Origin of the sequence: Indiicoccus explosivorum (assembly GCF_002167005.1) — a bacterium.
Taxonomy (GTDB): Bacteria; Bacillota; Bacilli; order Bacillales_A; family Planococcaceae; genus Indiicoccus; species Indiicoccus explosivorum.
Genome location: NZ_NHTN01000053.1, coordinates 1 through 53,753, shown reverse-complemented (window position 1 = coordinate 53,753; position 53,753 = coordinate 1). Strand labels below are relative to the sequence as shown.

Sequence of the window (53,753 nt, the reverse complement as noted above, 5' to 3'; positions counted from 1 at the left end):
GAGAATAAAAATCGGGGGACAAAAATTTCAGCGGTTTTTTATGAATGGATGCTGATTTTTCACATTTGGAAGTATCTACCCCGTTTCCGGTAGTAACGAACCCTCATTTGGTAGTAACGGACCCTCATTTGGCAGTAACGAACCCTTTTTCGGTAGTAACAGCTCCCCCGTCTAAAAACGAACAGCCGCCCCGTGCCGGAGCGGCTGCCGATTTAATTCAAAATATACTTCTCGAACACGTCCGTGAAGTCTTTCTTCGTGTACTCCTCGTACTTGCCTGTCAGCCAGCTGAAAACATGCTCATTGATGTTCACGTACTGCTCTGCCGGGTTGCCGCCCTGCCCGCCGGCACGGCCGATGGAACTGGCTGCGACATCGAGGCTGCGGTCCGCGAATTTCAGCATTTTCGCATTTTCTTCGGTGATGCGTGACAGGGCGATGAGCGCTTTGTACAAATCCTTGATTTCCGCCAGGAACTTTTTGTGCACATCGATCGACAGCACCTGACCGCCGATCGTGAACTTGATCTCCACATCAAGGTCGACTGTGCCTGCGGTTTCGAGCGCCACGTTCGATACCGTGTGCTGGTAGTAGTCGAAGCGCTTCAGCGTCCGCTTTTTGCTGGCGGCGTTCGCGCCATCGACGTGGATCAGGGCTTTATTCGTAAAGCAGTATTCATCCGACTTCGATTTGATCAGGAAAAAAATCTTCTCCCCGTCTTCGTGCATAACGTAATCGTCCGCATCCACCTTGTCATAGTCTTCCTTTTTGATGACGGATCCGATGTCGCTCAGCCCGAGCGCATCCGACGCCATTTTCCCGAACATACCCATCTTCATCTCTCCTTTTTAACAAACCCGATTTTGTACTTCTTTTTTGCCGATGCACGCCAATATCGCTTCCGCATTGAGCTGCATCATGGCGTGGCGCGCCTGGATACTGGCGCTTCCGATGTGCGGTGTGACCGTGACGTTCGGCAGCGACAGCAGCGGGTGATCCGTCGGCACCGGCTCCTGCTCGAAGACGTCGAGACCTGCCGCCCAGATTCCGCCGTCCTTCAGCGCCTTCTCCAGCGCTTTTTCGTCCACGATACCGCCGCGGGCGACGTTGATGAGACACGCCGTTTCTTTCATGAGGCCGAGTTCCCGTTCGCCGATCATGCCGGCGGTTTCCGATGTATACGGTGTCAGCAGCACGACGAAATCCGATTCCTTCAGCAGTTCATCGAAATCCGAATAAATGAAGTCCTCGAACCGCCGGCGCGTCCGGTTATGATACAGGACCCGCATGCCGAACCCTTTCGCCCGGCGCGCGACCGCTTCCCCGATCCGGCCCATACCGATGATGCCGATTGTGGCGCCGTACACGTCCTGCCCTGTGAAACCGAGCGGTGTCCATGCTTTCCACTCGCCTGCCCGCAGCGCACGCGACGCTTCCGACAGCCGGCGGGCGGTCGACAGCAGCAGGGCGAATGTGAGATCCGCCGTCGCTTCCGTCAGCGCATCAGGTGTGTTCGTGACGATCACGCCGTTATCCCGGGCCGCATCGAGATCGATGTTGTTGTAGCCGACCGCCAGATTCGAAATGATCTTCAAGTTCGGCGCCTTCTCGATAAGTTCCCGGTCGATCGCATCCGACAGCATCGACCAGATCGCCGTCGCTTCCGCCGCTTCTTTCAGGAGAATATCGCGGGGCACCGGCGTCTCTTCTTCTTTCCACATCCGGACTTCCACTTGATCGCCGAGCGCGGCGATTGCCTCATCAGGTAATTTACGGGTCACGTACACAATCGGTTTCACTTTTTTACCTCCAGTCAATCTATTTTCTATTAAGTGTAACAATTAAAAAAACCGCCGGCAAATGCCGGCAGTTATCACTTTCTGTCTTTCACAAGACGAATATACCAAATGACAGCCGCCACGAATAACACCACGAGCAGCACGTAGACGACGTTCGAGAATACATCGAACTTCGCCACGACGTCTTCCCAATTTTCCCCGACAGACGCGCCGAGCCACACAAGCACCGTGTTCCAGATGATCGTACCGAGCGTCGTGAAGACGAGGAACGGCACAAGATGCATGCCGGAACTGCCTGCCGGAATCGAAATCAGGCTCCGGATGAGCGGGATGAACCGGCAAAAGAACACAGTCCAGATGCCATATCTCATAAACCAGCCATTTGCTTTATGCAGATCTTCCTTTTCAAGCCGCAGCCATTTGCCGTGTTTTTCAATGATCCGTTCCAGCCGGGCGATACTCATGAAACGGCCGACACCGTACAGAATGATGGCGCCCGCGACGGATCCGGCTGTCGAGACGGCGATGACGCCGAAGACGGTCAGACGGGTTGTCGCCGTCATGAAGCCGCCGAATGTCAGAATGACTTCAGACGGGATGGGCGGAAATACGTTCTCAAGCATGATGAGGAAAAACACGCCCCAGTAGCCGTAATTCGCCATCGCGTCTGTAATCCAATTTTCCATAAACCCTTTTCCTCCTGTTTGCGGACAGCCGGCACCCGATCGGGGCGCCGGCTTTTATTTTCCGTATACCCTCCATCATAGCAAAAAAACAGCCGCTCCGGAGAGCAGCTGCCAATAAAAGACGTTCGGGCCGGAAGAAAGTTCCGGTTTTCGTTACATGATCAGGAACACGGCGCCGATGATGACGCCGCTCAGGACGAGGACGAATACACAGTAACCCATGATGTCCTTTGCCCGCAGTCCGGCAATGGCCAGTGCCGGAAGCGCCCAGAATGGCTGGATCAAGTTCGTCCAGGCGTCACCCCAGGCGACAGCCATCGCGGTTTTAGCGAAGCTGACATCGAGCGACGCGGCCGCATCGAGCATGACCGGTGCCTGAACAGCCCACTGTCCGCCGCCGGAAGGCACGAAAAAGTTCACAAGTCCCGCGGACAGGAACGCAAACAGCGGGAACGTCTCAGGCGTCGAGATGCTGACGAAGCCTTCTGAAATGACCGCTGCCAGGCCCGAAGCGGTCATCATGCCCATAATCCCTGCATAGAACGGGAACTGGATGATGATGCCCCCCGCGCCTTTGACCGCATTCGCTACGGCGTTCAGGAACCTGCGCGGCGTTCCGTGCAGAACGATGCCGAGGAACAGGAAAATGAAGTTGACGATGTTCAGGTTCAAGTTGAACCCGTTCGCCGAGAAATAAATGGCCAAGTACGCAATGCCGAGCGCACCGATGACCAGGGAGACGGCCGCGCTGTCCTCGAGCCGCGAAGCCGGCGTCGCTTCGACGGCCGCCGCCGGTTCAGGCTGCGGCTTCAGCAGTTCGGGATCGACGGATACCGTTTCCTCCTCTTTCGGCATCATCAGCCGGTTCAGCACCGGAATTGTCAGGAACAGCAGCGCCACGATCGTCAAATTCAGCGGTGAGAAGATCGTCTCTGTCGTCGGGATGATGCCGATCAATTCAGCGAACGGATGGTCCGGTGTCGCCACGGACAGCGGGATGGACCCCGCCAGGCCGCCGTGCCAGACGACGAATCCGCTGTAAGCGCTTGCAATAAGCAGCCGGTAATCCACTTTCGGCACTTTCTTGGCGAGCTCGCGCGCAAACAGGGCACCGATGACCAAACCGAATCCCCAGTTGATCCAAGAGGCAATCATGGAGACGACCGTCACGAGCAAAATCGCACTCCCTGCCGATTTCGCCGTAGATGCCAGTCCGACCAGGATTTTCTGGAAGAACGGCGAACTCGCCAGCACGTGTCCGGCGACGAGGACGATGACCATCTGCATGGCGAAGGTCAGAAGCGCCCAGAATCCTTCTCCCCAGTACAGCACCATCTCGAACGGGCTGGACGGAGTCAATGCGAGCCCCAACAAGAACACAGCGAGCGTAAGAATGACGACAAATATGTACGGATCCGGCAAATAGCGCTCCATGAGCCTGTTGGCGGCTCTGCTCAATGCCTGCATAACCATTTCCCCTTTCTGAAAGAAATCACTATTCATACTATTAAATTTTATCGCGCCCAATTAAGGAAGTCTATGGTTTTTTTGGAAGTCCCATCGAAAACTCAGCCTCAAGTCTTAGCTCAAAATGCGGTCGAAGTCCGTTTGGCAAGAACCGGCACGCTGATACGATAAGAATGTAAACACGGCAGCGGCAAAGGCGCTGCACACTCAATCAAGGAGGCAATACGATGAACAAATTTTGGCTCGCAGTCATCGGCATTACGGCAGGAATCGTGGCGCTCGCGAATCTTGGTTCGCTCCTCGGCCTGATCGTCTCGGCTCTGGTCATCTACGTCGGCGTCCGCTTTTACCGCACGAGCATTTCCACACTCGCAAAAATCTGGTGGGGCATTGTGGCGGCTGTCGGTGTGATCACCGCCATCTCGAATGTGCCCGCGTTCTTCGCCGTCGCGGCGCTCGTCGTCCTGTGGATGGTCTGGCGCAAGTGGAACGGCGACGAAGTGCGCATGACCCGCAAAAACGATCCGTTCACGAATTTTGAAAAACAATGGAAAGAACTCACCAAATAAGGAGGAAATCAATGATGACAACTGCATGGAACCGTCTGAAATTCGCCTTTGCATCCGACATCGACGCACTGCTCACAAAAAAAGAACAGCAAAATCCGCTCGCGCTCCTCAACCGGTATATCAAGGATGCGGAACAGCAGACAGCGGATACCGGCAAATGGCTCGAACGCCAGTCACAGCTGATCACCAAGCTGGAGAAAGAACTGGAAGAAGCGTCTGCCCTGCTCGAAAAACGCAGCCGCCAGCAGGAACTTGCCGCTGCCGCCGGCGAAGAAGAACTCGCGCAGTTCGCCGAACGTGAAACGGCGGCGTACAGCGGACGGGTCAGCACGCTGGAAGCCAGCATCGCGGACAACCGCAAGGAGTATCAGCTCCTGGAACAGAAATACGAAGACATGAAGCATAAAGTGAAAGACATGAAAATCCGCCAGCTCCAGCTGATGGGCAAGGAAAACGCGACACGGGCGAACGTCTACATGGACCGGGTGCTCCACCCGGAAAAGGATGAGGAAGGCTTCGGGACTGCTGACGAAATGAATTCGTACATCGAACGGCTCGGCAGCCGGATCGAAGAACAGCACGAACAGAATGTGCTCGTGCACCGGCTCGAAGCGCTCGAAAAAAACAGCGCACACGGCGAAGAAATCAGGTAAACTGACAATAAGACAAGGTCCGGGGGCGGAATGCTTCCGGACCGTTTTATCAGGAATCCGCCGGAATCCCGCACACTGACGAAAGGAGCGACCGGTATGCTGCGCCAATTCACGACGAATCAGCAAGTGTTTTTCCTGCTGCTGATTTTTGTCCTGCTGTTCGTGGAATCGACATTCTTCCATAACGGCACGGTCTTTTTAGCCGTTCTCGGCTTCATTTTCATGTATATCGGCACGCGCAATTATCACCGGTTCGGCAAAGCGCTGTTCTGGCTCGGCGTCCTGTTTTTGGCAGCGGCCATCCTGTCGCTGTGGACGCTCCGGTTCGTCGTGCTCGTGACTGCCCTGGTGCTGATGGTCCGGCTGTGGAGAGGGGAAAATTCCCAGCAGGAAGTCCCGCTTATGGGCGGATCGGAACCGAAAGCCGATGGCCGCGGACTGATCCGCAATAAACTGTTCTCGGCCCAGTCGACGCCGGCTGAAGCGTACGAATGGAAAGATATCCACGTTCAGGGCCTGGCCGGAGATCTCCGGATCGATGTGACCCGGACGGTGCTTCCGAAACGGACGTCCCTCATTTCCATCCGGCAGGGATTCGGAAAAGTGCGGATCATCGTCCCGTATGAAGTGCCGGTCCGCGTGTTTTATTCCACCCTCTACGGAGATGCGCGGCTGTTCAGCAACCCGAAGCAGCGGATCCTTTACAGCACGGTTCAGGCCCATGATGGATACAGTCAGGAGGAAGCTTCACAGCGCGAACTGATCATTTCCCTGACGACCTGGATGGGCGATGTGGAGGTGATCCGGCAATGAACACGATCGTGTCCCGGAGTTTCGGGCTGCTGCTGCTGTTTTCTGCTGTCGCGATCGGTCTTCTCACCCTATTCCTCGGGCAGCCGTCCGGGAACTGGCTGTTCCTGTGGACAGAGACGGAGGCCGGGATGCCCGTCGGCGTGTGGCTGTTCGTTTTGGCCGCGTCCCTAGCAGCCGGTCTCGCCTGGTGGATCGAGCTGTCGTCGAGGACGGCCATCAAAGAAACGGGACAGGTGCTCGAATCGCTGGCACAGAATGAAGAACGGGCGGTCGGACTGGCGGAACTGCGGACCATTCCGGCAGAATTGCGCCCGTCGCTCATCCGGATGGGCAATCTGCTGGAATCACAGCGGACGAGCCTGACCCGGATTTCCAATGAAAGGGCGGAAACCCAGGAAAAACTGATTCAGGAGCAGCTGATCATCGAGCGGCAACGGCTCGCCCGAGAACTGCATGATTCCGTGTCCCAGCAGCTGTTCGCCGCGTCCATGCTGCTGTCGTCCATGACAGAGACCCGGGAAGCGGAGCCGGTGCTGCTGCAAACTGAGAAAATCGTCCAGCAGGCGCAGCTCGAGATGCGGGCGCTTCTTCTGCACCTCCGACCCGCGGCGCTGCACGATAAATCACTCCGGGAAGGGCTTTCCGAACTGCTTGATGAACTGAAAGAAAAAGTGACGCTTGAAATCACCAGCCGGCTGGAGGAAGTGCCGCTTCCGAAAGGAGCGGAGGACCATCTGTTCCGCATCGCGCAGGAAACGCTGTCGAATACGCTCCGTCACTCGAAAGCGACGGAAGTCCAGGTTTTATTCGTCGAACGGGACGGCCAGGCGATCCTCCGCATCGAAGACAACGGCATCGGTTTCGGCGGTGAGCAGGCGAAGTCCGCCAGCTACGGGCTGAAGCACATCGAAGAGCGTGCAGTGGAAATCGGGGCGGTCAGCAAAATCGTCTCCGTCCCTTCCGAAGGGACGATCGTGGAAGTGAAAGTACCGGCTGAAAGGAGAGAACCGCATGATACGGATCCTGCTCGCAGATGACCATGAAATGGTGCGCATCGGGGTATCGGCGTATTTACAGGCACAGGCCGACATGGAAGTGGTCGGCGAAGCGGCGGATGGCAAGGAAGCGGTGGAAATGGCGCTCCGGCTCCGGCCGGATATCGTCCTGATGGACATGGTGATGCCCGGCATGAACGGCGCCGAAGCGACCGCCGAGATCGTCCGCCAATGGCCTGAAGCGAAAATCATGGTCGTCACGAGTTTCATCGACGACGACAAAGTCGTGCCCGCCCTCGAGGCAGGCGCTGTCAGCTACATATTGAAGACATCGAAAGCGGCCCGCGTCGCCGCATCGATCCGGGAAACGGTGACCGGGACGCCGGTGCTTGAGCCGGAAGTGATGAACAAAATGATGAAGCGGATGCGTCACGGGCGCGTGCCGCATGAGGAATTGACGGAGCGGGAAATGGAGATCCTCCTGCTGCTGGCGAAAGGCTACTCGAACCAGGAGATTGCCGACGAGCTGTACATCGCGCTGAAGACGGTGAAGACGCACGTCAGCAACCTGCTGGCAAAACTTGATGTCCATGACCGCACGCAGGCCGTCATCTATGCATTCGAGCACCGGCTGATCGCGCCGGGGGAATCGTAATGATCTGAAGAAATCGCTTCAGGCGGACGCTTTCTGACCCTGAGATAAATGCGAGAATGTTGATCATCTCTGCTGCGGTTGACGAAAAATCAATTTATCAGCGCACAAAATTTATTCTGTTACTTTAAAAATTGAAGCTTGACCTGCGAAGATCGCTCGATAAACCCCGGGTGAGAGCTTATATTTTAAATCCTCTGTCAGTAATTTTAGTTTTCCAGTTTTGCCAGCAGGAAGGTCTAAGCCGATTGCTGGAATGAATGTAGATGCTAATGGGAACTCATGCCACTGTCCGTCTGTTTTTTTCTCTATCTCAAAATTGGCGCCTGATCTAAAGGTTTCTTCAGATTCATTTTCTACTACTAGTATAATTTCAGGAGTATCGACTTTATAAACTTCTTCCTCTGTTTTGATACTGATTCCATCTTTTGAAAAAGCTAGTTCTTGAGATTCCACGTTTTTATTAGCGTTGGTTTCATCCATCGTTTTTTGACAAGCTAACAATGAAAGTGGGAGAAAAATCAATAAAAGGTAAAAAGAATATTTACGCATCAAAAGACACTTCCTTTGACTTAGAATCTGCATTTTTTCAGCAAAGTGAAGTAAAGTTATCATGGGTATTCATACATTAAGCAACTCGGCGTTTTAACGTAAAGTCAGTTGCCGATTTAATGATACAGGTCTTTGGCCGAAATTCCACCGCCTTTCATACTTCTTGCAGGAAGCGAAAAAATGGAAAAGCAAATCAATTTATCTTAATTTTCTGATATCAATGATTACAAGTGATGACTCAATCATTAGTTTACTGTGGTATACTCCTAATTTCAATTGTCTGGAAAAAGTGTTTGTTTGAAAAACATTAATTTAACGGTAAAAAAACAGGAGACCCATTCAACTGTGAATTGGATCTCCTTTACAATATTATTCAGGTTTTCGCACCTCAAAATAGGACCGGTTCCCCGGCGATTATTATCATTCACTCCACTATTTCACAGCCGTGCTCCTTGATCCGCAGCACGAGCTGTTCTTCCGAAATCCGTTCCCGGTCATATTCGACGGTCACCCGCTCTTCTTCGACATCGACGAGCGCCCGCTCCACGCCGGGTGCGTCGAGCAGTTTTTTATCCAGCGTCTCGATCGCCCGTTCGCCGGGGATGTTCTTGATGGTGAAGGTTGCTGTTTCCATTGGGTTCATCCTTTCGAAGGTTCCTTTATTCCCATGTATACCCAAAAACCCCCCTTCGAAATCAGGCTGCCGGCATCGTCACCGTCACTTTGAACAGATCCCCGTCGACATCGATCCGGAGATTCCCGCCATGGAGACCGGCGATCGACTGGGCGATGGCGAGGCCGAGCCCCGACCCTTCCGTCCCTCTCGACGTATCTCCCCGCTTGAACCGTTCAAACAGTTCATCGGTATCCGTGCCGATTTCGTGGCGCGTGACATTTTTGATCGTGAATTCCGCCTGTCCCGCCTCTTCTTTCAATGAAACATAGACCCGCGTTCCCGGGAGCGCGTATTTGATTGCGTTAAGAATGAGGTTGTCCATGAGCCGCCACCATTTCTGCCCGTCCGCGTAAATGATGAGCGGGCGTTCCGGCGCCGTCACCCGGAAAAGGAGACCGGATTCCGTGATGTCTTCTTCGTGCTCCGCCAGCGCCTGCTGCATGAGCTGGGCGGCATCCACTTTCTGACGCTGCAGGTCCATATTGCCCGATGCCATTTTGGACACTTCGAACAAGTCTTCGATCAGCACTTTCAGCCGCTGGGATTTCCGGTCGAGTATGCCGACGTACGACTGCCGGTCCTCTTCAGGAAGTGATGGGTTTTTCAGCAGATCGGTATAGGTGATGATCGAGGTCAGCGGTGTGCGGAGGTCGTGGCTGACGTTCGTGATCAGTTCGGTCTTCAGCCGTTCGCTTTTCGCCTGTTCCGACAGCGACAGCCGGACCCCTTCCTTCAGTGTATTCAGCGCTCTCGCATGACCTGCCAAAACCGATTTCCCGCGCACCGGCAAATCCCCGGCCAGCCTGCCTGCCGCCAATTGGTCCGTCCCGTCGATCAGCTGGGCCAAATAGCCGAAGCGCTTGACAAGTCCATAAAGCACCGGGAGCCCGATCAGGAGGCTCGCCGGCACGAGGACGAGCAGCAGCGGCGGGTAGAGCACGGTGATCGCCGTCCCCGCCCCCCAGAAGAACACGACAGTCAGCAGCAGCAGCACTTGTGTCCGGATCTTCCGGTTCTGGTAAGCCAGTTTTGAGTAGCCGATGAAACGGGCAGTGATCCCGTCCCGCATATCTGCGATGAGCCGGTCCGGTTCCCGGTACTCTTCCCAGAGCCAGACGGCTTGCATGATTACAGCGGCCAGCAGCAGAACCGACAGCGCGATGGCGATCAAGAGCGTCGGGATATGAGGGAAACTGAAAACATACCCGTACGCCAGCTCCCAGAACAGCTCGATGTAAAATTTGTCCAGGGCGAGCAAGACGAAGAAAACCGTAGCTGCCAGCAGCAGGACTTTCCCTTCGAACGGCCATTCCCCGGTCCATGCGCGGAACCGATCGGCCTCGAACCACTTCCGGTCGAATTTGATCGAGTACAGGATGAGGCCCGCGACAGAGATTAAGGGAATCAACACGAGCAACAGCGGCCACCGGGCGGTTCCGGCATCATCCAGCGCGAACAGACTCATCAGCAAAACACTCAGACTGAACAGCCATAGCCATTTCTGCATCTCACTCCCCGCCTCCCGCTCTTTGCTGCAGCAGCGTCAGCAGTTCCGCCGACCGCTGATCGAGCGCGATCTCGAACAGCGAGCCGAAACAATACATTAACGTGAAAAGGCCGATGACGACAGCGATGATCGACCAGAGATCACTTTTCCATTTTGTAGCCAATGCCCCACACCACCTTCACGTACCGCGGATTTTTCGGATCCGCCTCGATTTTTTCCCGGATTTTCCGGATATGTACCGCCACGATATTTTCCGCGTTGTACGCCGGCTCGTTCCAGACCCGCTCGTAAATGTCTCGGATCGAGAACACCCGGCCGGCATTCGTCATCAGCAGCTCCGTGATCTTATACTCGATCGGTGTCAGCCGGATCGGCTCTCCGTCGAGCAGTACTTCTTTCGCTTCCGGATCCAGGGAGAGTCCGTCGATCTCCAGCTGGCGGGTTTTTTCCTCGTAAGTGCCGAGTGTAACGTAACGTCGGAGCTGTGACTTCACCCGCGCGATGAGTTCCATCGGATGGAACGGCTTCGTGACGTAGTCATCCGCCCCCACCGACAGGCCGTGGATTTTATCCGACTCCTCCGCTTTCGCGCTCAGCATGATGATCGGGATGTTGCGCTCCTCCCGTATGCGGAACGTCGCCCGGATCCCATCCATTTTCGGCATCATGATATCCAGTATGATGACATGGACCTCATTCTCCGCCAGCAGCTCAAGCGCCTCCAGACCGTTCGCCGCCTTCAGGACGCGGTAGCCTTCATTTTTCAAATAAATCTCGATGCCGTCCCGGATATCCTGATCGTCATCCGTCACAAGCACGGTAAACTGCGTCATCCGTTCCCCCTCCATTCACTTCCAGGTTTAGTGTAACCCGAAAATCTTAAGCCCAACCGATGGAATAAATGAAGAAATTCTTAAGAAATCCACCGCTTCGCGGAAAGCGCCACAATTCCGGCAAGCAGCAGCGCCACCCCTGTCCAGGCTAGCGCACTGAGCGTCTCCCCGACGAGCAGGACACCAAGGAGCGCGGCCGTCAGCGGCTCGGCGAGCGACAGCGTGACGGCCGCCGATGAACGGATGTGCCGGAGTCCCGCGGAAAACAACATATAGGCAAGCGTCGTGGCTCCGATGCCGAGATACAGCAGCACCGCCAGATTGCCCGCTTCCGCCGCGTAGCCGGTATCGAACACCCATAAAAACGGCAGCAGCAAAAGCGCGGCGAGCGAGAAAATGACCGCGACAGCGGAAACGGTATCCATCCGCTCGAGCGCCTGCTTGCTGACGGTGGCGTACGTGGCGAACGCGAGACCGCCGCCGAGCCCCGCCAGCACACCGGCCGGATCGATCGTCAGCGTCTCCCCTTCCGCGAACAGCAGGATGCAGCCTGCGATCGCCAGCGCTGTCGCCAGCACCCAGACCCGGTCCGGCCGCCGCTTCAAAAACAGCCACTCGATGATGCCGGAAAGCATCGGCGCACTGCCGATCGTTACAACAGTGCCGACCGCGATGCCGGTCAGCTGGACGGATGAAAAGAACAGCGGCTGGAACAGCGCCATGCTGACGGCTGAAAGGAACACCGAGGCTCCGGCGGTTCTGTTCAGCTTCAATTTGCCTGCGGCGGCTGCGAAAATCAGCAATGAAAAGCCGCCGATCGCCAGGCGGAACGCACCGATCGTGAGCGGATGCGCTTCCCCTTCGATGAATGATTGTGCGGTGCCGGTCGTCCCCCAAAGGATGGCGCCAAGCAGGACGAATAAGTAAGCCATGGATGATTCCTCCGGTTTTATTGTCTGAAATGCGGTTTGCAATCGGCAGTGTGCCATTTGCGTGCGTTATTTCCGTTTTGCGTGCGTTATTTCCGTTTTGAGTGCGTTATTTCCGTTTTGCGTGCGTTATGCCGTGTTTCTGTGCGTTATTCCGCTTCACCCATGCGGCACAGGGTTTATTGCTTAAAAGCAGGACCGGCCCTTCACCAGCCGCCTTAATCCATGAAAATCTTTCCTAAAAATACCACACTGCCGCCCCGCCGGCTATATGCAAAAAGATGAACCGAGCGGAGTCCCGATGATTGAGCCAGCCGGCATATCAATTTATACTGAAACAAAGAGGAGGTGGATCTCATGTATCGGACGATCACGGAAACCGCCGCTTATTTGTCGATGCCTGAGGAACAAGTGATCCGCTATGTGCTCGAGGGCCGCATCCGCGCGGTCCATGACGGAACCCAGTACTTGATCAACACCTCTCAATTCGAACGGCATTTTGAACAGCTGGAGGTCGCCAAGCAGGAACTGGAAGAATGGCTGGCGACGCCGGTCCCTGACGACCCGGATATCCAGGACGAGGATTAGGCAGAGAAAAAGGACCCGCAGGCGATTCCGCCCGCGGATCCTTTTTCAGTCAGTCATCCTGTTCCAGCCGGTCCTTGATGAGGTAGCCCCATTTCTCGAATTCCACTAAAAACCCATCATGGCCGTAAACCGTTTCCACTAGTTCGTGTTCGGCTGCCGGCTGTTTTTTCAGCCAGTCGCTCATCCCGGTGGACGGATAAAGCAAGTCATTCGTGAACGACAGTGCGAAAATCCCGGTTTCGATTTTCTCCTCCGATACATCGTGTGAATTCATCGCCCGGAGCAGCGTGATGTACGAGTTGGCGTCGAAGCGCCTCGCCAATTTCGCGCCCTGGTGATCAAGGTACGATTCCACTTCGAACATTTCGCCGTTATGGTCCCGTCCGAAGCGTTCAGCGAAGAGCTTATCGCTTCTGTAAGTCACCATGGCGGCCATGCGCGCGATCTCAAGCCCTTTCAGATCGGCCGAACTCTCATAGTGGCCGTTCAGAAACAGCGGATCGTTCTCGATGGCACGGATGCCGATCGTGTTGAAGGCGATGCCATATGGACTGAGGGCAGGCGATGCTGCGACCGGAATGACGAAATCCAGCATTCCGGGATACTGGCTTCCCCATTCGAGCGCCCGCATCCCGCCGAGCGACCCGCCGATGACCGCCCTCATCTTTCCGACGCCAAGGAGATCGAGCCCTTTCCGCTCGGCCCTGACCATATCGCGGACCGTGACCGCCGGAAACGCGCTTCTGTATTGTTCCCCTGTTGCAGGGTTGACGGAGAGCGGGCCGGTCGATCCGTGGCACCCGCCGATCGCATTGAATGAAAGGACTCGGAAACGGTCGGTGTCCACTGCTTTTCCGGGGCCGATCAGCCCTTTCCACCAGCCGCCCGCGGCGTACTGATCGCCTGTCAGTGCATGGCATATAAGGACGACGGGCCCTTCCGGATTGCCGGTATCTTCGTATGCCAGCACAGTTTCGGGCAGCACATCCCCCGATTCCAGCTCATGCGGACCGATTTCGACCGTTTCCATCATTTATTCCCCCTTAAACGTTGGCAGGCGCCGCCGCGCGGATCGCCTGTTCCAGATCTGCAATCAAATCTTCCGGGTTCTCCAGCCCGACCGACAGCCGGATGAGTTCCTCCGTCACACCCGCTTTCTGCAGTTCTTCCGCCTGCAGCTGCTGATGTGTCGTGGATGCCGGATGGATGATCAGCGACTTAGCATCACCCACGTTCGCCACGTGCGACCAGAGGGTTACGCTGTCAATCAGCTTCCGGCCGGCTTCGCGGCCGCCTTTAATGCCGAAATTGACGATCGAGCCGAACGTATCCTTCAAGTACTTCTGCGCGCGGCTGTAGGACGGGTGATCTTCGAATCCGATATAATTCACCCATTCCACCTGCGGATGGTCTTTCAGATACGCTGCCACTTTCCCGGCATTTTCGCTATGGCGCGGAATGCGCAAATGCAGCGTTTCCAGCCCCTGCAGGAAGGTGTGCGCGCTTTCCGGGCTCAGTGACGGTCCGAAATCGCGCAGCAGCTGGACGCGGAGCTTCGTCGCAAACGCCGCATCCGGCACATCGACGCCGTAGCGGATGCCGTGATACGTCTGATCCGGTTCCGTGAAGCCCGGGAACCGGCCGCCCGTCCAGTCGAACTTGCCGGCGTCCACTGCGATGCCGCCGATCGCGGTGCCGTGTCCGCCGATCCACTTTGTCGCCGAATGGATGACGACGTCCGCCCCGAACTCGATCGGATTGCTGCCGAACGGCGATGCGAAAGTGTTATCGATAAAAAACGGGACGCCGTGCGAATGGGCCACTTCCGCTACCCGCTCCACATCGAGCACGTGCAGGCTCGGGTTGCCGATGATCTCACCGAACACCGCTTTCGTCTTATCTGTGATCGCTTTCCCGAAGTTCTCCGGGTCTGTCCCGTCCACGAACTTCACCGTGATGCCGTAGCGCGGGAGCGACGTCGCGAACAGATTGTAGGTGCCGCCGTAGAGATTGCTGTCGGCGACGATTTCGTCACCGGCTCCCGCCACGTTCAGGATCGAAAACGCGATCGCCGCCATGCCGGAAGACAGCGCGACCGCCGCCGTCCCGCCTTCCAAAAGCGTCGTACGCTGTTCGAATACGTCCACCGTCGGATTCATGATGCGGGAATAGATGTTACCCGCTTCTTTCAATGCAAACAGATTCTGCGCGTGCTCCGTGTCCTTGAACACATAGGATGTCGTTTTGTGGATCGGCACGCCGCGTGCCCCTGTTCCCGCATCCGGCGCCTGTCCCCCGTGAAGCAATTGTGTTTCCGGTTTGAAGTCTGTCATGTCGTTTCCTCCTCTTAGTTTAAGTTAACTGAAAATTCGTGCCTGGCACCAATTTTCTGTCAATGGTCATCCCGATGGAAAGCAGATGAGGAGGAACGAAAAAAAGCGCCTCTCGTGAAGAAGAGGGCCGCTTTCGCAGACAAACCTCCTCTCATCTGTCAGACCGCAATGCGGTCTGTAGGACTTGGCACCATTCCAAGCAGCAGCTTGGCGGTTGCCGGGCATCACAGGGCCTAATCCCTCCGCCTCTCTTGATAAGAGTGATCCGATTCAGTTTTCCATCTTGTAGGTCAGTATAGAGAACTTCCGGCAGGCATGTCAAGGAAATTCCGGAGAATTCTGAAACCTGCAGCCCGGCAGAAGCGTTTAATGGAGTAACAGAATTTTTATTCGGGAGGGATGGTCATGGCAGGCTGGCTTGCTGCCGCACTGGCGATCGGTTATTCGATTGGCGCAGTGCACGGCTCCGTTGCGGCACGGATGCTTTCAGGGGTGAATATCAAATCGGAAGGGGTGAAGAATTCAGGTGCATCGAACGCCGCCATCGTGCTCGGCTGGAAGTACGGGGCGCTCGTCGCGGCGATCGATATCGGGAAAGGGGCAGCGGCGGTCCTGCTGCTCCGGCTGCTGCTGGCGGATGCTGCGCTTCCGCCGCAGGCTGTGTGGACGCTGCTGTTTTTGACCGGTGCCGCCGCTGTCATGGGCCATAACTTCCCGTTCTATATGGGATTCGACGGCGGGAAAGGGACGGCGGCCGTGATTGGGGTGCTGCTGGCACTCGACTGGCGGTTCGGCCTTGCGGGGCTCGCGCTCCTCGTCGCCTTGTCGCTCGTGACCGATTATCTTGTCATCGGTGTGCTCGCGCTCTATGCGGTCTTCATCTTCACCGCCGCCGGACCGGCATCCGGCATCTGGCCGGTCGCCATCGCTTCCGCCCTGTTCATCATGGCGGTATGGAAGCACATCGACAATATCCGCCGCATCGCGGACGGCACGGAAAACAAAGTGTCCGCCGTGTTCCGGAAGAAACCGGCGAAAGCTGCGTAAATATTTTTTTCAAAATGTTGTTGACTTTTGATGACCGAGCCCATAAAGTAGGTATCACGAATCGAATAACACGCATCACTTTCTTATCCAGAGAAACCGAGGGACAGGCCCTATGACGTTTCGGCAGCGGGTCCGCATTGAGCGGACACTGTGCCAACTCCTGCAAATGCGCACCTGCGCATTTGGAAGATGAGAAGGGTGGCTTTACTATTGAAGCCCTCTTTTTTCTTGCTGGTTGAGAAAAAAGAGGGCTTCTTTTGTTTTTTATTCGACTACAACTTATTGAGGAGGCAAGGCAATGATCCAATTCGAAGGCGTCACGAAAACATACAAATCCGGGAAGCGTGAAGTCCATGCGCTGAACGGCATCGACCTGACCGTCGGGACCGGGGAGATCTATGGCGTCATCGGTTTCAGCGGCGCCGGAAAAAGTTCGCTCATCCGGACCGTCAACCTGCTGGAACGGCCATCCGCCGGGACGGTGAAAATCCATGGCCGGGATATATCGGCCCTGTCCCCCAAGGAAATCCGGGCGGCCCGGAAAGACATCGGGATGATCTTCCAGCACTTTAACTTGCTGACTTCCAAGACGGTGTTCACCAACATCGCGATGCCGCTCATCCTGTCCAAAACACCGAAAGCGGAGATCCGGACACGTGTGACGGAACTGCTGGAGTTTGTCGGCCTTGCCGATCAGGCGGATAAGTACCCGGAGCAGCTGTCGGGAGGCCAAAAACAGCGGATCGGCATCGCCCGGGCGCTCGCGACGAACCCGTCGGTGCTGCTGTGCGACGAAGCGACGTCAGCACTCGATCCCCAGACGACCCAGTCGATTCTCGACCTGCTCCGGGAAGTGAACCGGAAATACAAAATCACGATCCTGCTGATCACCCACGAAATGGCGGTCATCCGGGAAGTGTGCGATAAAGTGGCGGTCCTTGAGGACGGCCAGGTCATTGAACAGGGCACCGTGTTCGACGTGTTCTCGAACCCCCAGCATGCCACCACCCGGCGCTTCGTCCGGTCCGTCATGAATGATGAACTTCCGGAAAAGCTGCTGAAGCAGATCCGGAACACGGACAGGCAGCAGCCGATCTACCGGATCCAGTTCACCGGCGAGTCTGTGGCATACCCGCTCATTTCGCAGCTGTCCCGCCGCTACGATCTCGAGCTGAACGTCCTGTTCGGCAACATCACCGAACTCCAGGGCATCCCGTACGGCAACCTGATTGTGGAATTCAGCGGGAATCCGGCGGAAATCCAGCGGGCGCTGCTCGAGATCCGGAACAGTCCTGTATTGGCAGAGGAGCTGAACAGCTATGCTAGTTGATCGCGAACAAATCATTGAAGCGCTGTGGGAAACACTTTACATGACGGGCGTGTCGTTCGGCTTTTCCCTTTTGATCGGCTTCCCGCTCGGCATCCTGCTCGTCGTCACGCGCAAAGGCCACCTGCTCGAAAACGAGCCGGTATTCAACGTCCTGAACGCGGTCGTGAACGTTTTCCGTTCCATCCCGTTCATCATCCTGCTGGTCGCCATCATTCCGCTCACGCGGCTGATCGTCGGCACATCCATCGGAACGACAGCGGCGATCGTGCCGCTCGTGTTCTACGCCGGTCCGTATATCGCCCGGCTGATCGAAAACTCGCTCCTTGAAGTCGACAACGGGGTCGTCGAAGCGGCGAAAGCGATGGGCGCCACGCCCGGTCAGATCGTCTTCCGCTTTCTCATCCCGGAAGCCCGCAGTTCACTCGTGCTCGTCATGACCATCGCCATCATCGGCCTGATCGGGGCTTCCGCGATGGCCGGCGCGGTCGGCGGCGGCGGACTCGGCGATCTGGCCATCACATACGGCTACCAGCGGTTCGATACCGGCGTCATGATCCTGACGGTCGCCATCCTGGTCGTACTCGTCCAAGGGGTCCAGACCGGCGGCAACGTCCTGTCGAAAAAACTGCGGAGAAGCTGAACCGCTTTTATTCAAATAAAACCAATCACACCATAACTGGAGGAAATCAATCATGAAAAAAACAGCAGCCATCTTATCAGCAGCAAGTCTCGCACTCCTTCTCGGCGCATGCAGCGAAGAAGGAGGAGCGGCGGAAGGCCTGACGGAAGTCACGGTCGGCATCAGCGGCTCGGACACGACCGTCTGGGACTACATCGCCGATAAAGCGGAGAAGGAAGGGATCGATCTCGAAGTCGTCACCTTCTCCGACTATGTCGCGCCGAACATCGCGCTCGCCGAAGGGGAACTGGACTTGAACGCGTTCCAGACCATTTCGTACTTCGACGCATTCATGGAAGAACATAATATCGACAATGTCGTGCCGATCGGCTCCACGGTCATCGCGCCGATGGGCCTCTATTCCGATAAATACGAGTCGGTGGAAGAACTGCCGGAAGGCGCCAAGATCGCCGTGCCGAATGAAGCGACGAACATGGGCCGCGCCCTCCTGCTGCTGGACGAAGCGGGACTGATCACACTTTCCGAGGAGGCGGGACTGACGGGGACCGTCGAGCACATCACCGAGAATCCGAAGAACATCGAAATCGTACCGATGGTCGCCGGCCATACACCGCGTGCTATGCCTGATGTCGCGGCGTCCGTCATCAATAACGGCATCGCCGTCGATGCGGGGCTGAACCCGACCGAAGATCCGATCGCCCGTGAAAGCGATACGGCAAAACCGTACATCAACCTGATCGCCGCCCGCGAAGACGAAGCGGATAACGAGGCGTTCCAGACGATCGTCGATATTTATCAGCAGGAAGAAACGGCTGAATTCATCGTGGATTACACCGAGGGTGCGCAAATCCCGACATTTATCCCGGTCGAAGAGCTCGTCGATTATAAATAAACCAAAGGAGGAACCCCCATGACATCCATAGCGGAAACGAAAGGGATCATCGAACAGTCCATTGAAGCAGGACGCGAACTGTACATCCAAACGAGCCAGGAAATCCATGCCCGGCCGGAGATCGGAAATCAGGAAGTTTTTGCGAGCGGCAAACTCACAAAAATTTTGGAAGACGCCGGCTTCACGGTCGAGCGCGGCGTCGCCGGACACGAAACCGCCTTTTTCGCCAGCAAGGACAGCGGTGTGCCGGGACCAGCCATTGCGTACTTGGCGGAATACGACGCGCTGCCGGGCTTGGGTCATGCCTGCGGCCACAACATCATCGGCACGACGAGCGTGGCGGCCGCCATCGCGCTCGCTGAAACGCTGCCTGAGACCGGCGGCCGGGTCGTCGTGCTCGGCACGCCCGCGGAAGAAGGCGGACCGAACGGCAGCGCGAAAGGCAGTTTCGTGAAAGCCGGCCTCCTGGAAGGAATCGACGCCGCCCTCATGGCGCACCCTTCCGGCAGGACAGCCGTCACCGGCCCGTCGCTTGCGGTCGATCCGCTCGACTTCCACTTTTACGGCAAGCCGGCGCATGCGGCAGGCGCTCCGGAAGAAGGCATCAACGCGCTCGACGCGGTCATCCAGCTGTTCAACAGCGTCAATGCGCTGCGCCAGCAGCTGCCGGACGACGCCCGCGTGCACGGCATCATCACCCACGGCGGCGACGCACCGAATATCATTCCGGAATACGCTTCCGCCCGCTTTTTCATCCGGGCGGATTCCTGGAAAAAAGCATCAGCCATTTCAGAACGGATCCAGGCTGCGGCCCAAGGCGCCGCGCTTGCGACAGGCGCTTCCGTCAAGATCGAGCGGTTCCAGAATGAAGTGAAGGATTTCGTCCTGACACCGGCACTCGATGAAGTCGTTCGCGAAGAACTGACGGCTTCCGGTGAGACTGTCGCGCCGGAACGTTCCCAGGGACTCGGGTCGACGGATGCGGGCAACGTCAGCCACGAAGTCCCGACGGCCCACCCGTACATCAAAATCGGACCGGACACCCTCATCGGCCATACCGCCGAATTCCGGGAAGCGGCCAAGTCCCCTGAAGGTGATGAAGCACTGATCCGCGGCGCGGGTGCCCTCGCCCGCACCGGCTACCGGCTCCTGACCGATGCCGCGCTCCTCGAGCAGATCAAAGCGGACCACGCCCGGTCCCGGGCAGCGAAAAACCAGTGATCCGAGCAGGCCCCCTTCCCCCGGGGCCTGTTTTTTAGTGTTGTGGTAAAATAAAACCACTTGTACATAAGGAGGCAATACCTTGAAAGAACAGCTGATCGAGCGGCTCGTCCGCTATGCGAAAATCGATACACAGTCCGACGCGGAAAGCGGCACGACCCCTTCCACGCCCGGCCAGTGGGACTTGCTCCGCGTCCTGGAAGACGAAATGAAAGCCATCGGACTGGAAGACGTCGAAACGGATGCAAACGGGTATTTATTCGCTACATTGCCGGCCAATGCGGAAGGCGAATTCCCGGTCATCGGCTTCCTCGCACACGTCGACACGGCGACCGATTTCACCGGAAAGAACGTCAATCCGCAGCGGGTCGACAGTTACGACGGCGGCGATATCACGCTGAACGATTCCGTCACGCTGTCCCCCGCCGACTTTCCGGACCTAAAAAATTACATCGGCCATACATTGATCACGACGGACGGCACGACCCTCCTCGGTGCGGACAATAAAGCCGGCATCGCAGAAATCATGACAGCGATGGACTACCTCGCCCGGCATCCCGAAGTGAAGCACGGCAAGATCCGTGTCGCCTTCACGCCGGATGAGGAAATCGGGCTCGGGCCGCACAAATTCGACGTCGGCCGGTTTGGTGCCGATTTCGCCTATACGGTCGACGGCGGTCCGCTCGGCGAACTGCAGTACGAAAGCTTCAACGCCGCCGCCGCGAAAGTGACGTTCCGCGGCAAGAGCGTTCACCCCGGCTCCGCGAAAGATAAGATGGTCAACGCCGTCACAGCGGCCGTCAGTTTCCAGCAGCACATGCCGGCAGACGAAGTCCCCGAGAATACGGAGGGCTATGAGGGATTCATCCACTTGAACAGTTTCCACGGCGACGTGGAGCGGACGGTGCTGTCCTACATCATCCGCGATTTCGACCGCGACAAGTTCGAAGCGAAAAAAGCACTCATGCGCGAGACGGTGGAGAAACTGAAAGCGGAATACGGGGACAGCGCCGTCGAACTCCAAATGGAAGACCAGTACTACAATATGCGCGAGAAAATCGAACCGGTCATGGAAATTGTCGATAAAGCCGAACAGGTGCTGAAGGATCTCGGCATCGAGCCGAAGATCATCCCGGTCCGCGGCGGTACGGACGGTTCCCAGCTGTCGTACATGGGACTGCCGACGCCGAACTTGTTCACCGGCGGCGAGAACTTCCACGGCCAATATGAATTCATCTCAGCGGACAACATGGAACAAGCAGCGAAGGCGGTCATCGGCATCGCCGAAGCATTTGCTAAAAAATGAAGCGGAGCGCAAAACGCGCTCCGCTTTCCCTTTTTCAGATAATCTGCTTCCCCCGCTGCGCAAGCGCATAGTAAATGCCGTGCTGCAGTGTCCGGAAACACTGGAACCGGTTGAGCCCGATGCCCGACTGGGCGACAGCTGTCCCGAGCTGCGCCGACACGCCGACGAGAATCGCCGTCGATCCGATCAATGAAGCCGCGGAGCCGATCTTGTCGATCAGGGCGGCCGTCTGCTCCGAGAAGTTATCATTCAGCCCCGTCAAATCGAGCACCAAGTATTCCGCCTTATGCCGCGGCAAATTCTCCAGTGTCTTTGATATCAGTTCTTCCGCCCGGGTCTCGTCATAGTCGCCGAGCAGCGGAACGACGACGATGCCATCCAGCACCGGGATGATCGGCGAAGAAATTTCCTTGATCAGTTCATTCAGCTCTTTTGTCTTCTCCTCCACGGACTGCTCCAGCAGCTGGATCTGTTCCGCTTCCTTCGTCCGGGCCAGCCGGTGGATGTTCTCCTTAACAGTAACATCCGATGGAAAATAACGGACAACCGTGCTGTCATGCCCTTCAATCTGATGGTGCACCGTCTCATACCAGATGTTCTGTTTCATCAGACCGGTGAAAATGCCGGCATAGTGAGCCGGCAGGAAACGCCCGCCTGCCGTCTTTCCCTGTGCAACAGTGATTTTATGTTCCCAGCTGTCCCGCAGGGTCACTTCCGCTGTATTCGCTTCCGTGTCCAGCTTCTGCACGGTGATGACTCCCCAGCCGGCGGATCCATATGTATTCTGGATCAGACCCATTGCTTCCTCCAGCGGAACATGGAGGTTCTTGAAATATTCGCCCACCACGAGTCCCTGCCGGAACCCCGTCGCTTCCAGCACAACCGCTGCGGATTCTTCACCCGCCACTTCCTCAATCGAATCGAAAAATGTCTTCATCGCTGAAGAAATCCAGAACAGCACCGCATCTTCCCCTTCAAACAGAAAGCGGCCATCTTCCGGCTCCCAGGCAAACTGCAGCCCTTCTATATTAATGGATGGATTTTTTTTCATACGGACAACTCCTTGCATCTTGGATCTGTTTCCAATGTACCAATCATTATATCACTTTCTGATTCTTTTGACCTCTGTCTGTTTCGGATATCCGCACGGCGGGAATAAAATCTGGAGACGCGCAAAAAGGAGATGATCGAATGGCACAGAAGGACACACGGCAGCAGGCGATGGATATCCTGAACAACAATGTGATCGGCACGCTGGCCACGGTGAACAACAGCAAGCCCCATTCCCGCTATATGACATTTTTCCATGACGGTTTCACGCTTTACACGGCGACGAGCAAAAAAACACATAAAACCGAAGATGTGGAAGCGAACCCGAACGCACATGTGCTGATCGGCTATGAAGGTGAAGGGTTCGGCGACCAGTATTTAGAGATCGAAGGCAAAATCTCCGAATCGGATGATGAAAACCTGAAGGAAAAAGTATGGAATGACAAACTCGACGGCTGGTTCGACGGTCCGGACGACCCGGATCTCCTGATTCTGAAAATCGACCCTGACCACGTCCGCGTGATGAACACAAAAGGCGAAGAACCGAAAACCGTCGACTTGTAATCAGGACAGCGCCAGGATACAAAAAACGACTCCACCGCGAGTCGTTTTTTTATGTGAGTGAAACACCCGGCTGCAAAATCATCCGGAGCGCTGCCCGGTTTGCCAAAAGATCCGCCAGCGTATACTGCGAAAGGACATCGAGATACGCTTTCAGCGCCTGGGCGAGCACCCCTTTCAGTCCGCAGACAGGTGCGATCGGACATGTGTTTCCTTCAGCACTGAAGCACTCCACCAGATGGAAATCATCCTCCATCCGCTTCACGACCGCCCCGATGTTGATCTCCTCCGGAGGAAGCGCCAGCCGGATTCCGCCGCCCCTTCCCCTCACCGTTTCAATAAACCCCGCTTTCCCGAGTTCATGCGACACCTTCATCAAATGGTTCTTCGATATTTGATATGCTTCCGAAATTTCCTTGATCGTCGACAGCTCTTCCTGTTCTTTCGCTCCGAGATACAGCAGGATCCGCAAGGAAAAATCGGTATACATCGTCAGTCTCATTCGGTTCACCTTCCTGAATCGCATTATAACATAAGGGGATTCCCTAGTCTTTTCAGGGATTGTGACGGTTCTGTTAAAGTGGTATTCAAAATATATCTTTTATTCGTCATCAGGTATATAGTGGACTTGTACAAAACAAAAGGAGCGATTTACATGCTGTCACAAGAAACGAGAGAAATCGTCAAAGCCACCGCCCCGGTCCTTGCGGAACACGGGACGAAAATCACGAGTGAATTCTATAAGACCATGTTCGAGGCCCATCCGGAGCTTCTGAACATTTTCAATCACGCCAACCAGTCCCAGGGCCGCCAGCAGGCCGCTCTCGCGAATACGGTCTACGCGGCTGCTGTCCATATCGATAACCTGGAAAACATCCTTCCGGCTGTCGTGCAGATTGCGCACAAGCACGTCAGCCTCGGCATAAAACCGGAACATTACCCGATTGTCGGCGAATATTTACTGAAAGCGATCAAGACTGTCCTTGGCGACGCAGCCACTGATGACATCATCAACGCGTGGGGTGAAGCGTATGGCGTCATCGCGGACGCTTTCATCGGCGTGGAAGCGAACATGTATGAGCAGACGGAAGAAAAAGAGAATGGCTGGAAATTCTTTAAGGACTTCACCGTCGCCCGCAAAGTGAAGGAAAGCGACATCATCACATCGTTTTACCTGAAACCGGCAGACGGTTTGGATGTCCCTGAATACAAGGCCGGCCAGTACATTTCCGTCCGTCTGAATATCCCGGGACAGGAATATACCCACATCCGCCAGTACAGCCTTTCGCAAGCTTCCCGCCCGGACGAATTCCGCATTTCCGTCAAGCGCGAAGCGGATAACGATCCGAACGGCGTCGTCTCCGTCCACCTGCATGAATCGGTCAATGAAGGAGATACCATCGAAGTGAGCGCACCGGCCGGCGAATTCGTCCTTGATGAATCGAAAACAACGCCTGTCGCCTTCATCTCCGGCGGCGTCGGGATCACACCGATGATGAGTATGTTCGAAACGGTGGCTACGAAAACGCCTGACCGCCCGACCGTCTTCCTTCATGGCGCCCGCAATGAAGCGATCGCCGCCTTCCAGGATGACGTATCCCGCCTGGCGGACGGCATGCCGAATGTCATGTACCAGGCATTCTATTCAGATCAGCCGAACGGCTTCATCACACGGGATGTCCTCGAACGCCTGATCGAAGCAGACAGCGACATCTACGTCTGCGGACCGGTCCCGTTCATGGAAGCGATGATCCGCGAACTGCAGGCGATCGGCTTTGGCGAAGAGCAGATCCACTATGAATTCTTCGGTCCATCCGTCCAGCTCCAGCTGGCTTAATAAAAGAATGAACGACAAACGAAACGCCCCGCGGCTCGCGGGGCGTTTTTGTTGTGCATGCCGTTGTTTCATTCGCGTGACTCAGTGCCTCATTCGCGTAATTCAGCGCTCCATTCGTGTAATTCACTGGTATGCTAGAGAAAGAAAGGAGTGTTTTTGATGGAAATCCCCTTCTCCCTGAAACACCGGCTTGCCAATCAGTCCGTCATCACCGGCACGGCACCGGAATACCCTCTCGCCGGCATACCCGATATGATAAACGAACTGAAGGACTGGTGCGGCGCGAAGAATGACGGCGTGGCGGTCTCCTATTTTTTCCGGCAGTATGCACTGTTCATTTCTTCCCAGTTCGAACTCATCACTCAGGACGGTTGCTATTTCAGCGGCCCGTGGCAGGACCTTCAGTTCGGCCGTGTACAAAAATTCGGTTACCCGCTGCTCGAGACGCACGCAGACCCGGCGCTTTATATACCGATTGACACGGACAAGCGCTTCGAGGCATTCCGCCATGTTTTATTGGAACAGATGGAAGCTCTGATCCAGGCTTTCCGGACGCACGTGAAAATATCGCCGGTCATCTTGTGGGAAAACGTGCTCGGCTCGGTGCTCTGGTTCTACGCAAACCTGGAAAAGCGGAATCCCCGGCGGGCTGCAGAAGATTTGGAATGGCTGACGGACGCACGGAATTGGCAGCCGATCCGGAAGTCGTATGTCCACAGCCTTCTCGGAAATTCCACGCTCGAACAGGCAGTCACCCGGCCGCTCAGAAAAACGTGCTGTCTTTACAAAGAGCTCCCCGACTTTGCCGTTTGCACGTTCTGCCCAGCTGTGAAGTGACAATCACCACGGGAAGAATACACCGGCCAAATCGGTCAGATGATCCGCTTCTCGGGCAGCCTGGCTCCCTTCCATATACGCCGGCAAATCACTGAACCGGTGGATCAGCAGAAGCGCCATCAGCTCGCGGCGCAGCCTGTCCGTAAGCGTCAGTCCATATGCTTCAAGAAAAGCGGCCGTCAGCCCTTCTTCCATATGGAAGTTGAATAAAATCGGCCCAAGCAGATCGTACTTCGGATTCCCGATGAAACAGTCGGCAAAATCGATCAGCCCGGAAATCCGCCAGCCGTCCGCCCCTTCTTTCATCAGGAGATTGAACGGGGTGTATTCACCGGTCAACAGGACATGCCGCTTGGATGACAAATCCGCCGCTTCCAAATACGCCGGCATTTCAGCCACCAAGTGTTCCGGTACGCCGGCTGCCCGATGGTGAGCAGCCAGCCGGTCTTTCTGTTTTCGGATGAACTTTTCCCATTCATCAGGCAGCGGACCGGCGGCAGACGCATCCAGCCGGTGGACAGCGCGGATGAGCTTCCCCAAATCCGTCGCATATTGAAGCTTTTCCTGCCGGTCCAGTCGTTCCCACCGTTCGATCGCCAGTTCCCCTTCCACAAATGACATCAGCAAATACGGCCAGCCTTCGAATTCACTGGAGCGGAGGAGTTCAGGCGTCTCCGCCGGCACGTTCGCCCAGCCGAGCAGTTCGAGGACCGCTTTCTCCGCCCGGAACCCGTCTTCATGGAACGGCGGAAACAGTTTCAGTACTGTGGATCCGCCGGCTTTATAGACGATATTCGCACCGAGCGAAAACCGGGCCGCCGCCTCATCCGGAATGCCTTCCTTCATCAGGATCATCTTCACCGCTTTGTCCCACGTCTCTTTCGGAACCGTGCTGTAATTGCTGTATGTGATACCTTCAAGCATCTCCTCACTCCTTTCTTTCATTCTACCTGAGCCAGCCTCCACTGTCAGACCGAAAAAAGCCCCGGCAATCCCAGCCGGGGCTTCCTTCCTCAGTTATCGAATACTTCGAAGAGCACTTTTTTCGCCACTGCGTTATTCAAGTTTTTATACTTCGTGCTGTCCGGTTTTCCGCGGAGCGATTCGGCAAAGGTGTTGGCGGATTCCGTTTCACCGATGATATGGATCTCCTTCCAGCCGCGGCCATTTTTCATATCCTCGACTTTCGAAGCGATTTCCTTGTAGAACCGGTTCAAGTTCTCCCTCATGCGCGCGTCCAGTTCCGGCAAGCGGTTGTTGCTGCCGCTGGTCGAAGTATTTCCTTTCCGTTCATGCCATACATCGATCCCATGGTCGAATTCGTAATAGACTTCCTCCCGGACCGTTCCGAGTTCCGTATCGAGCAGCCGGATTTCCGCATAGCTCGGCAGCACGACGGCGGAGGAAGGATAGGCTTTCAGCAGTTTTTCGAACTGCTCCGTCATCGGCCGGTCTTCCCAATAGAATTCGCTTTCCACCGGTACTTGGACATAATGGACGGACCAAAGATTCTCGTGAGGAGAGGCGAAAAGGATCACCCCTTTATGAAGGTCACTCTGGTGATCCTCGATCTCTTTCAGTACACGCTCTTTCATTTTTTTGAACGCTTTCAATTCCTTGTCATCCTTTGAGGCGGCCAAATACTGATCGAGCCGTTTCAGCCCGGATTTCAGTTCGATTTTCCAAGCCCCATTCTGATGATCACGGTCTGCAGGATCGGTGTTGAGGTAAACAGTCAGTACACAGCGGTCGTCACAGCGGAAGTCTTTCAGCTCCTGCAGTTTTTCGTACAATGTCATACAGTCCTCATCCTCCTTATTTACCTGATAACCCAAGCCTAATTCATCGGACAGCTTTGCGCAAGTATTCAGACAACGATCTTGTTTAAATCATACGGAGGTCCGGGTAAACAGTAAAAAGGAACAAGTTGTTACGAATCTTTTGTAAGAGGAGGAATTAAAAATGGAAAATATGGACAAACGCGTACAAGAAGAACTGAAAAACGTCAACAAGGAAAAGAAAGAGGAAATCCTGGAGAACTTCGAACACTTTAAACAGTATTTGGGCGGAAAAGTGGAACTCGGTGAGAAAATGGGTATGAGCGAAGAGCGTCTTGCCCATCTGGCTACGAAAGTCGCTGACTACCTGGCGAAAAAAGAGGAGCCGCGCAACCGTGAAGAGCACTTGCTGCAGGAACTGTGGAAAGTCGGTAAAAAAGACGAACAGCACATGCTCGCGCATATGCTTGTCCGCATGGTGAAACAGGATTCGAAGTGATCAGCAAAATACACACCTCTTGTTCAGCTCCGGCTCACGCTGGAGCCGGACAATAAAAATGGCCATCCCTCAGTGGGATGGCCGTTTTTCATATCCAGCGAACATCAGCAAATACACGAAGCCGCTGATGACCGACAAAATCGCCAGGATGGCGAATGTCCAGCCGAACCCGATCCAAGCGGTCATCGGGATGGACAGCGGCGCGATCATCCGGCCGATCGTGTACCGGAGGCTCGCCGCGGCAAAGTACTGTCCGCGCATGTGCTCGGGTGCCAGTTTCGAAATGAAGCTCTGCTGGAGCCCGGCGGTCATCAATTCACCGAGCGTGAAAATCGCCATAGCGGCGACGAAGATCCAGAACAGATCCGTTACCGGGAATATGAGCATGGCAACCGCGTAAAGAAGGGCGGATGTGAAGAATACCCATTTTTCCGGGAATTTCACGACAAATCGGGTGATGATGACCGTCGTCAGTGCGACAAGCAGCCCATTCTCTGAGAGCAGGTAGCCGAATGCCTCTTCCCCTGTGACCGTCCACGTGGTACCGAAGAATGTGCCAATCGCCTGGACCTCGATCGCTTCCTGCAAGTAGACAGGAAACAGGAGATCCAGCTGCATGAATGTCTGCGCGCCAAGAATCCCCGCGGCGACGAACAGCAAAAAGAGCCGGTCATTCAAAATGACGCGGTATTCCTTCAGCTGCTTGGCGACCGCTCGGGTCCACCCCTTTTCCGGATCGGTGGCGAGCTCGTCCGGCGAAGCGAATTTCAACGTCTCGTTCGCCAGGAACCGCAGGGCGGCGGCGAGCGCGAAAAAGATCACCGCGATGGCCAGCAGCAGTTCGAACCGATACGAGAAGAACAGCGCGGCACCCGCAATCGGTCCGATGACGACTGAGATATTGATGGCTGTATAGAAAATGGCGAACACATCGCTCCGGTGTTCTTCCGGCACGACGTCCGCCACCATCGCCTGGCTCGCCGGCCAGTACAGCGACCCGCACATGCCGGCCAGTGTAAAGGCTGCGAATCCCAGGATCGGCGAATCGAGCCAAGGCGAATTGGCTAAAGCAAAAATAAAAAAGGACACGCCCTGTCCCACGGAAGCGAACACGAGCATCGTCCGCCGGCCGAACCGGTCAGCGCAGTACCCGCCGACGAGGTTGGCCGCCACTGAAAACACTTGCGACAGCACGAGCAGCACGCCCGCCGTCGTCTTGCCGAATTCCTCAGCAAAATAAATCGCTAAAAACGGAAACACCATCCAAAAACTGGTGTTCACAAAAAGCTCGCCGATCAGTCGGACTTTCAGACTGCGGTCCCAATCTCTGATTCTCATCCTTTTCCCTCACGTGCTGCCCTGCGGAACAGGGCAACGTTTCTCTATTTCTGTTATTCTGCCTTTTCGAGCAGTTTATGGCTGAGGCAGATCTCGATGGAGAACTCCTTCAGCTGCTTGCCGAACTGCACCCAAATGCGGTCGGCCGTCCGTTCCGTGATTTCACCGGGGCCGAATACGCGGTGCCGGATATGCGTCCCTTCCTTCAGCATCTCCGCATCCCGGATGGCATTCGGGTTCCGCGGGATTTTCACTCCCGCCGGCACAGCTGCCGGCACTGCCGCCGCTGCTGTTTCCCGACGCCGGGCAGCGGGCGCCTCTTTCCGTTCTGCCAGCTCACGGACTTCCGCTGTAAACTGGGATTCGCCATCGAACCCGAGCAGCTCCAGATGCGTTTTCGCCCGGGTCATGCCGACATAGTAAAGACGCCGCGCCTCTTCCAGAAGATCCGGGTTCTCGGTGTCTTCTTCGGCCGGAATGACCCCTTGGTTCAAGTCGATCATGTAGACACGTTCGAACTCCAGTCCTTTCGCGCTGTGGAAAGTGGACAGCGTCAGCATATCGTCCGTTTTCTCATGTTTCGCATCCTGTGTGGCTTCTTCCAGCTCTTTCAGCCGTTTCGCGAAATCGGTCATGGTCGGGAGCGGGGCGGCGATCTGCTCCAATGTCGACAGGATGCCTGTCAGGTAATTGAGGCGCATGCCGAACTTCTCCGCCCGGCTGGTGAGCATCTGGTCGTACCCAAGCTCTTTCCGGATCGTCTTGATCGCTTTCGATGGCTTCATATCCCGCATGGAATCGAACCACTTTTTCTGCTGTTCCACGATTTTCAGCTGGTAATCCTTCATGGTCACACTGCGTGTGATCTCATCCAAACCATGCCGCGCGCCTGGCTTCACCCGGTTCATCGCCTTCAGCTGGCCGGCGTTCCAGTACGCATTCGTTTTTGCGGCGATTTTCGAATAAATATCCGCCCGCTCCGGCTTCAAGCTAAACCGCATAAAATTCAGCATGTCCTCGACAATCCAATGAGAGAAAAACCGGTTATCCGCGTCTTTCATATAAAACGGGATGCCGAGCCGGTTCAGCTCGCTCATGAGCAGCGTCGACGATGAATTATTGCGGTACAGAATCGCCGTATCCCCGTAATGGTCCGCCTTTTTCAGTTCCTTCAATAAATACTGAAGCTGCCCTTCCTCCGACGAGAACCGCCGGATGACGATCGGCTCGCCCGCTTCCCGCTCTGTGAACATGTTTTTATCGTGCCGTTTTTTATTCGCCTTGATGAACCGGTTGGCGGTGTCCACGATCATTCCCGCCGACCGGTAATTGCGCTCCATTTTCATAATGTACGCGTCCGGATAAACGGTCTTGAATTGGAGCAGATAGGCCGGTTCTGCCGCCCGCCACGTGTAGATCGACTGATCGTCATCCGCCACGACGCACAAGTTGCGATGGCGTGCCGTCAGTTTTTCGACGATGGCGTGCTGCACGAGCGATGTGTCCTGGCTTTCGTCCGTCAGGATATAGTCCCACTCGCCCTGGTATTTGACCAGCAGTTTTCCGTTCCGTTCAAGCGCTTCATTGGCAAGCGTCAGCATGTCGTCAAAATCGACGAGCCGGGTGTCGTAGTTCTCCTTGAACGCTTCATATGTACGGAGGATTTCCGGTGCACCTTCGAAGGGCCCCTTCAGTTTCCGCCACTTTTCCTTCGGAAGCATCTTATTTTTCACGAACGAAATGAACGACATCAGTTCTTCCAGCTGATCTTCCGTAATCGGTTCATCCATCTCCGTCTGGTACATTTCCTTCAGGAGCTGGCGTTTGTTCATTCCTTTGTTCGCGCTGCCTTCGATCATGAGGTAAGGGCTGCCGGCAAAATATTCCCGGACAATCCGGAACGCCAGGCTGTGGATGGTCGAAAAATCGACCGGCGGCAAGTCCGGAAAGAACTTCTTGAAGCGCTCCGCCATGTCCTTCGCTGAAGCCCGGCTGAATGTAATCGCCTTGATCCGTGCGGGATCCGCCCCCTTTTCTTCAATCAGGTAACCGATCCGCATAATCATCGTCGTCGTTTTTCCAGAACCCGGACAGGCAAGCAGCAGTAACGGCCCTTCTGTCCGCTCCACCGCCTTGCGCTGGATTTTGTTCAGGTTCACTCCGAACTCCTGCTGTTTGCGCTGAAAAAAATTCGTCATTCCCGACTGCTCCTTACTCGAATTCGTTCTGTCCATTCTACCACAAGAAAAGTGCCCGCGTTCACTCAAAAAAGCGCATCTTTCCCGGAAGCCGGGAAAAGCCCGGTCTCCGCGAAAAGGGCGGGACCGGGCAAACCTCATTTTTCCTGTTCATAGTCTTCGTCATCAAGGCGGAGCATGGTCTCTGAACTTTCAGGATCCCTGCCGCCCCCCTCTTTTTCCAGCTTCTCTTTCTGCAGCTCCGCTTTCCTTTCCTCGGACAGTGCGTACGACGGGCCGCTCGGCGAATCATCATCGCCGAAATGTCTGTCCAGGAGCACGTTCGGCTTTCCTGCCCTGTCTTCATGATTGGCCGGGTTCCCGAGGATCCTGGCCACCCGGCCTACCTGGCCGTCCTGCAGCCGGACTTTTATGCCATGCGGATGTGTCGCGGACTTGGTGAGCAGGTCCTTTACAATCCCCCGCGTTGTCCGGCCGGTCCGCTGATCTTTCTTCAGGATGATCTCCACTTCCAGTCCCGGCCTGACGTCACTTCGTTTTTTGCCGTCCATGAATCCGCCTCCATTCCAATTCCTTTCTTCTAATTTACCACAGAAAGCGGGCACAAAAAAAGACGGGGTTTCCCCCGTCCGGCTAGCCGCTGCTTTACAGCCGGCCTTTGTCGTCCCGGTCGAACCGGTCCGCTTCGTTGACTTCCACGTCTTCTTCGATGTCCGCTTCTTCATGACGGACTGTTTCATCGATTTTTTCAGTATCTTTGACTTTGCGTTTGCCAACGACGATTTCTTCCGCGACGACGTCTTTCTTGTTCACTTCCACGCGCTCTTCTTTGAGCGGGATATGGATTTCTTCATTGTCATCGTACGCGCGGTCGTTCAAGCCGACTTCGTCAGTTGTTTCCTCATTGACCGGACGGCGTTCCACGACGACTTCTTCCCGTTCAACCGGCACTTCAACCGTCTGGTGTTCTTCGACGGTGTGTTTGCCGACGTTCACTTCACCTGTCTGTACTTCTTCTTTATTGACATTCAGACGCTCTTCGTGAAGGCGAAGGCGCTCTTCGTCCGTTTCCTCAACGCGGCCTGTCCGGTCCGCATCCAAAATCGGTTCTGTGCGTTCTCTGTCTTCACGTCCCACGAATTCATCAGCTCCTTCTGTTTTATATCCGCCGTCGATGCGGCCTGTATCAAGACGATCATCGTTTTCCACAAGATTGCGGTTCGTGTTATAAGCCGTGTCGTTCGATTCGTTCGTATCCACGGTAAGGCCCGGTGACGCAACTGCCGCGTCATCCACATAGGCATGGTGGTCTTCGTAGTGGTCGCCATAATCACGGTCGACATAAAGCAGGATTTTCCCGCTTTTCACTTCGTTGTAATAGCGGTCCGCTTCACCGGCATCCAAGCCCATTTTGTCAAATGCACCGCGTGTCGGCGTCTCGCCGGAAAGGAAATTCATGAACTTATCCATCCAGCTGTCGTGCGAAGCCTCGACGTCCACATCCGTCCGTCCGCGGACCATAGAAATCTGGTTTTCATCGCTGGACATGACGTACATGTCATTTTCCGCGTAGCCCTGCTGTTTCAGTTCTTCGATTTTGCGGAGCACTTCCGTTTCCGTGTCGAATGTTCCGATGAATTTGTTATCGTAGTTTTTCATTTTTGATTCCTCCGTTTCCTTTAGATTTTCCAATATCGTGTTCTACAATGAATTTACCCGTGTCATGTTTTTTAAAACCCGTGGATTTTTACAGTTCCGTAACAGCCCGCCAAAAAAGCCGCCCCGGCAAGCGGGACGGCGATCTTCTTTCAACCCTTACATATAGTGAAGAACTCACTTAAGAGGGATAATCAAAGCGAGTTATACCATTTTTTGGCTGCCGCCACTTCCGACATGGTCAGCTGGTGGCCTTGGTTTTCCCAATGGAGTTCGACTTCCGCGCCGGCCCCTTCCAGGAGCGATTTCAAGTCCTCGGATTCCTTGGCCGTGCAGAGCGGGTCGTTCGTACCGGCACCGATGAACACCGGGACACCGGTCAAATCAGGCAGTTCCATATCCCGCACCGGCACCATCGGATGGTGGAGAATCGCGCCCCGGAGCGCATCCGCGTAGTGGAACAGCAAACTGCCGGCGATGTTCGCGCCATTCGAGTAGCCGACAGCGATGACGTTCGACCGGTCGAATTTATATTCCTTCGAGGCATCGTGAATAAATTCGTGCAATTCTTCCGTCCGGAGCTTCAAATCTTCAATATCGAAAACCCCTTCAGACAGTCTTCTGAAAAAGCGCGGCATCCCGTTCTCCGAAACGTTCCCCCGCACACTCAGAATGGACGCTTTCGGGTCGATCTCTTCACCAAGCCCCATCAGATCGTGTTCTGTACCGCCTGTTCCGTGGAGCAGCAGCAGTGTCGGCCGGCTTCCATCCGCCCCTTTTTTAAAAAGATGCTTCATTTTGGCCTGTCCCCTTTCCGGTCTGTTATCTCGAATTAAGAATAATTGTAGCAAACTCAGAAAGAATGTCCAGTCACGAAGCCGAATCAATTATATAGGACCTGCTGGAGCCAAAAATGCTTTTTACTGACTTTTTGTCGTTCTTTAATTACATTTTCAATATATCGTCGATGAATCCGCTTTTTGCATCCGTGTAAGCACTTCGGTTTCCGGCTGTTTCTGCCAGCCGTTTTTTAAGTCCTATATTCTTTCACCGCTTCTGGGTTACTTCTCATAAATTATCTGAACACTTAATGATCTATTCCCCTACTAAAACAGATTAAGCACCCATTTCAGGATAATGAAAAAATACAACAGCAGCAGCCCATCAAGCAGCAGCACGTTCCATAATTTCAAACCAGAATGTTTATTCTTCAGCACCATGATAGAAAACGCGACTGGCATGAGCGTGACGAAGATCAGGTTAATCCAAAACAACTGAAAGTCGTTGATAGGTGTCGTCACGAGTGCCAGTGGGACAAGACCCAGTGACAATGTAATGGCTTTATCTCCGATAACACTTGTGCTCCCCGCTGTCGTTTGACCGCTGCCGACGATTTTCCAGGTCTTAAATACTTCCGGCGCTGTACTTAAGGTTCCCGTAATGAAAATACCACCGATAATCTGAGAGATGCCGATGGCGGAAATGACATTTTCAGCAGCTGTAACGGTAAAGTAGGCACCCGCAATCAGTGCCCCTGCACCAAGTGCAGCCAGTTTGATTTGCTTTTTACTCCACTTCACGTCTTCCCCTTCTTTTCTTCCGCGCCAAAGAGCTTGGGCAAGAAACAGGAAGAACACACCAAGTATGATCCAGCCATCAATCGGCTGAAGCCCTCGCCAGTCCGGAGGCATGGTCAATAGGGCAACGATGGCAATAATCCCGATGTAAGGCAGCGCCAAAACGGTTGCAGCCCGCTTGGATAATGACAATAAATGCTCCTGCAGGTGCTTCTGGTGTTTCCGTTCCAGTTCCTTTCGGTCTTCGTCACTTCCGCTCCCACCGAATTTTTTGCGGGAAGCCGCATACGCCACTGTCATAATCAACGGAATCGCGATGATATTGGATCCGAGCAGCGTGCCGAGACCAATATCGCCCGAGTTCCGGATGGCGCTGACTGTACTGATTCCTACTTCAGGACTGGCGGTTAGAATAGCCAAAAGGCTGGCTCCGGCTACTTGTGTAATGCCCCATTGCCTGCGGACCTTTTTTAATGGTTCCACCATTTGGTCAGCACCCCATTTAGCTGCCCAAATCGCCGCAACCATGACGATCCCACAAATCCATGGACTCATCGCTCTCCCCCCTACCTGTCTCGTTTGTTTCTGCTTCACCCTATTTTTTGGAGGGTATTTATCGTTGAAGTTATTTTTGCTGCAAATCAAACTTGGAAGGTGAATCCTTTTTGTCATCCTAAAAGGGAGAGCGATATTCTTTCCCCATTATCCAGTAAACTTCCAAGTTATCCTGTTTTTTGCATGATCAAACACTGACTGCTTAATTCTCCTAAACATACTTATTTTAGCTAGTCCCGTAAGAAGAAACAGGAAATTTGAACGCGAAAAAGGCGGGAAGAGAAAACAAGTTCCTCTTTCCGCCTTTATTCCGGATACTGTCCGGGAAGTTCCCTTTTGGATTTCAAATAAACGCCGTCGCCGCACCATAGGCTAGTGCTGCCAAAATGACGAACGCCGGGTGGATTTTTTTCACTTCCAGCAAGTAAAGACTGGCTCCTGCGAGCAATAACGTTTCCGCAATCCCCGCTTCATCCGCGGATTCCACGAAGAACTGCAGCGCCATGACTCCAAGGAGAACCGCAATGACCGGGCGGATCAGCTTGGTGATGTTCTTCACTTTCGGGGAGTCCTTGTATTTCAGCAAGGTCACCATCAGACCGATCATCAGGACAAGCGACGGTCCGACGGCGGCGAGCAGCGCGACGGCCGCGCCAAGGAACCCGCCTTCCGTGTAACCGATATAGCCGGCCATCTTCGTGGCGATCGGACCGGGCAATGCGTTGCCGAGCGCGAGCACTTCCCCGAATTCCTGTGTCGTCATCCACCCGTAGCGGTCCACTACTTCCGCTTCAACAAGCGGGATGGAGGCCGGTCCCCCGCCGTAGCCTAGGACACCGGGAATGAGAAACGCGATAAACAGCTGCCAAAAAATCATTCATCCCCGCCTCCTTTATTAAATGGAAGAAAGACAAAAATGAGGACGGCCAGGATCAGGAAAGCCGGATGGAGGCCGAGTCCTTCCATCAGGAGCACGGCACCCGCTGTCAGCAGAACCGCCTTTCCCCACCCGAGCGACTGGCCCGACTTTTTCAGGAAATCCCATGTCAGCACGGCGAGCATGACGCCAACGACAGGAACGACGGCAGCAGACATGCTGCTGACCCACGGCAGGTCCTTGTTGGACTGCAGGATCGTAAGGAGCAGCACCATCAGGAAAACTGTCGGCAGGACAGTCGCCACAAGCGCCGTCATGCTGCCGGGGATGCCGCCGAGCCGGTAGCCGATATAGCCGGCCATCTTCGTCGCGATCGGTCCCGGCATCGTGTTCGCCAAGGCGAGCGTATCCCCGAACTCATCGTCCGACATCCACTTGTATTTCTTCACGACTTCCTGATGGAACAGCGGAATGGAAGACGGGCCGCCGCCGAACCCGAAAATACCGACACGGAAAAAAGCGGCGAACAGTTCCGCATTCAGTTTCACTCTGGACGGCCTGGCACCGGCCGTCCGGGTTTTCTGGTGGATCACCACACAGCAACTGCCCCGTCTGTCCGGGATTCTGTTCCGCCTGCCAGAACACCGGTTTCCGGATTCCGCCAAATGATCTGCCCCCGTCCGAACGGTCCGCCATCCGGCATCACCTGCACGTCATGCCCTTTCCGGATGAGTGCCTGAACGAGATAGTTCGGAAAATGGGGTTCCACAAGCACTTTTTTGCCGCCGGTCCATTGCCAGCGCGGCGCATCAAGCGCAGCCTGCGGATTCAGCAGATAATCGACGGTGTTTGCGACCACTTGAAAATGACCTTGAGGCTGCATGTATCCGCCCATGACGCCGAACGGGCCGACCGCTTGTCCGTCCTTTGTCAGGAATCCGGGGATGATGGTATGGTATGTCCGCTTGCCGGGTTTCAGCACGTTCGGATGGCTGTCGTCGAGCTTGAAATCGGCCCCCCGGTTCTGCAGGGCGATGCCTGTTTCCGGGATGACAATACCTGAGCCGAAGCCCATGTAATTGCTTTGGATGTATGAGATCATGTTCCCTTCTTCGTCAGCGGCCGACAAATAAACCGTTCCGCCTTTCGGAAGTTCATATGGTTCGGGATCGCAGGCAGTTTCCGTGATGGACGCCGCCCGTTTCCGCGCATAGTCGTCGGAAAGGAGATGAGCGGTCTCTACAGGCATCGCTTCCGGTTCCGTGATGAATGCCTGACCGTCTGTGAATGCCAGTTTCATCGCTTCGATCTGTTCATGGAATGTATCGGCTGACTGCCACACCGGTTTTTGCTGCTGCTTGAAGACGTTCAGCGCCATCAATGCGACCATGCCCTGGCCGTTCGGCGGAATTTCCCACACATCGTATCCGCGGTAGTTTGCGGATATCGGCTCCACCCATTCCGGCCGGAAAGAGGCCAAGTCTTCCTTCCGCAAAAAGCCGTCATGCTGCTGCATGAATGCATCGATTTTATTAGCCAGCTCCCCTTCATAAAACGAGCGCGCGTTCGTTTCACCGATTTCCCGCAGCGTCGAAGCATGACCAGGAGAAGCCCACATCTCCCCGATTTCCGGCGCCCGTCCGTCCGGAGCGAACGTATCGAACCACGCCTTGAATTCTTCTGCCGTGAAGGTCTCTTTGAACTTAGTGTAAGCGAGCTTCCAGTACTTGCCGAGGATCGGTGTGAGCGGATAGCCTTCTTCCGCGTAGCGGATGGCCGGCTTCAGCGATTCCTGAAGCGGCAGTCTGCCGAACTTTTCGGCGAGTTCCGCCCAGGCCGCCGGCACACCGGGAACCGTTACGGGAATCAGACCGTGGACAGGCATCTGATCGTGCCCCCGCTTTTTGACGGCATCCACAGAAATGCTTTTCGGGGACGGACCGGAACTGTTCAGGCCGTGCAGTTTATCTTTCACCCATACGAGTGCGAACGCGTCGCCGCCGATCCCATTCGATGTCGGCTCCACGACCGTCAGCGCAGCAGCGGCGGCAATCGCCGCGTCGATGGCGTTTCCGCCTTTCTGCATGATTTCAACGCCTGCCTGCGCCGCCAGCGGCTGTGAAGTCGCCACCATCCCTTTTTTTGCAAACACCGTATTCCGTTTTGATTCAAACGGGTGATTCAAATAGTCCATGACAAATCCTCCTGTTCCAAAAATAAAACCGGATGCAGGTCAGGCCCGCACCCGGCTTGGGATCAAGCAAAATGGCAAGCAGCGAAGTGGTTTTCCCGATGCTCCACCCATGCCGGCTTATCGGTGACGCACACATCCTGTGCAATCGGGCATCGCGTATGGAACGGACAGCCCGACGGCGGGTCAGCCGGATTCGGCATATCACCGGTCAGCCGGATTCGTTCCTTGCGTCCGTGGACGCTCGGCCGCGGAATAGCGGACAGAAGCGCCTGTGTGTACGGATGCAGCGGATGTTTGAATATATCCTTAACCGTTCCCATTTCCACCGCATTGCCGAGATACATGACAAGCACCCGGTCGCAGAAATACTGGACAACTCCCAAGTCGTGCGAAATGAACAGATAAGACAAATTATACTTCCGCTGCAGCGTTTTCAGCAATTTCAGCACTTGAGCCTGAACCGATACGTCGAGTGCCGATACCGCCTCATCGCAGATGATGAACTGCGGATTCAGTGCGATCGCCCGGGCGATGCCGATGCGCTGTCGCTGTCCGCCTGAAAATTCATGCGGGTAGCGGTCGTAGCTTTCCTCTTTCAGCCCGACTTCTTTCAGCAGATCGACGACGGCCATCCGGCGTTCATCCGCCGGCAGTTTCGTGTGCATCCGGAACACTTCATCCAGGGCGTGCCCCACCCGCTGGCGCGGATTGAGCGACGCGTATGGATCCTGGAAGATCATCTGCATTTCCTTGACGAATTTCTTTTTTTCCTTTTTCTTCAGGTCCTGGATTTCCTGATCGTTGAAGATGATCTTTCCGTCGGTCAGTTCTTCGAGGCCGAGAATGGTGCGGCCGAGCGTCGATTTCCCGCAGCCGGACTCGCCGACGACGCCGAGGCTTTCGCCTTCAAACACTTTCAGGGAGATTGATTCGACCGCTTTCACGTTGCCTTGCACGCGTTTCAGCACGCCGCCCTTGATCGGGAAGTATTTCCGGACGCCGTTCAGTTCAAGGAGCACTTTCGATTCAGACGGTGGCGGTGACTGTTCCATTGCTTTCATCGGCCTTCACCTCCTCGTCTTCATGAAGCCAGCATTTTGCGGTATGGCCGTTCCGGTCAATAAATTCCGGCGGATCGAGCACTTTGCATTTGTCCATTGCGAACTGGCAGCGCGGATGGAACCGGCAGCCCGAAATCTCTTCGTTCAATCCCGGCATGGAGCCCGGAATGGCTTCCAGTTCGAATTCCGGATCATCGATGTTCGGCACGGAATTGAGAAGCCCTTTCGTATAGGGATGTTTCGGATTGCCGAACACTTCCTCCACCGTGCCTTCTTCCACTTTCTTGCCGGCGTACATGACCATCACCCGGTCCGCCACTTCCGCGACGACACCCATATCGTGGGTGATCATAAGCACGCCCATGCCAAGCTCTTCTTTCAAGTCGTTGATCAAATCGAGGATCTGCGCCTGGATCGTCACATCAAGTGCCGTCGTCGGCTCATCCGCGATCAGCAGGCCGGGATGGCACGCCAGGGCGATGGCGATCATCACCCGCTGGCGCATCCCGCCGCTCAGCTCATGCGGATACTGCTTCAGCCGTTTTTCTGGATACGGGATCCCGACTTGCTTGAGCAACTCGATGGCTTTCACGGTCGCTTCCTTTTTGGATACATTCCGATGGAGCAGGAGCGGTTCACGGAGCTGGTACCCGATCGTCAGGACCGGGTTCAGTGCCGTCATCGGCTCCTGGAAAATCATCGAAATCCGGTTGCCGCGGAGTCTGCGCATTTCTTCGTGCGACAGATCCTGGATCGGCTTGCCTTCCAGCAGCACTTCGCCGCTTTCGATTGAACCGTTCTGCGGCAAAAGCCCGATAACCGAAAGGGATGTGATGCTCTTGCCGCAGCCGGATTCCCCGACGATGCAGAGCGTCTCCCCTTTTTTTACTTCGAAGGAGACATCTTTCACGGCCTGCAGCGTCCCATCGGCTGTGCGGAAGGAAGTCACTAAGTTTTTCACTTCAAGCAATGCCTCCTGCATACTCATCCTCCTACTCTCTTGTTACGTTTTCCAGGAACCACTGGCCGTTCGGATCCAGTTTCAGTCCTTGTACATCATCTGCAGTTGCAGCTGTTACAACACCATGATTCATGACGACTGTTGCGGTTTCGTCCAGTAACAGCTGATTCGCTTCGATCAGGGCTTGCTTGCGCGCGTCCTGATCGACCGTCACGCGGGATGCGTTGACAAGTTCATCGAATTCCGGGTTGCTGTACTGTGAACGGTTCGAAGCTCCGATATTGTCTGAATGGAAGTTCGGGTACAGAAGCTCTGATCCGTCGCCTGTTACGTTCGACCAGCCGAGGAAAGTCAGGTCATATTCGCCTGCTGCTGTCGCATCGAGGAACGTTCCCCATTCCATCGTTTCGATCGCTACGTCGAACCCTGCTTCCGCAAGCTGTGCCTGTGCGATTTCAGCCATTTGCATATAATTATCGCGGTTGGCAACAAGCATTTTGATGGTCTGGTCGCCATAGCCGTTTTCCTCAACGAGCTGCTTTGCCAGTTCCGGATCATACGCCTGTCCGCCGTTGTCCGCTTCTTCTGTATAGCCGAATACTTTCGGTCCGATGACGGAGTCACTGCGGACTCCGAGTCCGTTCAGGTTCTCAACGAATGCGTCGCGGTTGATTGCTGCTGCGACTGCTTTCCGGAATTCCGGATCCTGGTTCATTTCCTTACTGAAGTTGAAGTTCAGGTAGTACACCGGTGTGCCCGGCTTTTCAAGCACTTCCACATTATCCAGTGAACGGATGCGGTCGATCTGATCAGAAGGCAGACCGTCGATGAAATCGACTTCGCCTGTCTGGAGCATCGAGATGGCTGTCGAAATTTCAGGTACCACTTTGAATGTCACTTTATCGAGCTCAGGTGCCCCTCCCCAATAATCCGGGTTGTCTTCGAGGACGAGGGATTCACCCTGTGTCCACTCGACGAACTGGAATGGGCCAGTGCCGACCGGCTGCTGCATCAGATCCTGTGCTTGATCCGCTGTCGGGCTGACGATGGAAGCGTTCGTATGGGAAAGCGCCGCCAGCATCGGGCCGTACGGGTATTTCGTTTTGATTTCAACAGTATTTTCATCAATGACGTTCACGCTTTCAACCGGTTCGAGGAGCGATGCACGCGGTGCGGCAGTCGCCGGGTCGCGCAGTTTATCGAATGTGTATTTGACCGCTTCCGCATTGAATGGCGTACCGTCCTGGAATGTGATGCCTTCTTTCAAGTGGATGACCCATGTTTTGTCATCCGGCGTTTCGTACGATTCTGCGAGTTTCGGTTCGATTTCCATTGTTTCCGGGTTCCGGACGAACAGTGTTTCATAAATCTGTGAAATGGCGTTGGACGACACGGAATCGTTCGTCATGATCGGCGACAGACCGACCGCGTCACTTGTTGCCGCATAAACGATTTCCTGGTCCACGTCTTCCGCCGCTTCCACTCCTTCTTCGGAAGCTTCTGTAACCGCCTCTTCCGGAATCGTGCTGCCCCCGCATGCCGCAAGCAGCATGACGACGAATCCGAGTACGAATAAAACGAGCCAATTCTTGTTAAGTTTCTTCATGTAACTTCCCCCATTCGTTTGGTTAATCGATGTTCATATTCGGGTCAAGCGCATCGCGCAGTCCGTCGCCGAGGACATTGAAGGCAAACACGGTCAGCATGATGGCAATACCAGGTACGATGGTCAGATGCGGCGCGGACCACATAAAATCCTGACCCTGCGAAATCATGGCGCCCCATTCCGGTGTCGGCGGCTGTGCGCCGAGTCCGAGAAAACTGAGAGCCGCTGTCGAGAGGATCGCTGTTGCCATCCGCATCGTCGCAAACACGATGATCGGCGCCGTTATATTCGGCAGGATGTGCTTCACCATGATCCGGAGATCAGAAGCGCCCATCGAACGCATCGCCATAATGTATTCCTTTTCCTTTACCGAAAGCACGGACCCCCTGACAATACGGGCACACGTCGGAATCGACCAAATACTGATTGCGATCGCCACGTTGATGAGGCTCGTCCCGAGAATGGCGATGATGAGCATCGCCAGCAAAATCCCCGGGAATGAGAACAGCAAGTCCACGATCCGCATGATCGGTGAATCGAGCTTCCGGTAGTAGCCGCCGAGAAGTCCGAGTGTCACGCCGCCGATCAGGCCGAGCGAGACCGCGACGACACCGACGACAAGAGAGATGCGGGCGCCGTATACGATCCGGCTCCAGACGTCCCGGCCGTAATTGTCGGTGCCGAGCCAATGGCCTTCACTGAAAACCGGCAATTCACTTTTCATCAGATTCTGCGCCACCGGATCATACGGTGTAATGAGCGGCGCGAAGATCGCCATCAGCACTTGCAGCACGACGATAACAAGACCGGCAATCGCGAGCTTATTGGAAAACAGCCGTTTCAGCGTGGTGACATAGTACTTCTCGCGTTTCTTTCGATTTTCCTGGTGCGGCACCGGCTGGACCGTCGTTGTCATGGAACTCCCCTCCTTGTTAGTCATAACTGATCCGAGGATCGATGTACGTATAAATGATGTCGACCGCCAGATTGACGATCACGAACAAAGCGGCCACCAGGAGGACCGAACCCTGTACCATCGGGAAATCACGGGCAGCAATCGCATCGATCATCAGCCGGCCGACGCCATTGATGGCGAAGACCTTTTCCGTGATGATGGTCCCTCCGAGCAGGAAACCGAAATTGAGACCGATGACGGTGATGATCGGGATCATCGCATTTTTCAATGTATGGATCCAGATGACACTGCCTTCCTTCACCCCTTTTGCCCGGGCCGTCCGCACATAATCGGCACGGATGACTTCAAGCATCGAGGAACGGGCCATCCTGGCGATCATCGCTGCTGATGCGGTGCCGAGTGTGATCGCCGGCAGGATCAGCTCCTTCACCCCATCCAGCGTGTACCATGGACTGCTCAGCCCGCCGACTGGCAGCCATTCCAGATTCACTGCAAAAACCAGGATAAGAACTGCCCCCAGCCAGAAATTCGGAATGGAGATGCCGGCAAGTGCAAATGTCGTCGCCGATACATCCCACAGAGAGTTCTGGCGGAGCGCCGAAACAAGTCCGGCAATAATGCCGATGATGACTGCCACGATCATGCTGGCGATCGCCAGTTTTAAGGTGTTCGGAAAGCGGATCATGATCGCCTCCCACACCGGCTGCTTCGTCTGATAGGAATACCCGAGGTCTCCTTGTACCGCGTTACTCAAATACCTTCCGTACTGAGCAAGGAACGGTTCGTTCAGCCCGAGGTTATCCCGGATAGCTTCAATATCCGACTCGGCAGCAGTCGGCCCCGCAATGATGGCTGCCGGATCGCCTGGCGCAATATACATGGAGGAGAATACCAAAAAAGATATTCCCAACAGCAAGAACAGCAGTTGAAAAAAACGTCTGACTACGAGAGCGAACATTCCATTCCCACCTCCCCTTTCGTTTGTTAATCTTTTTTAGCCTTTCGTTTAACAAAAGGAATCAAAGAGTTGAAAGTAATTATAAAACACAGAAATTTAAAAATCCACACTAAAATTCTAAAAAGTTCATATTTCCTAGTTTAAATCGTTCAAAAGGTATCTAAATAGCTAAATTGTATTCCTTTTCGAATGTTTTTTTCAATTTTTTTCGTCAAAAAGTTCAGCATTCAGAAAGCGCTTACTTATCCTCCTGATTACTGAAGGAATAAAAAAAAGACCGCCTTCAGGCAGTCTTGTCCGGTCACAGTTTCAGTCCGCTCCTGCTCTTGAACCTTCTTAGCAGGATGTGGCTTTCCACCCGTGAGATTCCTTCCAGAGCGTATAACTCTTCATTGATGAACTTCTCGAGCGCCTTGAAATCATCGACCAGCACGTGCATATGGAGTGTTGAAGGACCGGTCATCTGATAGCAGCTCGCCACTTGGGGATTATCCGCCAGTGCCTGTGCCACTTCCACCAATGAAGCGGGTTCGCAGTCGACTTCGAAAAAGCCGGAGACACCCTTTCCGATCTTTTCGCTGTTGATGACGACTGTAAACCGCTCGATCACCCCTTCTTCCTGCAGCTGATGCACTCTTTCCCTGACCGCTACACGGGATAAGTTCAACTCCTTCCCGATGTCTACATAGGAAGCGCGGCCGTTCTTCGTTAAAATTTCCAGAATCCGCTTATCTGTCTCATCAATTTTCATTTTGTCACCTGCTTATGTCCCATTTTCATCCATTATACCTCTCAACTTTCGTTTTGAACATAAATCTTTCATTTATTGACCATTTTGTTTTTCATCGGTTTTTTATTGCACAAAACGGAACAACTGCATCAGTACTGCATTTTGTATAATAGCTTGCATTAAATGTTATAAAGCATTATAGTATTCAGTAATCAGTACTGTTTATTGAATAATAGGAGGTGCATGATGAATATCCAGTTCAAGAAAGGGGCGCTCGATTTGTGTGTGCTTGTGCTGCTGGCGAAAGAAGACCGGTACGGCTATGAACTTGTCCAGAAGATCTCGAACCGGGTGGCGATTTCCGAAGGGTCGGTTTATCCGCTGCTTCGCCGCCTCACGAAAGAAGGGTACTTCACAACATATCTTCAGGAATCCGCCGGCGGTCCGCCCCGGAAATACTACAGCCTGACGGACGCGGGGAAAGAGTACCTGGCAGAGCAGCTGAAGGAATGGAAAAGCTTCACAGAAGGCGTCAACCAATTAATCGAGGAGGGAACGGAGCATGACGGAACAGCATTTTCTGAATGAGTTGAAAGCGCGGATCAGCGGTTTGCCCGAAACGGAACAGCAGGATATCCTGCAGGACATACGGGAATACTTCCTGGATGGAAAGCGGGACGGAAAATCGGAAGAAGCGATCGCAGCAGAATTGGGATCACCCGCTTCCATCGGCGAAGAGCTGGCGGCTTCTTATAAACCGGCGGAGCAGCTTGCTTCCGTAGCTCCGGCAGGCGAAGAAGAGTTCGATCATGTAAAAGCCGATATCGCTAACGGTGCCCTTGTTTTATTGCCATCGGATGACGGGGAATTGCACATCGATGTGCAGGATAAAAGTTACCGGCATGATCTGACTGTGGAAGTACGGGAACGCACTCTCCATGTCGACCTTAAGGAAGAACGGAAGTCATGGGGATTGTTCCGGTTCGGACCGTCAGGCAGCAGCCCGACCGTCATCGTCCAGCTCCCTTCCAGGACGTACGGTGTGATTTCCTGTGAAACGGATAACGGACGCATTGAAGCCGAAGGGGCGGCAGCGGAGATGATCCATTTCAAGTCGGATAACGGACGGATCCTCGGGCGGCGCCTCCGTGCCGAAAGGATGCGCGCCCAGTCGGATAACGGACGGGTGGAACTTGAAGACGTGACCGCTGCTGAACTGCTGGCCAGTTCGTCGAACGGAAGGGTGGATCTTTCCCGGATTTCAGGCGGCAACATCCGGGTGAAATCCGATAATGGCAGAATCGACATGACGGACATCCATGCCTCGGTTATGGCTAAAACCGATAACGGGCGGATCCGGCTGCTGACGGAAGACCTCGAGCGGGACATCAGCCTCGAGACGGACAACGGGAGCATCACGGTGGAGACGGCCCGTGAACCGGTCAATACCGTCATCACCGCCCGCACGGACTGGGGAAGCATCCGCGTATTCGGCGAGAAGATCCGTCAGCAGACGTTCGGGAACGGCGAGCACTCGCTCCACCTGAAGTCGGACAATGGAAGCATCGCCGTCGTGAAGCTGTAAGCTGGTGGATCTGGGGCAGAGATATTTAATCTGCAGTAAAAAGCACTTGCCGGGAATAGAGCGGCAAGTGCTTTTCGTTTGTTTCAGCTGACGCGTTCGATCAGCTCAGGGCTGTTGTTCTTCGGGGAATTGACGTCCGGGGATACCGGGTACGCCTCCATTTCGTTTCCGTCATAGGGCTTGAGCATATCCGTCAGGATTTCCTCATCCTGGATCGAAGGGTCGATCCAGCGCTGCTCGTCTTCTTTCGCCAGCACGACCGGCATGCGGTCATGAATGGTTTCCATCAGTTCGTTCGGCTCGGTCGTCAGGATGGAGCAGGAGTAGACCGTTTCCCCTTCCGGTGATTTCCACGCTTCCCACAAGCCGGCAAAGGCGAACGGTTCCCCGTTTTTCATCCTGATCAGCATCGGCTGCTTTCCGTCTTCTGTGCGCCGCCATTCATAGAAAGAGTCGGCCACGACAAGGCACCGTTTTTTCTTGAACGCATTCCGATAGCTCGGTTTATCCGCCGCTGTTTCCGCACGGGCGTTGATCATCTTGTAGCCGATCTTCGCATCCTTCGCCCACGGCGGAATGAGCCCCCAGCGGAGAAATCCGAGCCGGTTCCCGGTGCCGTCACTGATGACGGCGACGACTTGCTGGGAAGGTGCGATGTTGTAGCTTGCTTCGTATTCCGTTTCATCGAATGTCACTTCATCGACATGGAACCGGTCGACGATCACCCTGAAATCCGAGTACAGTGAAAATCTTCCGCACACGCCTACCCCTCCTGTCCGGCAGCCTGGAGCGCTGCCTTTTTCATTCCTTTACCCGAAAACCCGGCAGAAAACCGCGAGAAAAAGCACTGCATCGCTGCAGTGCTCAGTCGGTCACTTTATCAGTTCCAGTTCAACCGGGATGGAAGCTTCCACTTCTTCCCCTTCCAAAGCGGAAATCGCGGTTTCCACCGCTTTTTGGCCGATCAGTTCCGGTTTTTGCGCAATCGTTCCGGCAAGACGGCCTTCTTCCACGGCTTGGACTGCATCCTCCGTCGCATCGAAGCCGACTACCGGGATGTCTTTTCCGGCAGCTTCAAGTGCTTCGAGTGCGCCAAGCGCCATTTCATCATTGTGGGCGAATACACCTTCGATATCCGGGTTCGCCTGGAGAATGTCCTCCATGACCGTCAGGCCTTCCGCCCGATTGAAGTTGGCTGTCTGCTGAGCGACGACATTCAGGCTGTCAGCCGCTACATTGTTGAATCCTTCACCGCGTTCACGTGTAGCGGACGCACCGGGAATTCCTTGCAGTTCCGCGACATTCGCACCTTCACCGACCAAGGACAGCAAGTATTCGCCGGCCATTTCGCCGCCCGCCACGTTATCCGAAGCGATGTGGGAAATGACTTCCCCGCCTTCCGCGCTGCGGTCGACTGTGATGACCGGGATGCCGGCTTCATTCGCTGCTTCGACTGCAGTGACGACCGCTGCCGAATCAACCGGATTGACCAGGATAAGATCCACGTCCTGCTGGATCAGGTCTTCGATATCGCTGACCTGCTTGGCCGCGTCATCCTGTGCATCGACGACTTCAAGTTCCGCACCGAGTTCTTCCGCTTTCGCTTCCGCCCCTTCGCTCAATGTGACGAAAAATGGGTTGTTCAGCGTGGAGATCGAAAAGCCGATCGTCTGCTCACCATCTGCTGCTTCTTCTCCGCCTTCCGCTTCTTCCGCCGTTTCCGGCGCCTCCAGCGAACATGCGGCAAGCAATGTAACTGCGACAAGAAGGAACGATAACCAGTATTTCTTCATTTTCCGACACTCTCCTTTAAGTTGTTTTTTTACGGTCCAGCAGAACCGCGAGTAATATAACTGCACCCTTCACCACTTGCTGGAAGAAGGAGGAAACCCCGATGAGGTTAAGGCCGTTGTTCAAGACCCCGATGATAAGGGCACCGATCAGCGTCCCGATGATCCAGCCCCGTCCGCCTGTCAGGCTGGTGCCGCCCAGGACCACTGCCGCAATGGCGTCCAGTTCGAACATTTCACCTGCCGTCGGCTGCGCGGAGTTGAGGCGCGATGTCTGGATCAGCGCCGCCAAACCTGTCAGCAGGCCCGTCAGTGAGTAGACGTAGATTTTGATCCGGTCCGCGTTGATGCCGGCCAGGATTGAAGCTTCTTCATTGCCGCCGACAGCGTAGACCCGTCTGCCGAACGTCGTTTTCCGTAAAATGAAAAACAGGATCAAGAAACTCACGAGCATGGTGATGACAGGGACCGGGATGAAGAAAAAATAGCCTTTCCCGATCATTTCGAATACCAGGCTGTCACCGGCGAGGCCGGAAATCGGCCGGCCTTCTGTATAGACCAGCGTCAGGCCCCGATAAATGGTCATGGTCGCCAGTGTGGCAATGAATGGTGCGATGTTCCCTTTCGCGATGATGATGCCGTTGATCGCCCCGAGAACGGTCCCGACGAGCAGGCCGATCAGCATGGCCAGCACCGGATCCATCCCGCTTGCCAGCAGGCTTGCCGTCACGGCGCCGGTCAGCGCCAGAATCGAGCCGACGGACAAATCGATGCCGCCTGTGAGAATGACGAACGTCATCCCGAATGCGATCAGTGCATTGATCGACACTTGCCGCAGGACGTTCAGTATGTTGGTGAGGGACAGAAAGTCAGGATTCAGGATCGAAATGATGAGGACGATCAGAATCAGGCCCGCCAGCGGCCCTACTTTCTGCAGAAATGAAGTATTAGCTGCTTTCATCAGCAAGTTTCCCGCCTCCTGTCGCATGATGCATGATAAGTTCCTGAGTCAGTTCCGCTTTCGGAAGATCCGCCGCCAGCCGCCCTTCGTGCATGACGAGGACACGGTCGGCCATTCCCAGCACTTCAGGAAGCTCGGATGAAATCATCAGAATGGAAACTCCTTGTTCAGCGAGCCCATTGATGATGGAGTAAATCTCTTTTTTCGCCCCGATGTCCACGCCGCGTGTCGGTTCATCGAGGATGAGGAGTTTCGGCGCGATGCCAAGCCATTTGGCAATGACCACTTTTTGCTGGTTTCCGCCGCTCAGCGACTTGACCGCCTGATCGGGACCGGACGTCCGGATGCCGATGCGTTCCACCATCTGCTCATACAGGGACCGCTCTTTAGGGGCGGAAACGACGCCGTTCTTCGAAATGGATGCATAGTTGGTGAGGCTGATGTTCTCTTCCACGGTGAAATCGAGGATCAGCCCTTCAGACTTCCGGTCCTCGGTGACATAGCCGATCCCCAGCCGTTTGGCGGCCTGCGGGGAGTCGATTTTCACTGGGCGGCCGTCGAATTCGATGGTTCCGCCGTCCGGTTTCTTGTAACCGAATAAGGACTGCGCCACTTCGGTCCGGCCCGCTCCCATCAGTCCGGCGATCGCCACGACTTCCCCTTGCCTGACGGTGAAATCGACATCCCGGAAACAGCCTTTCCGGCTCAGACCCGCTACAGACAGACGGACATCCCCGATGTCAGCGCTCCGTTTCGGGAACCGCTCCCCCAGTTCCCGGCCGACCATCAGCTGGACGATTTCTTCGAATGAAGTATCGGCGATCCGCTTCGTGCCGACGTATTCGCCGTCGCGCAGGACCGTGATGCGGTCACAGATCGAGAAGATCTCTTCCATGCGGTGGGAGATATAGACGAAGGACACACCCTTTTTCTGCAGCCGCTCAATGGTCTCGAACAGTGTGGCGATCTCCCGATCAGTAAGCGCGGCGGTCGGTTCGTCCATGATGATCACTTCTGCATTGGCCGACAGCGCTTTCGCGATTTCCACGATCTGCTGCTGGCCGACAGACAGCGTCCGCGCAGGCTGCGAAGGATTCACGTGCAGCCCGAGTTCGGCCAGGACCGAACGGGTCTGTTCCCGCATCTCCTTCGTTTTCAAAATTCCGGTCGGACCCGCCGTCCGCTCTTTGCCGAGGAAAAGGTTGTCTGTCACGGAAAGGTCTGGAAGGATGTTCAGCTCCTGATGGATGACCGCGATGCCGGCCTCTTCCGCTTCCCGGGGCGCCCGGAAGTTCACTTCTTTGCCTTTCACCGTGACCGTTCCGCTGTCCCTTGAATAAATCCCCGTCAGTATTTTCATCAGCGTGGATTTCCCGGCCCCGTTCTCGCCCATTAAAGCGTGGATTTCCCCTTTCTCGAGGGAGAAATCGACATTGTCCAATACTTTATTGCCGCTGAAGGACTTGGAAATCCCTTTCATGGTGATCATCTGCCGTCACCTCCTTTTAAAAAATGACACCGGAACGCAGGATGATGTTCGCATACGGAGTCGCTTCACCGGTCCGGATGATCAGCCGGGCCTGCGCGCTCAGCTTCTTCAGTTCGTCGTGACTGATATATTCCGGCGCAATCGCTTCCCGGATGGCGCTTTCCGTTTCCGGGTTGCCCGACTTTATTTCTTCAGCAATAAACCCGGCTTCCGCTTCGAAGTCCTCCAGCACCGCATGAAGGATCTCCAGGAATCCCGGCTTCCCGATGCGGTACGACAAATCGACGCACGGCACACCGGGCGGGATCGGCAGTCCGCAGTCCGCGATGACGAGAAGATCGGTATGTCCGAAAGATGCCAGGGCGGCGGCGATATCCCGATTCAGCATGCCCTGTTTTTTCAATCTTCCTCACCTGCCATCCGCGCTGCGACCGCCTGGCGGGACGGCATCCCGCTCTGCGCGCCGAGTTTCTCGACCGCCAGCGATGCCGCCGCGTTCGCGAAGCGGACCGCTTCCGCCAGGTCCGTCCCTTCGGCGAACGCGGCTGCCAAAGCGCCATTGAACGTATCGCCGGCACCCGTCGTATCGACTGCCTCCGCCGGGAAGCCCGGCACTTCGACGATCCGCTTGCCGTCATGGAAACAGGCGCCCCGCTTGCCCTGCGTCACAATGAGGCGGTTCGGATACCGCTCGAGTGCACGCAGCCATTCCGCCCCGAAAAGCGCCGCCGCTTCTGTTTCATTCGGTGTTATGTATGCGGCCAATTCCAGAAGGCCTTTCGCTTCCGCAGCAGCTGGCGCCGGATTCAAAATTGACGGCACGCCATGCTCCCGGCAGATTTCGAGCGTCCGCCGGACCAGCGGAAACGGAAGCTCCAGCTGCGTCACTACTGCTTCACTCTCCGCCAGGACGGACGCCATGCGGTCGGCCAGCGATTCATCGATTTTATGGTTCGCGCCCGGCACGACGATAATCCGGTTATCCCCTTCCGACAGGAGGATGTTCGCAATTCCGCTCGTCCCTTCCTGACGGGTGACCGCCTCGGCATCGATGCCTTCCTGCTTGAGCGTTTCGAGCAGTTCATCCCCGAACAGGTCCGTGCCGACTGCGCCGACCATCCGGACCCCGCTGCCGAGCCTCGCCGCCGCCACCGCCTGGTTCGCGCCTTTCCCGCCTGGCGCTGTCGTATACAGATCCCCGAGTATCGTTTCGCCCTGTTCCGGAAAACGCGGACTTCTCACGACGAGATCCATGTTGATGCTTCCGACCACTGTAATCATGTCCTCACGCTCCTCGTTGTTCCCCGTACTATCAGTTTCACAGGCACTTCATGGAACCGCTCTTCCAGCGGCTGGTTTTCGATGAGCTTGATCAGCATCCGCGCTGCGACCGCTCCCATTTCATATATGTCCTGTGCGACTGTCGTCAGTCCCGGCGACAGCATCTCCCCCATCGAGATGCCGTCGAATCCGATGATCTGGAGGTCTTCCGGCACATCTATGCCCAGTTTATGCGCAGCCTTCAGAGCGCCGGCCGCCGACACATCACTGCTCGCAAATATCCCGTCCGTCTCCGGATGCGCTTTCAGAAAAGATTCGACCAATTCCTCCGATTCCTCGAAATGGAAAGGACCAGTCAACACCGAAAAATGCGCATCCGCCCCGTCGATCTCCGCCATGAAACCTTCATAGCGGTCATTCGCCGGATTCAGCTCCTCTGGCCCCCGGAGGAACAGGATATTCCGGCAGCCCCTGTCCAAAAGCGCCCGTGTGCCGAGTGCCGCCCCTTCGCGGTTATTGGAAGAAACGATGGGAACGCTTTCATTTATGGCGCGGTCCAAGGCGACGATCGGCAGTTTGATGTCGGTGTAATGCGGCGCGTCCAGCTGATTGGAGATCACAATAAATCCGCCGATGTACTTTTTCTTCAGCTGTTCCGTATAATTCCTTTCCTTTTCGGGGTTCTCGTCCGAATTGCACAAAATGACGGTATAGCCATAAGTCAGCGCCACGTCTTCCACCGCCCGGGCAAGTTCCGGAAAAAACGGATTCGTAATATCCGGCAGGATCAGGCCGATCAAATTCGATTTTTTCGTGTTCAGGGACCTGGCCACTTGGTTGATTTCATAATCGAGCTCTTTTACAGCCGCTTCCACGGCTTTTTCGGCGTCTTTGCTCACATAGCCGTTCCCATTCAGGTAGCGGGATACCGTCGCGACAGAAACGCCCGCTTTTTTTGCTACATCCCGAATTGTCGTCATTTCGGCGCTTCACTTCCCATCTGGTGTGTGTAACCGGTTACACAAAATATAAACGGTTTCACTTCAATTGTCAAACTTATTTTTGCACGATCCGATCAAGAATCGCTGAAAGTGACAGCATGCCGTTCGTTGAACTTCCGGGCAACGTCTTTAATGAGCTTCCGTCCGAGAAACTGCTTCATGTGGAGCTCCGCTTCATCCATCACTTCAGCGATCAGGCAGTCCTCATCCTCTTTCAGCTCCACATGATCCGCCGTACAGCTGAAAAGCGACATCTCCCCCTCGACCGCGTGGATCACATCCAGGAAAGACGCATCTTCCGCCCGCTTCCTGATTTTATATCCGCCGTTGACACCCGGCGCCGACTCGATCAGCCCCGCTTTAACGAGCTTGGTCAATATTTTCGATAAGTAAGTCGCCGATACATCCTGCGCTTCCGCCAGCGGGACCACGCCCATCGTCTGCCCGGCCGGCACATTGGAAAGATGCATCATCGTGTGCAGCGCGTAATCCGTCGCTTTTGAATACTTCATGGCTTTCCATTCCCCATTTCTTTATCACATGTAAATCCGGTTTCGCACAGCCAGTCCTTCACCACCCCCGCTTCCCGCGCCGGGCACTTCACGACGCAGACCGGATAACAGCGCGTATCCGTGTAGCAGCGGAAATTCCGCTCCTGCAGCTTCTGCTCCAGCCGGTTGATACAAGCGCGGTCCGATGAGGCAAACACGGCAACATCCCTGGCCAATATGTCTTTTAAAAATACCATTTCTTCCGCCTCCTGTCGTGGAAATTCCATTACGGTTATTAAAGACTCTTATTATCTATAATTATAACAAAAGTTTTCAGCTAATAAAGAATGGAAAGCGGAAAAAGTTAATTTATCAGGGGCAGCGCCGGTTCGGTCTTTGGGTGTCCGGCGTGGAGTGGTGTATTTCGACTCTGCAGCGCTCCATTTCGACTCTGCAGCACCCTATTTCGACTCTGCAC

Annotated in this window: 57 protein-coding genes, 1 pseudogene and 2 riboswitches; of the genes and pseudogenes, 18 read left to right on the top strand and 40 right to left on the bottom strand. The window is 55.0% G+C overall.

Annotation, left to right across the window (positions count from 1 at the left end; genetic code table 11):
* Positions 1–212: 212 nt before the first annotated feature.
* The 4 genes from CCE92_RS13260 to CCE92_RS13245 form a co-directional block, all read right to left on the bottom strand.
* Positions 213–827, bottom strand: a complete 615-nt coding sequence (locus tag CCE92_RS13260) for a PH domain-containing protein (RefSeq protein WP_088008654.1) — start codon at positions 825–827, stop codon at positions 213–215.
* A 21-nt stretch (positions 828–848) separates the two neighbouring features.
* Entirely contained in the window at positions 849–1,799 is a 951-nt protein-coding gene (locus CCE92_RS13255) for a 2-hydroxyacid dehydrogenase (RefSeq protein ID WP_088008642.1), read from the bottom strand.
* Positions 1,800–1,873: 74 nt separating this feature from the next.
* Positions 1,874–2,485 (bottom strand): DedA family protein, encoded by a 612-nt coding sequence (locus CCE92_RS13250; protein WP_088008640.1) that lies wholly within the window; start codon positions 2,483–2,485, stop codon positions 1,874–1,876.
* A 153-nt stretch (positions 2,486–2,638) separates the two neighbouring features.
* The gene (locus CCE92_RS13245) at positions 2,639–3,952 is read right to left on the bottom strand and encodes a short-chain fatty acid transporter (protein ID WP_088008638.1); all 1,314 of its coding nucleotides are present in this window, start codon (positions 3,950–3,952) and stop codon (positions 2,639–2,641) included.
* Positions 3,953–4,179: 227 nt separating this feature from the next.
* Here CCE92_RS13245 and CCE92_RS13240 point away from each other — a divergent pair, with 227 nt between their 5' ends.
* From CCE92_RS13240 to CCE92_RS13220, 5 genes are all read left to right on the top strand, one after another.
* On the top strand, positions 4,180–4,521 hold the full coding sequence (locus CCE92_RS13240) for a lmo0954 family membrane protein (RefSeq protein WP_088008636.1): 342 nt from the start codon (positions 4,180–4,182) through the stop codon (positions 4,519–4,521).
* 14 nt (positions 4,522–4,535) lie between these two features.
* Positions 4,536–5,174, top strand: a complete 639-nt coding sequence (locus CCE92_RS13235; protein WP_088008652.1) for a PspA/IM30 family protein — start codon at positions 4,536–4,538, stop codon at positions 5,172–5,174.
* Positions 5,175–5,270: 96 nt separating this feature from the next.
* Positions 5,271–5,987 (top strand): cell wall-active antibiotics response protein LiaF, encoded by a 717-nt coding sequence (gene liaF, locus CCE92_RS13230; protein ID WP_241536054.1) that lies wholly within the window; start codon positions 5,271–5,273, stop codon positions 5,985–5,987.
* Positions 5,984–7,024 (top strand): sensor histidine kinase, encoded by a 1,041-nt coding sequence (locus tag CCE92_RS13225; RefSeq protein ID WP_088008634.1) that lies wholly within the window; start codon positions 5,984–5,986, stop codon positions 7,022–7,024. The genes liaF and CCE92_RS13225 overlap by 4 nt, the downstream gene beginning before the upstream one ends.
* Positions 6,999–7,637, top strand: a complete 639-nt coding sequence (locus CCE92_RS13220) for a response regulator transcription factor (protein WP_088008632.1) — start codon at positions 6,999–7,001, stop codon at positions 7,635–7,637. Before CCE92_RS13225 ends, CCE92_RS13220 begins: the two co-directional genes overlap by 26 nt.
* A 111-nt stretch (positions 7,638–7,748) precedes the next feature.
* Here CCE92_RS13220 and CCE92_RS13215 read toward each other — a convergent pair whose 3' ends face one another.
* The 6 genes from CCE92_RS13215 to CCE92_RS13195 all read right to left on the bottom strand — a co-directional run bounded on the left by CCE92_RS13215 (position 7,749) and on the right by CCE92_RS13195 (position 12,134).
* Positions 7,749–8,186: an immunoglobulin-like domain-containing protein gene (locus CCE92_RS13215; RefSeq protein ID WP_088008630.1), complete on the bottom strand. Its 438-nt coding sequence runs from the start codon at positions 8,184–8,186 to the stop codon at positions 7,749–7,751.
* Between the two features lie 424 nt (positions 8,187–8,610).
* Positions 8,611–8,820: a heavy-metal-associated domain-containing protein gene (locus CCE92_RS13210; RefSeq protein ID WP_088008628.1), complete on the bottom strand. Its 210-nt coding sequence runs from the start codon at positions 8,818–8,820 to the stop codon at positions 8,611–8,613.
* Positions 8,821–8,881: 61 nt separating this feature from the next.
* Positions 8,882–10,369 (bottom strand): sensor histidine kinase, encoded by a 1,488-nt coding sequence (locus tag CCE92_RS13205; protein ID WP_088008627.1) that lies wholly within the window; start codon positions 10,367–10,369, stop codon positions 8,882–8,884.
* Between the two features lies 1 nt (position 10,370).
* Positions 10,371–10,532, bottom strand: a complete 162-nt coding sequence (locus tag CCE92_RS15885) for a hypothetical protein (RefSeq protein WP_155522840.1) — start codon at positions 10,530–10,532, stop codon at positions 10,371–10,373.
* Positions 10,510–11,202, bottom strand: a complete 693-nt coding sequence (locus CCE92_RS13200; RefSeq protein ID WP_088008625.1) for a response regulator transcription factor — start codon at positions 11,200–11,202, stop codon at positions 10,510–10,512. Before CCE92_RS13200 ends, CCE92_RS15885 begins: the two co-directional genes overlap by 23 nt.
* An 80-nt stretch (positions 11,203–11,282) precedes the next feature.
* A complete protein-coding gene (locus CCE92_RS13195; RefSeq protein WP_088008623.1) occupies positions 11,283–12,134 on the bottom strand; it encodes a DMT family transporter in 852 nt (283 codons plus the stop codon).
* A gap of 354 nt (positions 12,135–12,488) precedes the next feature.
* Here CCE92_RS13195 and CCE92_RS13190 point away from each other — a divergent pair, with 354 nt between their 5' ends.
* The gene (locus tag CCE92_RS13190; protein ID WP_088008621.1) at positions 12,489–12,719 is read left to right on the top strand and encodes an excisionase family DNA-binding protein; all 231 of its coding nucleotides are present in this window, start codon (positions 12,489–12,491) and stop codon (positions 12,717–12,719) included.
* Between the two features lie 49 nt (positions 12,720–12,768).
* On the opposite strand, the gene metX is transcribed toward CCE92_RS13190, so the two are convergent.
* Together metX and CCE92_RS13180 are read right to left on the bottom strand one after the other, a co-directional pair.
* Positions 12,769–13,749 carry a homoserine O-acetyltransferase MetX gene (metX, locus tag CCE92_RS13185; protein ID WP_088008618.1) on the bottom strand — a complete coding sequence of 327 codons (981 nt, stop codon included), beginning with the start codon at positions 13,747–13,749 and terminating at the stop codon, positions 12,769–12,771.
* A gap of 13 nt (positions 13,750–13,762) precedes the next feature.
* The gene (locus CCE92_RS13180; RefSeq protein ID WP_088008616.1) at positions 13,763–15,052 is read right to left on the bottom strand and encodes an O-acetylhomoserine aminocarboxypropyltransferase/cysteine synthase family protein; all 1,290 of its coding nucleotides are present in this window, start codon (positions 15,050–15,052) and stop codon (positions 13,763–13,765) included.
* A gap of 148 nt (positions 15,053–15,200) precedes the next feature.
* A riboswitch (SAM riboswitch) is annotated at positions 15,201–15,313 on the bottom strand.
* A gap of 144 nt (positions 15,314–15,457) precedes the next feature.
* On the opposite strand from CCE92_RS13180, the gene CCE92_RS13175 reads away from it, so the two are divergent.
* The 6 genes from CCE92_RS13175 to pepT all read left to right on the top strand — a co-directional run bounded on the left by CCE92_RS13175 (position 15,458) and on the right by pepT (position 21,488).
* Positions 15,458–16,099, top strand: coding sequence for a glycerol-3-phosphate acyltransferase (locus CCE92_RS13175; RefSeq protein WP_241536053.1), 642 nt, complete (start codon positions 15,458–15,460; stop codon positions 16,097–16,099).
* An 80-nt stretch (positions 16,100–16,179) separates the two neighbouring features.
* Positions 16,180–16,295, top strand: a riboswitch (SAM riboswitch).
* A 102-nt stretch (positions 16,296–16,397) separates the two neighbouring features.
* Positions 16,398–17,429 (top strand): methionine ABC transporter ATP-binding protein, encoded by a 1,032-nt coding sequence (locus CCE92_RS13170; protein WP_088008613.1) that lies wholly within the window; start codon positions 16,398–16,400, stop codon positions 17,427–17,429.
* Positions 17,419–18,069 carry a methionine ABC transporter permease gene (locus CCE92_RS13165; RefSeq protein WP_088008612.1) on the top strand — a complete coding sequence of 217 codons (651 nt, stop codon included), beginning with the start codon at positions 17,419–17,421 and terminating at the stop codon, positions 18,067–18,069. The genes CCE92_RS13170 and CCE92_RS13165 overlap by 11 nt, the downstream gene beginning before the upstream one ends.
* 52 nt (positions 18,070–18,121) lie before the next feature.
* Positions 18,122–18,961 (top strand): MetQ/NlpA family ABC transporter substrate-binding protein, encoded by an 840-nt coding sequence (locus CCE92_RS13160; protein ID WP_088008611.1) that lies wholly within the window; start codon positions 18,122–18,124, stop codon positions 18,959–18,961.
* 18 nt (positions 18,962–18,979) lie between these two features.
* On the top strand, positions 18,980–20,182 hold the full coding sequence (locus CCE92_RS13155; RefSeq protein ID WP_088008610.1) for a M20 family metallopeptidase: 1,203 nt from the start codon (positions 18,980–18,982) through the stop codon (positions 20,180–20,182).
* Positions 20,183–20,264: 82 nt separating this feature from the next.
* Positions 20,265–21,488: a peptidase T gene (pepT, locus tag CCE92_RS13150; RefSeq protein ID WP_088008609.1), complete on the top strand. Its 1,224-nt coding sequence runs from the start codon at positions 20,265–20,267 to the stop codon at positions 21,486–21,488.
* A gap of 34 nt (positions 21,489–21,522) precedes the next feature.
* On the opposite strand, the gene CCE92_RS13145 is transcribed toward pepT, so the two are convergent.
* Positions 21,523–22,539 carry an STAS domain-containing protein gene (locus tag CCE92_RS13145; protein ID WP_088008608.1) on the bottom strand — a complete coding sequence of 339 codons (1,017 nt, stop codon included), beginning with the start codon at positions 22,537–22,539 and terminating at the stop codon, positions 21,523–21,525.
* A 140-nt stretch (positions 22,540–22,679) separates the two neighbouring features.
* Between CCE92_RS13145 and CCE92_RS13140 the strand changes: the two genes are divergently transcribed.
* Positions 22,680–23,102 (top strand): pyridoxamine 5'-phosphate oxidase family protein, encoded by a 423-nt coding sequence (locus tag CCE92_RS13140; RefSeq protein ID WP_088008606.1) that lies wholly within the window; start codon positions 22,680–22,682, stop codon positions 23,100–23,102.
* Between the two features lie 49 nt (positions 23,103–23,151).
* Here CCE92_RS13140 and CCE92_RS13135 read toward each other — a convergent pair whose 3' ends face one another.
* Positions 23,152–23,601: an RrF2 family transcriptional regulator gene (locus CCE92_RS13135; protein WP_088008604.1), complete on the bottom strand. Its 450-nt coding sequence runs from the start codon at positions 23,599–23,601 to the stop codon at positions 23,152–23,154.
* Between the two features lie 153 nt (positions 23,602–23,754).
* On the opposite strand from CCE92_RS13135, the gene hmpA reads away from it, so the two are divergent.
* Positions 23,755–24,936: an NO-inducible flavohemoprotein gene (gene hmpA / locus CCE92_RS13130; protein ID WP_088008602.1), complete on the top strand. Its 1,182-nt coding sequence runs from the start codon at positions 23,755–23,757 to the stop codon at positions 24,934–24,936.
* Positions 24,937–25,095: 159 nt separating this feature from the next.
* On the top strand, positions 25,096–25,773 hold the full coding sequence (locus tag CCE92_RS13125) for an IucA/IucC family C-terminal-domain containing protein (protein ID WP_088008600.1): 678 nt from the start codon (positions 25,096–25,098) through the stop codon (positions 25,771–25,773).
* A gap of 3 nt (positions 25,774–25,776) precedes the next feature.
* On the opposite strand, the gene CCE92_RS13120 is transcribed toward CCE92_RS13125, so the two are convergent.
* Positions 25,777–26,697 (bottom strand): phosphotransferase family protein, encoded by a 921-nt coding sequence (locus CCE92_RS13120; RefSeq protein WP_162287878.1) that lies wholly within the window; start codon positions 26,695–26,697, stop codon positions 25,777–25,779.
* An 89-nt stretch (positions 26,698–26,786) separates the two neighbouring features.
* Complete coding sequence (locus CCE92_RS13115) at positions 26,787–27,572, bottom strand: VLRF1 family aeRF1-type release factor (RefSeq protein WP_088008596.1); 786 nt, start codon at positions 27,570–27,572, stop codon at positions 26,787–26,789.
* Positions 27,573–27,735: 163 nt separating this feature from the next.
* Here CCE92_RS13115 and CCE92_RS13110 point away from each other — a divergent pair, with 163 nt between their 5' ends.
* Positions 27,736–28,050, top strand: coding sequence for a DUF3243 domain-containing protein (locus CCE92_RS13110; protein ID WP_088008594.1), 315 nt, complete (start codon positions 27,736–27,738; stop codon positions 28,048–28,050).
* Positions 28,051–28,119: 69 nt separating this feature from the next.
* Here the strand turns inward: CCE92_RS13110 and CCE92_RS13105 are convergent, their stop codons facing one another.
* The 15 genes and pseudogenes from CCE92_RS13105 to CCE92_RS13035 form a co-directional block, all read right to left on the bottom strand.
* Entirely contained in the window at positions 28,120–29,388 is a 1,269-nt protein-coding gene (locus tag CCE92_RS13105) for an MDR family MFS transporter (RefSeq protein WP_088008593.1), read from the bottom strand.
* A 53-nt stretch (positions 29,389–29,441) separates the two neighbouring features.
* On the bottom strand, positions 29,442–31,586 hold the full coding sequence (locus tag CCE92_RS13100; RefSeq protein WP_088008591.1) for an ATP-dependent helicase: 2,145 nt from the start codon (positions 31,584–31,586) through the stop codon (positions 29,442–29,444).
* A 362-nt stretch (positions 31,587–31,948) separates the two neighbouring features.
* Positions 31,949–32,137: pseudogene (locus CCE92_RS13095) on the bottom strand (YwbE family protein); the annotation flags it as partial.
* Positions 32,138–32,231: 94 nt separating this feature from the next.
* Positions 32,232–33,245, bottom strand: a complete 1,014-nt coding sequence (locus tag CCE92_RS13090) for a YsnF/AvaK domain-containing protein (RefSeq protein WP_088008589.1) — start codon at positions 33,243–33,245, stop codon at positions 32,232–32,234.
* 191 nt (positions 33,246–33,436) lie between these two features.
* Entirely contained in the window at positions 33,437–34,039 is a 603-nt protein-coding gene (locus CCE92_RS13085) for an alpha/beta hydrolase (RefSeq protein WP_088008587.1), read from the bottom strand.
* Positions 34,040–34,348: 309 nt separating this feature from the next.
* On the bottom strand, positions 34,349–35,374 hold the full coding sequence (locus CCE92_RS13080; RefSeq protein ID WP_088008585.1) for a calcium:cation antiporter family protein: 1,026 nt from the start codon (positions 35,372–35,374) through the stop codon (positions 34,349–34,351).
* 343 nt (positions 35,375–35,717) lie between these two features.
* Entirely contained in the window at positions 35,718–36,251 is a 534-nt protein-coding gene (locus CCE92_RS13075) for a chromate transporter (RefSeq protein WP_088008583.1), read from the bottom strand.
* A complete protein-coding gene (locus tag CCE92_RS13070; RefSeq protein WP_241536052.1) occupies positions 36,248–36,844 on the bottom strand; it encodes a chromate transporter in 597 nt (198 codons plus the stop codon). Before CCE92_RS13070 ends, CCE92_RS13075 begins: the two co-directional genes overlap by 4 nt.
* Complete coding sequence (locus tag CCE92_RS13065; protein ID WP_088008581.1) at positions 36,841–38,445, bottom strand: gamma-glutamyltransferase family protein; 1,605 nt, start codon at positions 38,443–38,445, stop codon at positions 36,841–36,843. Before CCE92_RS13065 ends, CCE92_RS13070 begins: the two co-directional genes overlap by 4 nt.
* A 62-nt stretch (positions 38,446–38,507) precedes the next feature.
* The gene (locus CCE92_RS13060) at positions 38,508–39,497 is read right to left on the bottom strand and encodes an ABC transporter ATP-binding protein (protein WP_088008646.1); all 990 of its coding nucleotides are present in this window, start codon (positions 39,495–39,497) and stop codon (positions 38,508–38,510) included.
* Positions 39,472–40,488, bottom strand: coding sequence for an ABC transporter ATP-binding protein (locus CCE92_RS13055; RefSeq protein WP_088008579.1), 1,017 nt, complete (start codon positions 40,486–40,488; stop codon positions 39,472–39,474). Before CCE92_RS13055 ends, CCE92_RS13060 begins: the two co-directional genes overlap by 26 nt.
* A 10-nt stretch (positions 40,489–40,498) precedes the next feature.
* Positions 40,499–42,073: a glutathione ABC transporter substrate-binding protein gene (locus CCE92_RS13050; protein WP_088008577.1), complete on the bottom strand. Its 1,575-nt coding sequence runs from the start codon at positions 42,071–42,073 to the stop codon at positions 40,499–40,501.
* A gap of 22 nt (positions 42,074–42,095) precedes the next feature.
* Positions 42,096–42,989: an ABC transporter permease gene (locus CCE92_RS13045; protein ID WP_175578101.1), complete on the bottom strand. Its 894-nt coding sequence runs from the start codon at positions 42,987–42,989 to the stop codon at positions 42,096–42,098.
* Between the two features lie 16 nt (positions 42,990–43,005).
* On the bottom strand, positions 43,006–43,947 hold the full coding sequence (gene nikB / locus CCE92_RS13040) for a nickel ABC transporter permease (RefSeq protein ID WP_088008573.1): 942 nt from the start codon (positions 43,945–43,947) through the stop codon (positions 43,006–43,008).
* A 301-nt stretch (positions 43,948–44,248) separates the two neighbouring features.
* Positions 44,249–44,698 (bottom strand): Lrp/AsnC family transcriptional regulator, encoded by a 450-nt coding sequence (locus tag CCE92_RS13035; RefSeq protein WP_088008571.1) that lies wholly within the window; start codon positions 44,696–44,698, stop codon positions 44,249–44,251.
* Positions 44,699–44,923: 225 nt separating this feature from the next.
* Here CCE92_RS13035 and CCE92_RS13030 point away from each other — a divergent pair, with 225 nt between their 5' ends.
* Positions 44,924–45,265 (top strand): PadR family transcriptional regulator, encoded by a 342-nt coding sequence (locus tag CCE92_RS13030; RefSeq protein ID WP_088008569.1) that lies wholly within the window; start codon positions 44,924–44,926, stop codon positions 45,263–45,265.
* Positions 45,240–46,262: a DUF4097 family beta strand repeat-containing protein gene (locus CCE92_RS13025; protein ID WP_088008567.1), complete on the top strand. Its 1,023-nt coding sequence runs from the start codon at positions 45,240–45,242 to the stop codon at positions 46,260–46,262. The genes CCE92_RS13030 and CCE92_RS13025 overlap by 26 nt, the downstream gene beginning before the upstream one ends.
* Positions 46,263–46,345: 83 nt before the next feature.
* On the opposite strand, the gene CCE92_RS13020 is transcribed toward CCE92_RS13025, so the two are convergent.
* From CCE92_RS13020 to CCE92_RS12980, 9 genes are all read right to left on the bottom strand, one after another.
* Entirely contained in the window at positions 46,346–47,023 is a 678-nt protein-coding gene (locus tag CCE92_RS13020) for an SOS response-associated peptidase (RefSeq protein ID WP_088008565.1), read from the bottom strand.
* Positions 47,024–47,134: 111 nt separating this feature from the next.
* The gene (gene rbsB / locus CCE92_RS13015) at positions 47,135–48,055 is read right to left on the bottom strand and encodes a ribose ABC transporter substrate-binding protein RbsB (RefSeq protein WP_088008563.1); all 921 of its coding nucleotides are present in this window, start codon (positions 48,053–48,055) and stop codon (positions 47,135–47,137) included.
* Positions 48,056–48,071: 16 nt separating this feature from the next.
* Complete coding sequence (locus CCE92_RS13010; RefSeq protein WP_175578103.1) at positions 48,072–49,013, bottom strand: ABC transporter permease subunit; 942 nt, start codon at positions 49,011–49,013, stop codon at positions 48,072–48,074.
* Positions 49,000–50,502: a sugar ABC transporter ATP-binding protein gene (locus tag CCE92_RS13005; protein ID WP_088008561.1), complete on the bottom strand. Its 1,503-nt coding sequence runs from the start codon at positions 50,500–50,502 to the stop codon at positions 49,000–49,002. Before CCE92_RS13005 ends, CCE92_RS13010 begins: the two co-directional genes overlap by 14 nt.
* 16 nt (positions 50,503–50,518) lie before the next feature.
* Entirely contained in the window at positions 50,519–50,905 is a 387-nt protein-coding gene (gene rbsD / locus CCE92_RS13000) for a D-ribose pyranase (RefSeq protein WP_088008559.1), read from the bottom strand.
* Complete coding sequence (gene rbsK, locus CCE92_RS12995) at positions 50,902–51,783, bottom strand: ribokinase (protein WP_088008557.1); 882 nt, start codon at positions 51,781–51,783, stop codon at positions 50,902–50,904. Before rbsK ends, rbsD begins: the two co-directional genes overlap by 4 nt.
* A complete protein-coding gene (locus CCE92_RS12990) occupies positions 51,780–52,763 on the bottom strand; it encodes a LacI family DNA-binding transcriptional regulator (RefSeq protein ID WP_088008555.1) in 984 nt (327 codons plus the stop codon). Before CCE92_RS12990 ends, rbsK begins: the two co-directional genes overlap by 4 nt.
* Before the next feature lie 95 nt (positions 52,764–52,858).
* Complete coding sequence (locus CCE92_RS12985) at positions 52,859–53,296, bottom strand: RrF2 family transcriptional regulator (protein ID WP_088008553.1); 438 nt, start codon at positions 53,294–53,296, stop codon at positions 52,859–52,861.
* A complete protein-coding gene (locus CCE92_RS12980) occupies positions 53,293–53,532 on the bottom strand; it encodes a hypothetical protein (protein WP_088008551.1) in 240 nt (79 codons plus the stop codon). The genes CCE92_RS12985 and CCE92_RS12980 overlap by 4 nt, the downstream gene beginning before the upstream one ends.
* Positions 53,533–53,753: the final 221 nt, after the last annotated feature.

What these genes read in the sequence shown, in the direction of transcription:
- CCE92_RS13260 (WP_088008654.1), bottom strand. Translation starts at nt 827, where the DNA reads ATGTTCGGGAAAATGGCGTCGGATGCGCTCGGGCTGAGCGACATCGGA.
- CCE92_RS13250 (WP_088008640.1), bottom strand. Translation starts at nt 2,485, where the DNA reads ATGGAAAATTGGATTACAGACGCGATGGCGAATTACGGCTACTGGGGC.
- CCE92_RS13245 (WP_088008638.1), bottom strand. Translation starts at nt 3,952, where the DNA reads ATGCAGGCATTGAGCAGAGCCGCCAACAGGCTCATGGAGCGCTATTTG.
- CCE92_RS13240 (WP_088008636.1), top strand. Translation starts at nt 4,180, where the DNA reads ATGAACAAATTTTGGCTCGCAGTCATCGGCATTACGGCAGGAATCGTG.
- CCE92_RS13235 (WP_088008652.1), top strand. Translation starts at nt 4,536, where the DNA reads ATGACAACTGCATGGAACCGTCTGAAATTCGCCTTTGCATCCGACATC.
- liaF (WP_241536054.1), top strand. Translation starts at nt 5,271, where the DNA reads ATGCTGCGCCAATTCACGACGAATCAGCAAGTGTTTTTCCTGCTGCTG.
- CCE92_RS13225 (WP_088008634.1), top strand. Translation starts at nt 5,984, where the DNA reads ATGAACACGATCGTGTCCCGGAGTTTCGGGCTGCTGCTGCTGTTTTCT.
- CCE92_RS13220 (WP_088008632.1), top strand. Translation starts at nt 6,999, where the DNA reads ATGATACGGATCCTGCTCGCAGATGACCATGAAATGGTGCGCATCGGG.
- CCE92_RS13215 (WP_088008630.1), bottom strand. Translation starts at nt 8,186, where the DNA reads ATGCGTAAATATTCTTTTTACCTTTTATTGATTTTTCTCCCACTTTCA.
- CCE92_RS13210 (WP_088008628.1), bottom strand. Translation starts at nt 8,820, where the DNA reads ATGGAAACAGCAACCTTCACCATCAAGAACATCCCCGGCGAACGGGCG.
- CCE92_RS13205 (WP_088008627.1), bottom strand. Translation starts at nt 10,369, where the DNA reads ATGCAGAAATGGCTATGGCTGTTCAGTCTGAGTGTTTTGCTGATGAGT.
- CCE92_RS13200 (WP_088008625.1), bottom strand. Translation starts at nt 11,202, where the DNA reads ATGACGCAGTTTACCGTGCTTGTGACGGATGACGATCAGGATATCCGG.
- CCE92_RS13195 (WP_088008623.1), bottom strand. Translation starts at nt 12,134, where the DNA reads ATGGCTTACTTATTCGTCCTGCTTGGCGCCATCCTTTGGGGGACGACC.
- CCE92_RS13190 (WP_088008621.1), top strand. Translation starts at nt 12,489, where the DNA reads ATGTATCGGACGATCACGGAAACCGCCGCTTATTTGTCGATGCCTGAG.
- metX (WP_088008618.1), bottom strand. Translation starts at nt 13,749, where the DNA reads ATGGAAACGGTCGAAATCGGTCCGCATGAGCTGGAATCGGGGGATGTG.
- CCE92_RS13180 (WP_088008616.1), bottom strand. Translation starts at nt 15,052, where the DNA reads ATGACAGACTTCAAACCGGAAACACAATTGCTTCACGGGGGACAGGCG.
- CCE92_RS13175 (WP_241536053.1), top strand. Translation starts at nt 15,458, where the DNA reads ATGGCAGGCTGGCTTGCTGCCGCACTGGCGATCGGTTATTCGATTGGC.
- CCE92_RS13170 (WP_088008613.1), top strand. Translation starts at nt 16,398, where the DNA reads ATGATCCAATTCGAAGGCGTCACGAAAACATACAAATCCGGGAAGCGT.
- CCE92_RS13165 (WP_088008612.1), top strand. Translation starts at nt 17,419, where the DNA reads ATGCTAGTTGATCGCGAACAAATCATTGAAGCGCTGTGGGAAACACTT.
- CCE92_RS13160 (WP_088008611.1), top strand. Translation starts at nt 18,122, where the DNA reads ATGAAAAAAACAGCAGCCATCTTATCAGCAGCAAGTCTCGCACTCCTT.
- CCE92_RS13155 (WP_088008610.1), top strand. Translation starts at nt 18,980, where the DNA reads ATGACATCCATAGCGGAAACGAAAGGGATCATCGAACAGTCCATTGAA.
- CCE92_RS13145 (WP_088008608.1), bottom strand. Translation starts at nt 22,539, where the DNA reads ATGAAAAAAAATCCATCCATTAATATAGAAGGGCTGCAGTTTGCCTGG.
- CCE92_RS13140 (WP_088008606.1), top strand. Translation starts at nt 22,680, where the DNA reads ATGGCACAGAAGGACACACGGCAGCAGGCGATGGATATCCTGAACAAC.
- CCE92_RS13135 (WP_088008604.1), bottom strand. Translation starts at nt 23,601, where the DNA reads ATGAGACTGACGATGTATACCGATTTTTCCTTGCGGATCCTGCTGTAT.
- hmpA (WP_088008602.1), top strand. Translation starts at nt 23,755, where the DNA reads ATGCTGTCACAAGAAACGAGAGAAATCGTCAAAGCCACCGCCCCGGTC.
- CCE92_RS13125 (WP_088008600.1), top strand. Translation starts at nt 25,096, where the DNA reads ATGGAAATCCCCTTCTCCCTGAAACACCGGCTTGCCAATCAGTCCGTC.
- CCE92_RS13120 (WP_162287878.1), bottom strand. Translation starts at nt 26,697, where the DNA reads ATGCTTGAAGGTATCACATACAGCAATTACAGCACGGTTCCGAAAGAG.
- CCE92_RS13115 (WP_088008596.1), bottom strand. Translation starts at nt 27,572, where the DNA reads ATGACATTGTACGAAAAACTGCAGGAGCTGAAAGACTTCCGCTGTGAC.
- CCE92_RS13110 (WP_088008594.1), top strand. Translation starts at nt 27,736, where the DNA reads ATGGAAAATATGGACAAACGCGTACAAGAAGAACTGAAAAACGTCAAC.
- CCE92_RS13105 (WP_088008593.1), bottom strand. Translation starts at nt 29,388, where the DNA reads ATGAGAATCAGAGATTGGGACCGCAGTCTGAAAGTCCGACTGATCGGC.
- CCE92_RS13100 (WP_088008591.1), bottom strand. Translation starts at nt 31,586, where the DNA reads ATGACGAATTTTTTTCAGCGCAAACAGCAGGAGTTCGGAGTGAACCTG.
- CCE92_RS13090 (WP_088008589.1), bottom strand. Translation starts at nt 33,245, where the DNA reads ATGAAAAACTACGATAACAAATTCATCGGAACATTCGACACGGAAACG.
- CCE92_RS13085 (WP_088008587.1), bottom strand. Translation starts at nt 34,039, where the DNA reads ATGAAGCATCTTTTTAAAAAAGGGGCGGATGGAAGCCGGCCGACACTG.
- CCE92_RS13080 (WP_088008585.1), bottom strand. Translation starts at nt 35,374, where the DNA reads ATGAGTCCATGGATTTGTGGGATCGTCATGGTTGCGGCGATTTGGGCA.
- CCE92_RS13075 (WP_088008583.1), bottom strand. Translation starts at nt 36,251, where the DNA reads ATGATTTTTTGGCAGCTGTTTATCGCGTTTCTCATTCCCGGTGTCCTA.
- CCE92_RS13065 (WP_088008581.1), bottom strand. Translation starts at nt 38,445, where the DNA reads ATGGACTATTTGAATCACCCGTTTGAATCAAAACGGAATACGGTGTTT.
- CCE92_RS13060 (WP_088008646.1), bottom strand. Translation starts at nt 39,497, where the DNA reads ATGGAACAGTCACCGCCACCGTCTGAATCGAAAGTGCTCCTTGAACTG.
- CCE92_RS13055 (WP_088008579.1), bottom strand. Translation starts at nt 40,488, where the DNA reads ATGCAGGAGGCATTGCTTGAAGTGAAAAACTTAGTGACTTCCTTCCGC.
- CCE92_RS13050 (WP_088008577.1), bottom strand. Translation starts at nt 42,073, where the DNA reads ATGAAGAAACTTAACAAGAATTGGCTCGTTTTATTCGTACTCGGATTC.
- CCE92_RS13045 (WP_175578101.1), bottom strand. Translation starts at nt 42,989, where the DNA reads ATGACAACGACGGTCCAGCCGGTGCCGCACCAGGAAAATCGAAAGAAA.
- nikB (WP_088008573.1), bottom strand. Translation starts at nt 43,947, where the DNA reads ATGTTCGCTCTCGTAGTCAGACGTTTTTTTCAACTGCTGTTCTTGCTG.
- CCE92_RS13035 (WP_088008571.1), bottom strand. Translation starts at nt 44,698, where the DNA reads ATGAAAATTGATGAGACAGATAAGCGGATTCTGGAAATTTTAACGAAG.
- CCE92_RS13030 (WP_088008569.1), top strand. Translation starts at nt 44,924, where the DNA reads ATGAATATCCAGTTCAAGAAAGGGGCGCTCGATTTGTGTGTGCTTGTG.
- CCE92_RS13025 (WP_088008567.1), top strand. Translation starts at nt 45,240, where the DNA reads ATGACGGAACAGCATTTTCTGAATGAGTTGAAAGCGCGGATCAGCGGT.
- rbsB (WP_088008563.1), bottom strand. Translation starts at nt 48,055, where the DNA reads ATGAAGAAATACTGGTTATCGTTCCTTCTTGTCGCAGTTACATTGCTT.
- CCE92_RS13010 (WP_175578103.1), bottom strand. Translation starts at nt 49,013, where the DNA reads ATGAAAGCAGCTAATACTTCATTTCTGCAGAAAGTAGGGCCGCTGGCG.
- CCE92_RS13005 (WP_088008561.1), bottom strand. Translation starts at nt 50,502, where the DNA reads ATGATCACCATGAAAGGGATTTCCAAGTCCTTCAGCGGCAATAAAGTA.
- rbsK (WP_088008557.1), bottom strand. Translation starts at nt 51,783, where the DNA reads ATGATTACAGTGGTCGGAAGCATCAACATGGATCTCGTCGTGAGAAGT.
- CCE92_RS12990 (WP_088008555.1), bottom strand. Translation starts at nt 52,763, where the DNA reads ATGACGACAATTCGGGATGTAGCAAAAAAAGCGGGCGTTTCTGTCGCG.
- CCE92_RS12985 (WP_088008553.1), bottom strand. Translation starts at nt 53,296, where the DNA reads ATGAAGTATTCAAAAGCGACGGATTACGCGCTGCACACGATGATGCAT.
- CCE92_RS12980 (WP_088008551.1), bottom strand. Translation starts at nt 53,532, where the DNA reads ATGGTATTTTTAAAAGACATATTGGCCAGGGATGTTGCCGTGTTTGCC.